The organism is Variovorax pasteuri (assembly GCF_051216435.1).
Taxonomy (GTDB): Bacteria; Pseudomonadota; Gammaproteobacteria; order Burkholderiales; family Burkholderiaceae_C; genus Variovorax.
This window is the reverse complement of record NZ_JBPJZS010000011.1, coordinates 110,097-165,232: the sequence shown is the minus strand read 5'-3', so window position 1 is coordinate 165,232 and position 55,136 is coordinate 110,097. Positions and strand designations below refer to the sequence as shown.

Annotated in this window: 55 protein-coding genes (2 of these 55 cut by a window edge); 25 read left to right on the top strand and 30 right to left on the bottom strand. The window is 68.5% G+C overall.

The genetic code is table 11. The features are described 5' to 3' along the window. Window positions 1-73, top strand: the end of a protein-coding gene (locus tag ACSFBM_RS29840) for an amidohydrolase family protein (RefSeq protein WP_435487607.1). The gene continues 1,124 nt to the left of window position 1, outside the view; 73 of the gene's 1,197 nt are visible here — the last part of the coding sequence; its start codon lies beyond the left edge, outside the window; it ends in the stop codon at window positions 71-73. Between the two features lie 16 nt (window positions 74-89). Next, on the top strand, window positions 90-548 hold the full coding sequence (locus ACSFBM_RS29835; RefSeq protein ID WP_198084040.1) for a RidA family protein: 459 nt from the start codon (window positions 90-92) through the stop codon (window positions 546-548). 21 nt (window positions 549-569) lie between these two features. On the opposite strand, the gene ACSFBM_RS29830 is transcribed toward ACSFBM_RS29835, so the two are convergent. The 13 genes from ACSFBM_RS29830 to ACSFBM_RS29770 all read right to left on the bottom strand — a co-directional run bounded on the left by ACSFBM_RS29830 (window position 570) and on the right by ACSFBM_RS29770 (window position 13,065). Next, window positions 570-1,238, bottom strand: coding sequence for a TetR family transcriptional regulator C-terminal domain-containing protein (locus ACSFBM_RS29830; RefSeq protein WP_435487606.1), 669 nt, complete (start codon window positions 1,236-1,238; stop codon window positions 570-572). Then, window positions 1,235-2,200, bottom strand: a complete 966-nt coding sequence (locus ACSFBM_RS29825) for a PDR/VanB family oxidoreductase (protein WP_435487605.1) — start codon at window positions 2,198-2,200, stop codon at window positions 1,235-1,237. The genes ACSFBM_RS29830 and ACSFBM_RS29825 overlap by 4 nt, the downstream gene beginning before the upstream one ends. 40 nt (window positions 2,201-2,240) lie before the next feature. After that, window positions 2,241-2,831, bottom strand: coding sequence for an NAD(P)H-dependent oxidoreductase (locus tag ACSFBM_RS29820; RefSeq protein WP_435487604.1), 591 nt, complete (start codon window positions 2,829-2,831; stop codon window positions 2,241-2,243). 143 nt (window positions 2,832-2,974) lie between these two features. Further along, window positions 2,975-4,003, bottom strand: a complete 1,029-nt coding sequence (locus tag ACSFBM_RS29815; RefSeq protein ID WP_435487603.1) for an ABC transporter substrate-binding protein — start codon at window positions 4,001-4,003, stop codon at window positions 2,975-2,977. Between the two features lie 57 nt (window positions 4,004-4,060). Further along, complete coding sequence (locus ACSFBM_RS29810; RefSeq protein WP_435487602.1) at window positions 4,061-5,443, bottom strand: FAD-binding oxidoreductase; 1,383 nt, start codon at window positions 5,441-5,443, stop codon at window positions 4,061-4,063. 129 nt (window positions 5,444-5,572) lie between these two features. Then, window positions 5,573-6,466: an ABC transporter permease gene (locus ACSFBM_RS29805; protein WP_435487601.1), complete on the bottom strand. Its 894-nt coding sequence runs from the start codon at window positions 6,464-6,466 to the stop codon at window positions 5,573-5,575. Next, complete coding sequence (locus tag ACSFBM_RS29800; RefSeq protein ID WP_435487600.1) at window positions 6,444-7,253, bottom strand: ABC transporter ATP-binding protein; 810 nt, start codon at window positions 7,251-7,253, stop codon at window positions 6,444-6,446. The genes ACSFBM_RS29805 and ACSFBM_RS29800 overlap by 23 nt, the downstream gene beginning before the upstream one ends. Before the next feature lie 23 nt (window positions 7,254-7,276). Beyond that, window positions 7,277-8,098 (bottom strand): creatininase family protein, encoded by an 822-nt coding sequence (locus ACSFBM_RS29795; RefSeq protein ID WP_435487599.1) that lies wholly within the window; start codon window positions 8,096-8,098, stop codon window positions 7,277-7,279. Window positions 8,099-8,307: 209 nt separating this feature from the next. Beyond that, entirely contained in the window at window positions 8,308-9,933 is a 1,626-nt protein-coding gene (locus ACSFBM_RS29790; RefSeq protein WP_435487598.1) for an MFS transporter, read from the bottom strand. 29 nt (window positions 9,934-9,962) lie between these two features. Beyond that, the gene (locus ACSFBM_RS29785) at window positions 9,963-10,733 is read right to left on the bottom strand and encodes an amino acid ABC transporter permease (RefSeq protein WP_435437422.1); all 771 of its coding nucleotides are present in this window, start codon (window positions 10,731-10,733) and stop codon (window positions 9,963-9,965) included. Window positions 10,734-10,813: 80 nt separating this feature from the next. Next, window positions 10,814-11,572, bottom strand: a complete 759-nt coding sequence (locus ACSFBM_RS29780) for a basic amino acid ABC transporter substrate-binding protein (protein WP_435437423.1) — start codon at window positions 11,570-11,572, stop codon at window positions 10,814-10,816. A gap of 97 nt (window positions 11,573-11,669) precedes the next feature. Continuing rightward, a complete protein-coding gene (locus ACSFBM_RS29775) occupies window positions 11,670-12,515 on the bottom strand; it encodes a hypothetical protein (RefSeq protein ID WP_435487597.1) in 846 nt (281 codons plus the stop codon). A gap of 73 nt (window positions 12,516-12,588) precedes the next feature. Continuing rightward, complete coding sequence (locus tag ACSFBM_RS29770) at window positions 12,589-13,065, bottom strand: Lrp/AsnC family transcriptional regulator (protein WP_435487596.1); 477 nt, start codon at window positions 13,063-13,065, stop codon at window positions 12,589-12,591. A gap of 180 nt (window positions 13,066-13,245) precedes the next feature. Here ACSFBM_RS29770 and ACSFBM_RS29765 point away from each other — a divergent pair, with 180 nt between their 5' ends. The 5 genes from ACSFBM_RS29765 (at window position 13,246) to ACSFBM_RS29745 (ending at window position 22,989) form a co-directional block, all read left to right on the top strand. Continuing rightward, entirely contained in the window at window positions 13,246-16,854 is a 3,609-nt protein-coding gene (locus ACSFBM_RS29765) for an indolepyruvate ferredoxin oxidoreductase family protein (RefSeq protein WP_435487595.1), read from the top strand. A 282-nt stretch (window positions 16,855-17,136) separates the two neighbouring features. Beyond that, entirely contained in the window at window positions 17,137-17,469 is a 333-nt protein-coding gene (gene yajC, locus ACSFBM_RS29760; protein ID WP_435437427.1) for a preprotein translocase subunit YajC, read from the top strand. Between the two features lie 78 nt (window positions 17,470-17,547). After that, complete coding sequence (secD, locus tag ACSFBM_RS29755; RefSeq protein WP_435487594.1) at window positions 17,548-19,428, top strand: protein translocase subunit SecD; 1,881 nt, start codon at window positions 17,548-17,550, stop codon at window positions 19,426-19,428. Window positions 19,429-19,446: 18 nt separating this feature from the next. Next, the gene (gene secF, locus ACSFBM_RS29750) at window positions 19,447-20,406 is read left to right on the top strand and encodes a protein translocase subunit SecF (protein WP_435487593.1); all 960 of its coding nucleotides are present in this window, start codon (window positions 19,447-19,449) and stop codon (window positions 20,404-20,406) included. 159 nt (window positions 20,407-20,565) lie between these two features. Then, window positions 20,566-22,989, top strand: coding sequence for a DUF1631 family protein (locus ACSFBM_RS29745; protein ID WP_435487592.1), 2,424 nt, complete (start codon window positions 20,566-20,568; stop codon window positions 22,987-22,989). A gap of 28 nt (window positions 22,990-23,017) precedes the next feature. Here ACSFBM_RS29745 and ACSFBM_RS29740 read toward each other — a convergent pair whose 3' ends face one another. The 3 genes from ACSFBM_RS29740 to ACSFBM_RS29730 all read right to left on the bottom strand — a co-directional run bounded on the left by ACSFBM_RS29740 (window position 23,018) and on the right by ACSFBM_RS29730 (window position 26,016). Beyond that, the gene (locus ACSFBM_RS29740; RefSeq protein ID WP_435437431.1) at window positions 23,018-23,530 is read right to left on the bottom strand and encodes a Smg family protein; all 513 of its coding nucleotides are present in this window, start codon (window positions 23,528-23,530) and stop codon (window positions 23,018-23,020) included. 92 nt (window positions 23,531-23,622) lie between these two features. Further along, complete coding sequence (dprA, locus tag ACSFBM_RS29735) at window positions 23,623-24,768, bottom strand: DNA-processing protein DprA (RefSeq protein ID WP_435487591.1); 1,146 nt, start codon at window positions 24,766-24,768, stop codon at window positions 23,623-23,625. A 30-nt stretch (window positions 24,769-24,798) separates the two neighbouring features. Continuing rightward, the gene (locus ACSFBM_RS29730; protein WP_435487590.1) at window positions 24,799-26,016 is read right to left on the bottom strand and encodes a LysM peptidoglycan-binding domain-containing protein; all 1,218 of its coding nucleotides are present in this window, start codon (window positions 26,014-26,016) and stop codon (window positions 24,799-24,801) included. 158 nt (window positions 26,017-26,174) lie between these two features. On the opposite strand from ACSFBM_RS29730, the gene def reads away from it, so the two are divergent. The 5 genes from def to ACSFBM_RS29705 are packed head-to-tail and all read left to right on the top strand — an operon-like array spanning window position 26,175 to window position 29,236. After that, window positions 26,175-26,693: a peptide deformylase gene (gene def, locus ACSFBM_RS29725; protein ID WP_435487589.1), complete on the top strand. Its 519-nt coding sequence runs from the start codon at window positions 26,175-26,177 to the stop codon at window positions 26,691-26,693. 5 nt (window positions 26,694-26,698) lie between these two features. Further along, complete coding sequence (locus ACSFBM_RS29720; RefSeq protein WP_435487588.1) at window positions 26,699-27,208, top strand: hypothetical protein; 510 nt, start codon at window positions 26,699-26,701, stop codon at window positions 27,206-27,208. Beyond that, entirely contained in the window at window positions 27,205-28,161 is a 957-nt protein-coding gene (gene fmt, locus ACSFBM_RS29715) for a methionyl-tRNA formyltransferase (protein ID WP_435487587.1), read from the top strand. Before ACSFBM_RS29720 ends, fmt begins: the two co-directional genes overlap by 4 nt. Continuing rightward, the gene (locus ACSFBM_RS29710) at window positions 28,161-28,901 is read left to right on the top strand and encodes an AzlC family ABC transporter permease (RefSeq protein WP_435437437.1); all 741 of its coding nucleotides are present in this window, start codon (window positions 28,161-28,163) and stop codon (window positions 28,899-28,901) included. Before fmt ends, ACSFBM_RS29710 begins: the two co-directional genes overlap by 1 nt. Before the next feature lie 23 nt (window positions 28,902-28,924). Then, window positions 28,925-29,236 (top strand): AzlD domain-containing protein, encoded by a 312-nt coding sequence (locus tag ACSFBM_RS29705; protein ID WP_435487620.1) that lies wholly within the window; start codon window positions 28,925-28,927, stop codon window positions 29,234-29,236. 20 nt (window positions 29,237-29,256) lie between these two features. Here ACSFBM_RS29705 and ACSFBM_RS29700 read toward each other — a convergent pair whose 3' ends face one another. The 6 genes from ACSFBM_RS29700 to ACSFBM_RS29675 are packed head-to-tail and all read right to left on the bottom strand — an operon-like array spanning window position 29,257 to window position 34,783. Continuing rightward, window positions 29,257-30,231 carry a Bug family tripartite tricarboxylate transporter substrate binding protein gene (locus tag ACSFBM_RS29700; protein WP_435487586.1) on the bottom strand — a complete coding sequence of 325 codons (975 nt, stop codon included), beginning with the start codon at window positions 30,229-30,231 and terminating at the stop codon, window positions 29,257-29,259. Window positions 30,232-30,271: 40 nt separating this feature from the next. After that, window positions 30,272-31,249 (bottom strand): MBL fold metallo-hydrolase, encoded by a 978-nt coding sequence (locus ACSFBM_RS29695; RefSeq protein WP_435487585.1) that lies wholly within the window; start codon window positions 31,247-31,249, stop codon window positions 30,272-30,274. After that, window positions 31,246-31,455, bottom strand: a complete 210-nt coding sequence (locus tag ACSFBM_RS29690) for a DUF2783 domain-containing protein (RefSeq protein WP_435487584.1) — start codon at window positions 31,453-31,455, stop codon at window positions 31,246-31,248. Before ACSFBM_RS29690 ends, ACSFBM_RS29695 begins: the two co-directional genes overlap by 4 nt. After that, entirely contained in the window at window positions 31,452-33,101 is a 1,650-nt protein-coding gene (locus tag ACSFBM_RS29685) for an FAD-dependent monooxygenase (protein WP_435487583.1), read from the bottom strand. The genes ACSFBM_RS29690 and ACSFBM_RS29685 overlap by 4 nt, the downstream gene beginning before the upstream one ends. Before the next feature lie 7 nt (window positions 33,102-33,108). After that, a complete protein-coding gene (locus tag ACSFBM_RS29680; RefSeq protein WP_435487582.1) occupies window positions 33,109-34,230 on the bottom strand; it encodes an alpha/beta hydrolase family protein in 1,122 nt (373 codons plus the stop codon). After that, window positions 34,223-34,783, bottom strand: coding sequence for a VOC family protein (locus ACSFBM_RS29675; RefSeq protein WP_435487581.1), 561 nt, complete (start codon window positions 34,781-34,783; stop codon window positions 34,223-34,225). Before ACSFBM_RS29675 ends, ACSFBM_RS29680 begins: the two co-directional genes overlap by 8 nt. Window positions 34,784-34,871: 88 nt before the next feature. On the opposite strand from ACSFBM_RS29675, the gene ACSFBM_RS29670 reads away from it, so the two are divergent. The 3 genes from ACSFBM_RS29670 (at window position 34,872) to pyk (ending at window position 38,621) form a co-directional block, all read left to right on the top strand. Then, entirely contained in the window at window positions 34,872-35,777 is a 906-nt protein-coding gene (locus ACSFBM_RS29670) for a LysR family transcriptional regulator (protein ID WP_435487580.1), read from the top strand. A 102-nt stretch (window positions 35,778-35,879) separates the two neighbouring features. Next, window positions 35,880-37,073 (top strand): phosphoglycerate kinase, encoded by a 1,194-nt coding sequence (locus ACSFBM_RS29665; protein ID WP_435487579.1) that lies wholly within the window; start codon window positions 35,880-35,882, stop codon window positions 37,071-37,073. Window positions 37,074-37,172: 99 nt separating this feature from the next. Beyond that, window positions 37,173-38,621, top strand: a complete 1,449-nt coding sequence (gene pyk, locus ACSFBM_RS29660) for a pyruvate kinase (protein WP_435437446.1) — start codon at window positions 37,173-37,175, stop codon at window positions 38,619-38,621. 115 nt (window positions 38,622-38,736) lie between these two features. Here the strand turns inward: pyk and ACSFBM_RS29655 are convergent, their stop codons facing one another. Then, complete coding sequence (locus tag ACSFBM_RS29655) at window positions 38,737-39,753, bottom strand: 1-aminocyclopropane-1-carboxylate deaminase (RefSeq protein ID WP_435487578.1); 1,017 nt, start codon at window positions 39,751-39,753, stop codon at window positions 38,737-38,739. Window positions 39,754-39,888: 135 nt separating this feature from the next. Between ACSFBM_RS29655 and ACSFBM_RS29650 the strand changes: the two genes are divergently transcribed. From ACSFBM_RS29650 to ACSFBM_RS29635, 4 genes are all read left to right on the top strand, one after another. After that, window positions 39,889-40,374, top strand: a complete 486-nt coding sequence (locus ACSFBM_RS29650) for an Lrp/AsnC family transcriptional regulator (protein ID WP_435445578.1) — start codon at window positions 39,889-39,891, stop codon at window positions 40,372-40,374. Window positions 40,375-40,409: 35 nt separating this feature from the next. After that, window positions 40,410-41,342, top strand: a complete 933-nt coding sequence (locus tag ACSFBM_RS29645; protein ID WP_435487577.1) for an alpha/beta hydrolase — start codon at window positions 40,410-40,412, stop codon at window positions 41,340-41,342. An 86-nt stretch (window positions 41,343-41,428) separates the two neighbouring features. Continuing rightward, window positions 41,429-42,493, top strand: coding sequence for a class II fructose-bisphosphate aldolase (gene fba, locus ACSFBM_RS29640; RefSeq protein ID WP_435437450.1), 1,065 nt, complete (start codon window positions 41,429-41,431; stop codon window positions 42,491-42,493). A gap of 107 nt (window positions 42,494-42,600) precedes the next feature. Continuing rightward, the gene (locus tag ACSFBM_RS29635) at window positions 42,601-43,506 is read left to right on the top strand and encodes a phosphoribosylaminoimidazolesuccinocarboxamide synthase (RefSeq protein WP_435487576.1); all 906 of its coding nucleotides are present in this window, start codon (window positions 42,601-42,603) and stop codon (window positions 43,504-43,506) included. A 54-nt stretch (window positions 43,507-43,560) separates the two neighbouring features. Here the strand turns inward: ACSFBM_RS29635 and ACSFBM_RS29630 are convergent, their stop codons facing one another. From ACSFBM_RS29630 to ACSFBM_RS29615, 4 genes are all read right to left on the bottom strand, one after another. Continuing rightward, on the bottom strand, window positions 43,561-44,022 hold the full coding sequence (locus tag ACSFBM_RS29630; protein WP_435487575.1) for an META domain-containing protein: 462 nt from the start codon (window positions 44,020-44,022) through the stop codon (window positions 43,561-43,563). A 62-nt stretch (window positions 44,023-44,084) separates the two neighbouring features. Beyond that, window positions 44,085-45,365 carry a type II toxin-antitoxin system HipA family toxin gene (locus tag ACSFBM_RS29625; protein WP_435487619.1) on the bottom strand — a complete coding sequence of 427 codons (1,281 nt, stop codon included), beginning with the start codon at window positions 45,363-45,365 and terminating at the stop codon, window positions 44,085-44,087. 41 nt (window positions 45,366-45,406) lie between these two features. Next, on the bottom strand, window positions 45,407-45,715 hold the full coding sequence (locus tag ACSFBM_RS29620) for a helix-turn-helix domain-containing protein (RefSeq protein ID WP_435487574.1): 309 nt from the start codon (window positions 45,713-45,715) through the stop codon (window positions 45,407-45,409). Between the two features lie 136 nt (window positions 45,716-45,851). Further along, on the bottom strand, window positions 45,852-46,772 hold the full coding sequence (locus ACSFBM_RS29615; protein WP_435487573.1) for a tetratricopeptide repeat protein: 921 nt from the start codon (window positions 46,770-46,772) through the stop codon (window positions 45,852-45,854). Window positions 46,773-46,808: 36 nt separating this feature from the next. On the opposite strand from ACSFBM_RS29615, the gene purE reads away from it, so the two are divergent. From purE to ACSFBM_RS29600, 3 genes are read left to right on the top strand one after another with little or no spacing between them, the layout of a single operon-like run. After that, window positions 46,809-47,366: a 5-(carboxyamino)imidazole ribonucleotide mutase gene (gene purE, locus ACSFBM_RS29610; protein ID WP_435487572.1), complete on the top strand. Its 558-nt coding sequence runs from the start codon at window positions 46,809-46,811 to the stop codon at window positions 47,364-47,366. Next, window positions 47,363-48,559, top strand: a complete 1,197-nt coding sequence (locus ACSFBM_RS29605) for a 5-(carboxyamino)imidazole ribonucleotide synthase (protein WP_435487571.1) — start codon at window positions 47,363-47,365, stop codon at window positions 48,557-48,559. Before purE ends, ACSFBM_RS29605 begins: the two co-directional genes overlap by 4 nt. Continuing rightward, window positions 48,556-49,566: an L-threonylcarbamoyladenylate synthase gene (locus ACSFBM_RS29600; protein ID WP_435487570.1), complete on the top strand. Its 1,011-nt coding sequence runs from the start codon at window positions 48,556-48,558 to the stop codon at window positions 49,564-49,566. Before ACSFBM_RS29605 ends, ACSFBM_RS29600 begins: the two co-directional genes overlap by 4 nt. A 110-nt stretch (window positions 49,567-49,676) precedes the next feature. Here the strand turns inward: ACSFBM_RS29600 and ACSFBM_RS29595 are convergent, their stop codons facing one another. From ACSFBM_RS29595 to ACSFBM_RS29585, 3 genes are all read right to left on the bottom strand, one after another. Continuing rightward, a complete protein-coding gene (locus ACSFBM_RS29595; RefSeq protein WP_435487569.1) occupies window positions 49,677-51,278 on the bottom strand; it encodes an alpha/beta hydrolase family protein in 1,602 nt (533 codons plus the stop codon). Between the two features lie 121 nt (window positions 51,279-51,399). Continuing rightward, window positions 51,400-52,836 carry a D-alanyl-D-alanine carboxypeptidase/D-alanyl-D-alanine endopeptidase gene (dacB, locus tag ACSFBM_RS29590; RefSeq protein WP_435487568.1) on the bottom strand — a complete coding sequence of 479 codons (1,437 nt, stop codon included), beginning with the start codon at window positions 52,834-52,836 and terminating at the stop codon, window positions 51,400-51,402. Window positions 52,837-52,843: 7 nt separating this feature from the next. After that, the gene (locus ACSFBM_RS29585) at window positions 52,844-53,431 is read right to left on the bottom strand and encodes an NUDIX hydrolase (RefSeq protein WP_435487567.1); all 588 of its coding nucleotides are present in this window, start codon (window positions 53,429-53,431) and stop codon (window positions 52,844-52,846) included. A gap of 80 nt (window positions 53,432-53,511) precedes the next feature. Between ACSFBM_RS29585 and ACSFBM_RS29580 the strand changes: the two genes are divergently transcribed. The 3 genes from ACSFBM_RS29580 to rimI all read left to right on the top strand — a co-directional run. Beyond that, complete coding sequence (locus tag ACSFBM_RS29580) at window positions 53,512-54,279, top strand: DeoR/GlpR family DNA-binding transcription regulator (protein WP_435487566.1); 768 nt, start codon at window positions 53,512-53,514, stop codon at window positions 54,277-54,279. Between the two features lie 68 nt (window positions 54,280-54,347). Beyond that, on the top strand, window positions 54,348-55,058 hold the full coding sequence (gene tsaB, locus ACSFBM_RS29575) for a tRNA (adenosine(37)-N6)-threonylcarbamoyltransferase complex dimerization subunit type 1 TsaB (RefSeq protein WP_435487565.1): 711 nt from the start codon (window positions 54,348-54,350) through the stop codon (window positions 55,056-55,058). Window positions 55,059-55,065: 7 nt separating this feature from the next. Next, a protein-coding gene (rimI, locus tag ACSFBM_RS29570) for a ribosomal protein S18-alanine N-acetyltransferase (protein ID WP_435487564.1) crosses the window boundary here: on the top strand, window positions 55,066-55,136 show its start. It continues 472 nt past the right edge of the window; only the first 71 of its 543 coding nucleotides appear in the window; its start codon is at window positions 55,066-55,068; its stop codon lies beyond the right edge, outside the window.

Here is a 55,136-nt window from a genome sequence, read left to right as displayed (position 1 = left end):
CGAACTCATCGGCCCGCGCGGACGGCAACGCACCGTCATCCGCGCAGGCCATGTGCTCGATGCCTTGAAATGAATCCGGAGAACACCCCATGAGCATGGGCAAGCCAATGGCCAACTACGCCGCCGCCAAGCGCGTCGGCGATTTCGTCTTCATGAGCGGCGTGGTCGCCGTCGACCCGGCCACGCGCCGCGCCGTCGCCGGCTACGACGCCATTCCCGAAGCCGCACGCACCGCGCTGCAGGGCGTGGGCTACGCCACGGGCCAGATGTCGGTCGACGTGTTCGAGGCGCCCATCGTGGCGCAGAGCTGGTTCGTGCTGGAACGCATCCGCCAGATCGCCGCGGAGCACGGCGGCACGATGGAAGACGTGGTGAAGCTGGTGCAGTACTTTCGCCACCTGCCGCACTACGCGTTCTACAACCGCGTGCGCGGCCTGTTCTATCCCGGCGAGCCGCCGGTGAGCACGGTGGTCGAGGTGTCGCGCTTCCTGCCGGGCGACGAGGTGCTGGTGGAAGTCGAAGCCACCATGTACCTGCCCCGGCGCTGACAAGGTGCTGACGAGGCGCGGCTACTTGACGCCCGCGCCCTTCAGCAGGAACTCGGTCACCTGCTCGATCAGGTAGCGCCGGTCCTTGTCGTCGCCCTGGCGCGCCGCGTCGCGGTAGTACGCGGCCTGCGTGGCGTGGTCGGCGTAGAACTGCGTCACGGCCCAGATGTGGAACAGCACCAGCATCGGGTCGGCGCTGTCCATCAGGCCCTGGTTCATCCAGTTCCGGATCACGGCGGCGGCCTGGTCGGTGCGCTGCTTGCTCGTGTCCATCATGTCGTTGATGACCGGCGCGCCACGCATCATCTCGGCCGTGAAGATGCGCGAACGCAGCGGGTGCTCGAACGAGAACACCATCTTGCGGTGGATCAGGTCGCCCAGCACCTTGCGCGGGCCGAAGGCCTCGTCGCTGAAGCCGAACACCACGATCCAGTCGGTCAGGATGTCCTGCAGCACCTGCCGGTACAGCGCCTCCTTGCTCTCGATGTAGTAGTGCAGCTGCGCCTTCGACAGGCCGGCCTTGTCGGCGATGGCCTGCGTCGACGCGCCGGCCAGCCCTTCGCTGGCGAACACCTCGATGGCGGCCTGGTTGATCAGGCCGAGCACCTGCGTGTACTTGCGCGAGCGGCCGCGCGTGGCGGGCGCGTCGGCTTCGCCCTCTTCGATGCCGGCGGGCGGGCGTGCGCTCACAGCTGCAGCACCAGTTCCGTGCCCTTGGCGCGCGAGCAGCACAGGGCCACCTTGTGGCGGCGCTCGCTGCCCGTGAGGCAGAAGTCGCGGTGCTCCGCGCCTTCGCCGTCGCCTTCGACCACGCAGGTGCCGCACAGGCCCTGCTGGCACGACACGGGAATGTCGATGCCCACTTCATGCAGCGCATCGACGGCGGTCTGGTCCGCGGCCACCGGCACGCGGATGCCGCGCTTCGCGAGCATCAGCGTGAAGGGCAGGCCGGTGCTGGTGGCGGCGTCGGTCGGCGCTGCGAAGTACTCGGCATGCAAGGCGTCTTCCGGCCAGTGCGCGGCAGCGTCGCGCACCGCCTGCATGAAGCCGCCCGGGCCGCACACGTAGAGGTGCGTGCCCGTTGCACGGTCGGCCAGCAGCGCGTGCAGGTCGATGCGCTGCGTGGCGTCGCCCTGGTCCAGGTGCAGGCGCAGGTGCGGCGCGAGCGCTGCGTCGCGCAGCGCGTCGGCGAACGCCAGGTGTTCCTCGCTGCGCGCGAACACGCACAGCGTGAACGCAGCGCCGCGCGCGGCCAGCGCCTGCGCCATCGCCAGCAGCGGCGTCATGCCGATGCCGCCGGCCAGCAGCAGGTGGTGCGTGGCTTCTTCGCGCAATGGAAAGGTGTTGCGCGGCGCGCTGATCGACAGCAGGTCGCCTTCGCGCACGCGCTCGTGCATCGAGGCCGAGCCGCCGCGGCTCGCCGCCTCGCGCTTCACGCCGATCACGTACGGGCCGGCATCGCAGGAAGCAGGCGCGCGCGCCAGCGAGTACTGCCGCGAGAAGCCGCCCGGCATGTGCACGTCGATGTGCGCGCCCGCCTCGTACGACGGCAGCGGCCGGCCCCACGGGTGGGCCAGCTCGAAGGCCAGGATTTCGGGCGTCTGCCGCGAGATGCGTGCGACGCGCACGGTCAGCGTGCGTTCGAGGCTCATGAATGGGCTCCCTGGGTCTTGTCGGTGGAGTGGGTGTTCGTCAGATGCTGCCCAGCTTGCGCGACACGCGCTCGATGAAGCGCGTGCGGTCTTGTGCGGTGGCGGCGTTCATGTCGTGCAGCTGCAGCCAGGTGACGCGGCAACGCCAGTCGAACAGCGCGCGCAGCGCACGGGTGAACAGGCGCTTGCATGGATGGCCGATGGCCAGCACGAACCAGTGCGGCGAGCCGCCGGTCGTCACCACGGTGAGCCTGCGCACATGCCGCATGCCCGACCTGGCGAGCTGCCCCTTGCGCTCGGCCGGCAAGAAGGCCACGCCCGGCAGCCACACGCGCTCCAGCCAGCCCTTGAGCATCGACGGCGGCCCGTGGAACCAGGTGGGAAACACGAACACCAGGTGCTCGGCCCACAGCAGCGCGTCGACGTGGGGTTTCACACGCTCGCGGATCAGGTCGGGGTTGTCCAGGTAGGCGATGCGCTCTTCGCGCGTCAGCGTCGGGTCGAAGCCTTCGGCATAGAGGTCGATGGTCTTCACGGCGTGGCGCGGCTCCAGCGCCGCGAGCGCGGTGCGGTAGAGCGCGTGGTTGAAGCTGTCGGGGTTCGGATGGCAGTGGACGACTAACGTTTTCATGAGAGAGGGCCGCATCGCCTGTTCGGCGAGACAGGGTCAGAGCCCAGGGAACAAAGGCCGCGCGTGCCTTATGGCAACCCAGGCGCCGGCATCTGACCCCGGCGCAAGCCCCGCGCGACCCACGGGAAAAACAACGAGACGAATTACTTGCCGGTGAGCTTCTTGCGGACGTCGACACCCACGCCCTTGTTCACGAATTGCGTGGTGACCACCTTCGACAGGTCGACCTCGCCCGCCTTGTACAGGCCGGCCTTGACCATCTTGTCGTAGAAGTCCTTCACGCGCGCTTCGTCCATGGCGCCGATGCCCTTGGTGAGCGACTCGCCGCTGTCGACGATGCCCATCTTCTTCATCAGCTCGATGGAGCCCTGCAGCGACGCGACGGGCGAGTCGGGGTTGGTCTTGGCGATGAGTTCGTTGGCGGCCTTGTTGTCGCCGTAGAGGTAGTTGTTCCAGCCGATGATCGAGGCCTCGAGGAACTTGCGCACCGTCTCGGGCTTGGTCTTGATCAGGTCGGCGCGGGTCTCGATGGTGGTGGAGTAGGTCGAGAAGCCGTTGTCGGCCAAGAGCTGCACCACGGGGTCGAAGCCGGCCTGCGCCTTGATCGACAGGGGCTCCGAGATGGCGTAGCCCTGCTGGATGGACTTCTTGTCCGCCAGGAACGGGCCGACGTTGAAGGTGTAGGGCTTGAGCTGCGAGTCCTTGAAGCCGTGCTCGGACTTCATCCACTGCCAGAAGCTGAACTGGCCGTCCTTGCCGATGAAGGCCACGGGCGCCTTGGCCATGTCCTTGAAGGTGTCGAAGCCCTGGCCCGGGTGCGCGAACATGGCCTGCGGGTCCTTCTGGAAGAAGGCCGCCACCACCACGGTGGGCACGCCGTTCTTCACGTTATCGAAGGACTGCAGCAGGTTGCCGGTCATCAAGAAGTCGACCTTGCCGGCCGGCAGCATCGGCCGGTTGTTGACCATGGGGCCGCCCTGCTGGATCTCGACGTCGAGGCCGTACTTCTTGTAGGTGCCGTCCACCAGCGCCTGGTAGAAGCCGCCGTGGCCGGCCTGCGCCTTCCAGTTGGTGGCGAACACCACTTTTTCCTGCGCCTGCGCGGCGAAGGCGGCGGCGGTCAGCGCCAGGGCGAAGGCCAGCGGGCGGATGCGGAAAGCGGGGATGCGCATGGGACGTGCTCCTGTGGAGGTTTTGAAAGGTACGGGATGCGGAGACTAAATCTTTTCTCAGCGTTCGACGGCCATGTCCGGGTGCCAGCCACGCGTCTTGCCGGGGTTCATCAACCCCATCGGATCGCTGCGCTTCTTGAAGTCGATCTGCTGCGTGTCGATGGTCTTCATGCCGCCGTCCTCGATGGTGACCACGTGCGGGTTGAAGATCTGGCAGCCGCCCTGCGACTCGATCTCGCGGATCAGCTCGTACTGGTGGGCTTCGCCCTTCCAGCGCACCAGCAGGATGCCGAAGGTGCCGCACTCGCCACCGGCGCGCGCGAAGTCCTGGTGCTGCAGCACGTCGTCGCCGAAGATTTCAAGATGCCGCTCGACCACTGAAGGATCGAAGGGCTGCGCATAAGCCACTTGCAGGTACGTCCAGCCGCGGTCGGCCTTCAGCGCCTGCAGCGTCGTGTGGTTGAAGGCGCACTCGTAGGCGGGGGGCAGGCCGTCGGCGAGCAACTCGGCCTCGGTGCCGGCCACGGAGATCGTGCCGCCATGCGCATCGGCGAGCGCGCGGAACTCGGCCATAGACTCGGGCGAGACCATGGTGAACACCGCGTGGCGGTCGATCGGAAAGCGGTCGCGCATCGCCGTGTAGTACGGCGAGAAGCGAGCCTCCACCGTCGACAGCAGGAAGATGTCGAGCGAAGGCGCCTGCGCCGCGATGCCGAAGTCCAGCGCGCCACGGTAGCTTTCGAACAGCACCGTGCAGTGCACCCATTCGACGGCGGGGCTCAGGGCGACCTCCACGTCGAGAATCACGCCGTTGGTCCCGTAGGCGTGGTGCACCTGCTGGATCTCGTCGCCGTGCAGTTCGATGACGCGCGGCTCGCGCTCCACCGTCATCACGCGCGCGCGCAGCAGGTTGCCGGGGTCGCGCAGGATGCCGTGGCGAAACGACCCGATGCCGCCGAAGCCGCCCGCGATGAAGCCGCCGATGGTCGCCACATGCCAGGTCGAGGGCCACATGCGCAAGGCCTGGCCGGTCTCGCGCGCGGCGAGGTCGATGTCGTGCATGCGCGCGCCGGCCTCCACGCGCATGCGGCCTTCCTGGATGTCGAGCACGCGGCACATCTGCGTCACGTCGAGCACGAGGCCGCCCTCGAGCGGCACGCACTGGCCGTAGTTGCCGGTGCCGCCGGCACGCACGGTGAGCGGCAGCTTCCACTTCGCGGCCACGGCCGCGGCCTGGCGCACGTCGTCTTCCGTGCTGACCTTCACCACGAGGTCGGCCACGCAGCCCGCGAGCTGCGCGCTGAGGATGGGGCTGTACCAGTAGAAGTCCTTGGACAGCTGCTTGCGCTGGGCCGGCGCGGTGATCAGGTTGAGGCCGCGCAGGTCTGCGCGCACGGCGTCCCAGTCGATGTCTGTCGGGAAGGCCCGTTCGGAAGTCATCGGGGCGTGCCTCGCGGGATCGCATTGCAAGGAAACACCGCGGAACCGGCTTTGCCGGGCCGCAGGTGTTGCCCCCGGTAGGGGGTTGGCGAAGCGACACGAAGTGCGCGAAGCCTGGGGGCGAGCCAATTAGCGTTCACGTCGCATCTCGCTTTCGTGCCAGTGGCCGAGTACGAGGCGCGACAGCGCCGCGAACACGATGAAGATCACGATGCCCAGCAAGGACACCAGCAGCAGCGCCGCGAACATCATCGGGATCTCGGTGCGAAAGCTCGATTCGAGGATGCGCGAGGCCAGCCCCGTTTCCTTGCCCGCCGTGCCGGCCGTGAACTCGGCCACCACCGCGCCGATCAGGCTCAGGCCGCCCGCGATCTTCAGGCCGGCCATGAAGTAAGGCAGCGCGCTGGGCGCGAGCAGGTAGCGGAAGGTCTGCCAGGGCGAGGCCTTGTAGAGCTGGAACAGGTCGCGCAGGTTGCTGTCGGCGCTCTTCAGGCCGATGACGGTGTTCGACAGGATCGGGAAGAAGGCCACGATCCACGCGCACAGCAGCAGCGCCGCCGTGGTGCTCGACACGTAGATCAGGATCAGCGGCGCGATCGCGATGATGGGCGTCACCTGCAGGATCACGGCAATGGGGAACAGGCCGATCTCCACCCACTTGAACAGCGCGAACGCGATGGCCAGCGCCACGCCGCCGACGATGGCCGCCGTGAGCGCGAGCAGCGTGAGCTTCACCGTGAACCACAGCGCGCTGGACAGCGAATCCCAGTTGTCGAACAGCGTGCGCAGGATGAGCGAGGGCGCGGGCAGGATGTAGTGCGGGATGTTGTTGGCCCGCACCATCCATTCCCACAGCAGCAGCAGCGCGAGCACGATGCCCGCAGGCACCACGATGCGCAGCATCGACTCGCGCCGGCGCAGCCTGTCTTCGTGCGCGCGCAGCATGTCCGCGGTGGGCGTGGCTTCGGCGGTGTCCACGGGTGGTGCAGGCATCACGGGTTCAATGGTCGACGTCGAGGCCATGCAGCGCTCCATGCAGGGATTGCGAGACGGCCGTGCAATGCGCGTTGTAGCGGCTCGAGGTGCGGAACTCTTCGCCGCGCGGGTACGGCTCGTCGATGCGGATCTCGTCGATCACACGGCCTGGGCGCGCCGCCATCACCACGATGCGGTTGGACAGGTACACCGACTCGTACACGCTGTGCGTGACGAACACGATCGAGAAGCGGTGCTCGCGCCAGATGGCCAGCAGGTCGTTGTTGAGCTTGATGCGCGTCATCTCGTCGAGCGCGGCGAAGGGCTCGTCCATCAGCAGCAGGCGCGGGTGCGTGACCAGCGCGCGGGCAATCGACACGCGCATCTTCATGCCGCCCGAGAGCTCGCGCGGGTACACGTCGGTAAAGCGCGAGAGGCCGACCAGCTCCAGCACCTGCTCGACCACCGGCGCGGCTTCGTCGCGGCGCATGCCCGCGAGCTTGAGCGGCAGCCACACGTTGTCGAACACCTTGGTCCAGGGCATGAGCGTGGGCTCCTGGAACACGAAGCCCAGGTCGCGGTCGCTCTTGCTGTCCTTGGCCGCGCCGGTGTTGGCGCCCGACCAGTGCATCTCGCCCGAGCTCACGCGGGTGAGCCCCGCGATCAGCCGCAGCGCGGTGCTCTTGCCGCAGCCCGAGGGGCCCAGGAAGCTGACGAAGTCGTGCTCGCCGATGTCGAGCGACATGCCCTGCAGCGCCAGCGTGCCGTTGGCAAAGCGCTTGCCGACGTTGCGCAGGGCGACCAGGGGAGGAGTGGATGGCGTTGTGCTTTCCATGGCGCGTTCCTTTGGCGCGCAGCCTAGCGCCAGGCCGGCGTGTTGGCGAGACGAGACAACGGAAAACGGTCGACTTCGTGCAGCAGCTCGACGAAGCGCCGTCCCACGTGGTCGAGCACCGCGGCGCCCTTCTCGGCAGTGGCGCGCGTGGCGTCGCCGGCGGCGCCGGCGGGGTTGATGTCGTGCATCTGCCAGCCGAGCTTGCCGCTGGGCGTGATCGAGAGGAACTTGTTCTCTTCGGCCAGCTGCTCGGTCATGGAGCTGAAGTTCTGGAATTGATCCTTGCGCACGTAGTCGGGCGTGAGGTGCAGCATGACCGAGCTCTCGAGGTCGCCGGCGTGGATGCCGTGCTTGCCCTCGTGCGCGGTGAACAGGCCTTCGGGCAGGCCCAGCGTGTACCAGTTGGCGGCCACGACCATCATGTCGTGCGCTTCGCGCAGGTCGCGCGCCACGATGTCCATCACGCTCATCTGCCCGCCGTGGCTGTTGTAGAGCACCAGCTTGCGCACGCCGGCCCGGGCGACGCAGGCGCCGATGTCCTTCCAGAGCGCAATGAGGGTGGTGGCCGATACGGTGAGCGTGCCCGGATAGCGCGAATGCTCGTTGCTCTTGCCGTAGGGCACCGTGGGCAGAAAGAGCACGGGCAGGTCGTCGGGCAGGTGCGGCAGCGTGGCGCGCACCATGCCGTCGATGGTGGCCGTGTCGGTCGACATCGGCAGGTGGGGGCCGTGCTGTTCGGTGGCGCCCACCGGCAGCACGGCAATGAGCCGTTCGCGGTCGAGGCGGGAGAACTCTTCGCTGGTCAGGTCGGACCAGAAGCGGCTGCGCAGGCGGGGCGGATTCATCGTGGCACACCTCTTTGACGTCGGTTGGACCTTTTAATTATCCATGTGGTCAAGAAAAGTGGCTAGGAAATTACCCGAATACCCTCGTAAATAGGTGTTGCCGACACTCAAATTTGCACACACGGTCAAGTCCAGGCCGTGTCCTGGCCGCGAGGCAGGGGACCTTAGGAGTGGAAGCGGGGCGACGGTGGGGGCGAACGCGCGCAGGCTCAGCGCCGCACCACGTACCGCGTCACCACCGGCGCCGTCTCGCCCAGGTGGAACGCGAGCCGCCGCTCGCGCAGCGCCATGTCGCTCGCGGTGGCGCGGTTGAAGCGGCGCAGGTGGTCGGTCCACGAGTCGTCGACGATCTGCTCCACGTAGCGTTCGGGCTGGGCGATGTCGTGCAGAAGTTCCCATCCGACGGCGCCCTGGCTCAGGCGCGCGCGGCGGGTCTGCTGCATCACCAGGTGGAAGGCCGCGGCGCGGGCCGGGTCGATGAGGAACTCGACGGTGATGACCACGCGGCCGTGTTCCTGCGGCGCCTCGGTGGGCGGGCCGGCCGCCCAGCCGGCCTGGGCGGGGCTGGTGTCGTCCTCGCCGCTCAGGTCGGTCACCCAGCGCAGGGCCATCAGCATCAGCAGCGTGCCGCTCGCGGCGGCAATGGCCAGGCTGATCTCCAGGTTGCTGACCGTCGCCACCTGGCCCCAGATGGCCGCGCCGATTGCGCTCGCGCCCATGATGGCCATCTGGTACATCGACATGCCGCGCGCGCGCACCCAGTCGGGCAGCGCGAGCTGGGCCGACACCGACAGCGAATTGGCCACGGCGATCCAGGCCATGCCGCCGAAGAACATGGCCGGCACCGCGACCCACGCGTTGGGCGCGAAGGCCATGACGGCGGTGGCCGCCGACTGCAGCAGCGTGCCGCGCAGCACCAGCTGGTCGCGCCCCAGCGCCTGGCGCAGCCGCGGCAGGAACAGCACCGCGATGATTGCGCCCGCGCCCATGGCCGCCAGCAGCAGCGTGAAGGTGCCCGCGCCGCCGCCCTGCAGGTTGCGCGCGAGCAGCGGCAGCAGGGCGAGCAGGGCGGTCGAGTGAAAGAAGAAGATCGACACGCGCGCCAGCACCGCGCGCATGCGCTGCGACTGCCGCACGAACTGCACGCCCACGCGCATCGCGCCGATCAGCTTTTCGCGGCCCAGCGGGTTGGGCGTGTGCTCGCGCCGCCAGCGCATCACCACGAAGCCCGAGGCCACCGACAGCACCGCGTTCAGCGCGAACACCCAGACGGTCCCCGCGCTCGCGATCAGCACGCCCGCGGTGAGCGGGCCGACGATGCGCGACGCGTTCATCGCAATGCCGTTCAGGCCCAGCGCGGCGGGCAGCTGCGGCCGGGGCACCAGCTCGGGCACGATGGCCGCGAACACCGGCCAGCGCAGCGCCAGGCCGATGCCGTTGGCGAAGGTGAGCGCCAGCAGCAGCGGCGCGGTCATGAGGTCGAGCGCCAGCGCGGCGCACAGCACGACGGCGGTGCCGGCCAGCCAGAACTGCGTGGCCACCAGCCAGCGCCTGCGGTCGAGGATGTCGGCCAGCGCCCCGCTGGGCAGGCCCAGCAGGAACACCGGCAGCGTGGAGGCCGACTGCACCAGCGCCACCCAGATGGGCGAGGTGGTGAGAGAGGTCATCATCCACGCGGCGGCCACATCGTTCATCCACATGCAGATGTTGGCGATGAGCCAGGTGCTCCACAGCATGCGGAACACGGGGAGCTTCAGGGGCTCGAGGGCCGCGAGCTTCGATGGCTGCGGCCGCGTGGGCGGGATCGGTGTCTCTTCGGGGGATATGGGTGGCATGTGGCGCTATTGTGGCGCCGGCGTTTTCCTCAGCCCCGGTCGCTGCGCGCGAGGTGGATCTCCAGGCGCCGCAGCAAGGTGGTGAGCACCAGCGTCATGACCCAGTAGACCACCGAGATTGCCAGGTACGGCTCCCAGTAGCGCGCATACGCGCCGGCCACGGTGCGCGCCGCGTAGGCCAGCTCGGCCAGGCCGATGGCGGAGACCAGCGAGGTGTCTTTGAGCAGCGCGATGGCGTTGTTGCCCAGCGGCGGCAGCATGCGGCGAAAGGCCTGGGGCAGCACCACGTAGCGCATCACCTGCGCGGGCGTGAAGCCGATGGAGCGGCCGGCATCGAACTGCCCGCGCGAGATCGACTGGATGCCCGCGCGGAACACCTCCGAGATGTAGGCGGCCGAGTTGAGCGTGAGCGCCACCACGCCCGAGATGAGCGCGCCGTGCTCCTGCTTGAGCGTGCGCGCCAGCTCGCCGTCGATCAGCAGGCCCGAGGTCGGGTGGATGAACACCGGCATCACCGCGAAGTGGATCAGCAGGATCTGCACGAACAGCGGCGTGCCGCGGAAGAAGCTCACGTACACCGTGGCCGGCCAGCGCAGGAAGAAGCGCGCCACCCAGGTCCAGGGCGCGTGGCGCGGCTGCGCCAGGCGCGCGAGCGCGAGGCACAGGCCCCAGCTGGAGCCCAGCAGCACGCAGACCACGGTCATGCGCAGCGTCATCCAGGCGCCTTGCCAGAACAGGTCCTTGTATTCCACGAGGATGTCCCAGCGGAACCATCCGAAAAGCAGCACCGGTTGTTCCATGCTTGCGTCCTCAACTCTCAGTCAACGAAAAACGAAACGGCCGCGTGAGGGCGGCCGTATTCAGGGAAATGCCGTGCGGCTCAGCGCACGTTCGGGTCCTTGTTGAACCACTTCTTGTAGATGGTCACGTAGCTGCCGTCCGCGCGGATGGCGGCCAGGCCGGCCGTGAGCTTGTCGAGCAGGGCCTTGTCGCCCTTCTTCACGACGATGCCGAAGCCCTCTTCGGGGAAGGACTTGTCGTCCAGCGTCTTCAGCTCGGGGTTCTGCGACACGCGGTAGGCAATGACGCCGTTGTCGCCCATGGCCGCATCGACGCCGCCGCCGGCCAGCTCGGAAATGATGAGCGGCGTGCTCTCGAAGCGGCGGATGTCGGGGCTGGTCTTGCCGAACTCGCGCGAGGCGATGTCGTCGGCGGTGGAGGCGCTCACCACGGCGATCTTCTTTCCGGCCAGGTCCTTCAGCGAGGCGACCTTGCTGTTCTTCGGCAGCGCGATGAGCTGGCGGGCCGCGAAGTACGGCGGCGTGAAGTCGTAGCTCTGCTTGCGCTTGTCGTTGATGGTGACGCCCGAGATCACCAGGTCGACATCGCCATTGTTCAGCGCGCCGAAGATGCCGGTGAAGGGCGTGTTGACGATCTTGATCTTCAGGCCCTGCTGCCTGGCGATGGCGTTGATGATGTCGATGTCGAAGCCGACGATCTGCTTGTCCTTGTTCTCGAAGGCGAAGGGCGCGTAGGTGGCGCTGGAGCCCACGGTCAGTTCGCGGTTCTGCGCCTGGGCACCGAAGGCGAGGGTGGTGGCGGCGAGGCCGAGCGCCAGGGCGCGGCGGATGGGGTTCATGGGGAGTCCTCTTTTTTCCGCAGGCGGCGGTAAGCAGTGGGCGGGGATTTTAGGCGGTCGTTGCCGGCGGTCGTCCGCTCGCAAGTACCGAGCCCGGTCAGCGCCCGACCACGAGGTACAGCGCAATGAGGGCCACCACGACGATGCCGACAGTCTTCCAGCGGCCTGAAACGAGGCCCTGCGGTGCCGTCCATGTCCAGGTTTGCGTCCGTGGCTGTGACGAAGAAGGCGCTGAAGAAGACGATGAAGAAGACGGCGACGCGGTGGTGGTGATCGAGAACGAGCGGGTCGAGAACGACGTCGAGGCCGAACCCGTTCGCGTCGTGGTCCCGGTGCTGCTGTCGTGCCGTACACCGGCCTGTGCGCCGGCACCGCCGGCAACGCGGGCGATGGCGTCCGCGACGATCTCCGGGTGCGTCCCGCGCGTGGCCAGCGCCTTCAGGTCGTTCGCGTTCAGTGCGCCCGACCCGCGCACGGTCCAGGCGAGCGTGGCGGGCAGAGAATCGGGCGCGGCCCAGGCTTCCTGGTGCGTGGGCAGCATCGAGAGGCTGTGCGCGTGTTGCGCCGCATCGATCAGCTGCAAGGCCAGCAGCTGGTCGAGCGCCTCGGCGCTCACGCCGTCCTGCGTCCGGCGCTCCAGCAGGCTCATGTGCAGCACCGCCCAGGCCGGCAACGGGAGGCCGCTGCTGATCAGGCCCGTGGCCTCCGACACGATGGCCTGCGCCTCGTTGTCGCGGCCGGCGACCGCGCGCACGGGCAGGTCCGCGAGCTGTTCCTGCGAAACGATCTCCCGGGCCACCACCCAGCCCAGGGCTTCGCCCGGCGTGCGCAGCGTGACCGCGGCCAGTTCCGGATCGTTCGCGGCGGTGGCGTGTTCCTCGTCGGTCAGCAGGCGGATCTCCTGCAGGTAGGACAGGGCGCGTCGGCTGGCGTCGAGGGGCATGGAGGCGTCTTTCGCGGGCTATGAGGGGTGGCGCATGCTCGCACACGCCGCGCCCGCGGCCTGCCGCAGGCGTCTAGCGCGCCAGGTGCCCCAGCGGCAGCGCGCTGCTGGCCTTCACCTCGCCCAGCGAGAAGCTGGTGTGCAGGTCCTTCACGTTCGGCAGGTTCATCAGGTGCTGGCGCGCGAAGGCCGAGAAGCTGTCCAGGTCCTGCGCCACCACCTGCAGTTCGAAGGTGCCGGTGCCGCTGATGTAGTGGCAGGCGATCACGTCGGGCAGCTTGCGGATCGCGTCCTCCAGCTTGCGCGTGGCCTCGTGGGTGACGCGCTCGGTGTCCACCCGCACGAAGGCGAGCACGCCCAGCCCTATCTTGTGGCGGTCGATCTCGGCGTGGTAGCCCTTGATGAAGCCGGCCTCTTCCAGCGCGCGCACCCGGCGCCAGCAGGGCGCGGCCGACAGGCCCACGCGCTGCGCGAGCTCGGCGTTGGTGAGGCGGCCGTCGGCCTGCAGTTCTTGCAGGATTGCAAGGTCGAACTTATCAATGCTTTCCATGGGAGGCGATGTTAAGCAATATTCTTTCTGAAAGAGGGTTTTTCAGGGCAAAGAACGCAAACACCTGTCGCGGACCCCGGCATACACTTTGCGTGATCATGGGCTCGCGCCCTACCCGGGCACAGACCCACACCCATCAGCCAGGCCCACAAGGCCCTGCCACACGGAGACAAGACATATATGAATGCACCGCTGCCCGCGCACATTCTCAAGGCCCTGCAAACGGTCACCCTCGACGACAAATACTCGCTCGACTACGGCCGTGCCTTCATGAGCGGCGTCCAGGCCCTCGTCAAGCTGCCGATGCTCCAGCAGCTGCGCGACAAGCAGGCTGGCAAGAACACCGCCGGCTTCATCAGCGGCTACCGCGGCTCGCCGCTGGGCGGCTACGACCAGGCGCTGTGGAAGGCCAGCAAGTTCCTCAAGGAACAGAACATCGTCTTCCAGCCGGGCGTGAACGAAGAGCTCGCGGCCACCGCGCTATGGGGCACCCAGCAACTGGGCTTCTCCCCCCAGGGCACCAACAAGTTCGACGGCGTCTTCGGCATCTGGTACGGCAAGGGCCCGGGCGTGGACCGCTGCTCCGACGTGTTCAAGCACGCCAACATGGCCGGCACCACCGAGTTCGGCGGCGTGATCGCGGTGGCCGGCGACGACCACATCTCCAAGAGCAGCACGGCCGCGCACCAGAGCGACCACATCTTCAAGGCCTGCGGCACGCCGGTGTTCTTTCCGGCGAACGTGCAGGAAATTCTCGACCTGGGCATCCACGCCTTCGCCATGAGCCGTTTTTCGGGCGTGTGGTCGGGCATGAAGACGATCCAGGAAATCGTGGAGTCCAGCGCCACGGCCATGATCGACCCCGAGCGCGTGCAGATCGTCATTCCCACCGACTTCGAGATGCCGCCCGGCGGCCTGCACATCCGCTGGCCCGACCATGCGCTGGAGCAGGAAGCCCGGCTCATGCACTACAAGTGGTACGCCGCGCTGGCCTACATCCGCGCCAACCGCCTGAACTACAACGTGATCGAAGGCCCGAACGACCGCTTCGGCATCATGGCCAGCGGCAAGGCCTTCAATGACACGCGCCAGGCGCTGATCGACCTGGGCCTGGACGACGCGGCCTGCCGCCAGCTGGGCATTCGCCTGCACAAGGTGGGCGTGGTGTGGCCGCTGGAAGCGCAGCTCACGCGCGAATTCGCCACCGGCCTGCAAGAGATTCTGGTGGTCGAGGAAAAGCGCCAGGTCATCGAATACCAGCTGAAGGAAGAGCTCTACAACTGGCGCTCGGACGTGCGGCCCAACGTGGTCGGCAAGTTCGACGAAGGCCAGGGCGCGAGCGACGACGGCTACTCCGGCGGCGAATGGTCGATGCCCAACCCCACCGCCCACACGCTGCTGCGCGCCAACGCCGACCTGAGCCCCGCGCTCATCGCCAAGGCCATCGCCGCGCGCCTGAAGAAGACCGGCCTGCTGGCCGCCGCCGGCGCCGACATGGCCGCGCGCATCGACGCGCAGCTCGCCATCCTCGAGGCCAAGGAGCGCTCGATGGTGGTGCAGCAAGCGTCCACCAGCGTGGCCGACGCCACGCGCCAGCCATGGTTCTGCTCGGGCTGCCCGCACAACACCAGCACCGTGGTGCCCGAAGGCTCGCGCGCCATGGGCGGCATCGGCTGCCACTTCATGGCGACCTGGATGGACCGCTCCACCATCGGCTTCACGCAGATGGGCGGCGAGGGCGTGCCGTGGGTGGGCCAGCAGCCCTTCACGACCGACCAGCACATCTTCGCGAACCTGGGCGACGGCACCTACTTCCACAGCGGCCTGCTCGCCATTCGCCAGAGCATCGCGGCGGGCGTGAACATCACCTACAAGATCCTCTACAACGACGCGGTCGCCATGACCGGCGGCCAGCAGGTCGGCGAGCGGCCCGAAGGGCACTCGGTGCTGCAGATTGCCGAGAGCCTGCATGCCGAGGGCGCTAAGAAAGTGGTCATCGTCACGGACGAGCCCGAGAAGTACGAGGGCGTGTCGATTCCGGGCGACCACGTGCAGGTGAAGCACCGCGACCTGCTCGACGACATCCAGCGCGAGTTCCGCGCCATGCCGGGCACCACGGCCATCATCTACGACCAGACCTGCGCCACCGAAAAGCGCCGCCGCCGCAAGCGGGGCACGGCCGTCGATCCGGCCAAGCGCGTGGTCATCAACGAGCTGGTCTGCGAAGGCTGCGGCGACTGCAGCGTGCAGAGCAACTGCCTGAGCGTGGAGCCGCTGGAAACCGAATTCGGCCGCAAGCGCACCATCAACCAGAGCAGCTGCAACAAGGACATGAGCTGCCTGAAGGGCTTCTGCCCGAGCTTCGTCACCGTCGAAGGCGGCCAGCTCAAGAAGAAGAGCAAGAGCAAGGGCGCGACGCCGGCCGAGTTCGGCCTGCTGCCCGAGCCCGCGCTGCCGTCGCTGGCGGGCGGCAAGGTCTGGGGCGTGGTGGTCGCGGGCGTGGGCGGCACCGGCGTCATCACCATCGGCCAGCTGCTGGGCATGGCCGCGCACATCGAGGCCAAGGGCATCGTCACGCAGGACGCGGCCGGCCTTGCGCAAAAGGGCGGCGCCACCTGGAGCCACGTGCTCATCGGCGACACCCAGGACGACATTCGCACCACCCGCGTGGGCACCGCGGCGGCCGACCTGATCCTGGCGTGCGACCCGCTGGTCACGATCAACGGCGAAACCATGGCGCGCATGCGCGAAGGGCGCACGCACGTGGCGCTCAACACCCACAGCTCGCCCACCGCCGCCTTCGTGCGCAACGCCAACTGGCAGAACCCCGAAGACGCCTGCGCCGCCGAAATTGCGCGCGCCGTGGGCATCGACGGCATGGGCACCTTCGACGCCGATGCCGCAGCCACCGCGCTGATGGGCGACACCATCTACGTGAACCCGATGATCCTGGGCTACGCCTGGCAAAAGGGCTGGCTGCCGCTGGCGCACGAGTCGCTGATGCGCGCCATCGAGCTGAATGCGGTGGCCGTCGAGAACAACAAGACCGCCTTCGAGTGGGGCCGCCAGGCGGCCGTGCGTCCGGAAGATTTCCACAAGCGCGTGCGTCCCGGCCAGGTCATCGAGTTCAAGAAGCGCGAAACGCTCGAAAGCCTCGTGGCCCGCCGCGTGGAGTTCCTGACCGGCTACCAGAACGCCGCCTACGCCGCCGAATACAAGCAGTTCGTCGGCAAGGTGCAGCAGGCCGAATCGGCACTGGGCCGCACGGGGCTGAGCGAGACGGTGGCGCGCTACCTGTTCAAGCTGATGGCCTACAAGGACGAGTACGAAGTCGCCCGCCTGCACACCGACCGCTCGTTCCTCGACCGCGTCGAGGGCATGTTCGAAGGTGACTACAAGCTCAACTACCACCTGGCGCCGCCGATCATTGCCAAGAAGAACGCCAAGGGCCAGCTGCAGAAGCAGAAGTTCGGCCCCTGGATGCTCACCGGCTTCAGGTTCCTGGCCAAGCTCAAGGGCGTGCGCGGCACGGCGCTCGACATCTTCGGGCGCACCGAGGAGCGCAAGACCGAGCGCGCGCTGATCGGCGAGTACCGCGCCAGCATCGAGGAAGTGATCGGCGCCCTGCGCGCGGACAACCACGCGCTGGCACTCGAGATTGCCGGCTTGCCCGAGCAGATTCGCGGCTACGGCCATGTGAAGGAGCGCAACCTGGCGGCCGCCCGCACCCGCTGGAGCGAGCTGCTGGCCAAGTGGCGCAACCCGCAGGCGCAGCGCGTGGCGGCCTGAATTTCAGGGTTTTTGCGAGCGTACGGGCGTCCACTGGACGCCCGTTGCTATTGAAAACGTAGCGGACTCCGCGCTGGTTGAATACCCGGAAAGCCCTCCCCACCGCGCCGGATAAGCGCGTGGAGCGGCCTTGCGCGCCGAATACAATGCCCGGTGCTGTGCGCGGCCAAGCCCCGCCGCGCTTTGACTTGCGGTGCGCATCCCATGCGGCCGCCAGCCCCAAGGAACCGCGGACGCTGCCCGCGCTCCCATCCTTTTCTCTTCCCTCTGCTGGAGACTCTCTTGTTCATTTCCTCTGCTTTCGCCCAAACCGCGCCTGCCGCAGCCGGCGGCGGTGACATGTTGTCCTCGCTCGGCAGCATGCTGCCGCTGGTGCTGATGTTCGTGGTGCTGTATTTCGTGATGATCCGGCCCCAGATGAAGCGCCAGAAGGAAGCACGCGCCATGATCGAAGCGCTGGCCAAGGGCGATGAAGTCGCCACCGCCGGCGGCGTGCTCGGCAAGATCACCTCGATGAGCGACCAGTACCTGGGCCTCGAGATCGCCAACGGCGTCGAGATCAAGATCCAGCGCAGCGCCGTGGTGCAGGTCCTGCCCAAGGGCGCCGTCAAATAAAGGCGTGAGCTGAACCTTGCGCTTTGCGGCGCAGGGCCCCAATTCACGCCGTGTTCCGTTTCAGAAAAGCGTTTTCTCATGAACCGTTACCCGGTCTGGAAGTACGCGATCATCGTGATCGTGTTGCTCGTGGGGCTCATCTATGCCCTGCCCAATTTCTTCGGTGAGGCACCTGCGGTGCAGGTGTCGGCGGCCAAGACGACCGTCAAGGTCGACGCCACCACCCAGACCCGGGTCGAAGAGGCGCTGAAGGCTGCCAGCCTGACGCCCGACCTCATCACGCTGGACGCCGGCTCCCTGCGCGCCCGCTTCACCACCCCCGACGACCAGCTCAAGGCGCGCGACGTGATCCAGCGCGCCCTGGTGCCCGACGCCGGCGACCCGCCCTACACGGTGGCGCTGAACCTGTTGTCGCGCTCGCCCAAGTGGCTGACCGCGCTGCACGCGTTCCCGATGTACCTGGGCCTCGACCTGCGCGGCGGCGTCGACTTCCTGCTGCAGGTGGACATGAAGGGCGCCATCGACAAGAAGGCCGAGTCCTTCGCCAGCGACCTGCGCACCACCTTCCGCGACAAGAACATCCGCGGCACCTCGGTGAGCCGCAACGGTCAGACCGTGGAAGTGAGCTTTCGCGATGCGGCCGCGCTCGAGGCGGCCAAGCGCGTCATCCAGGACCAGTTCACCGACCTGAGCACTACCGACAGCCAGGACGGCAGCAACTGGCGCCTCGTGGCGAGCATCAAGCCGGAGGCTGCGCGCCGCCTGCAGGACGCCGCGCTCAAGCAGAACATCACCACGCTGCACAACCGGATCAACGAACTCGGCGTGGCCGAACCGGTGATCCAGCAGCAGGGCCTGGACCGCATCGTCGTGCAGCTGCCCGGCGTGCAGGACACGGCCAAGGCCAAGGAAATCCTGGGCCGCACCGCCACGCTCGAAATGCGCCTGGTCGACGAAAGCGCCGAAGGCCGCTCGGCCGAACTGAGCGGCGGCCCAGTGCCGTTCGGCTCCGAGAAATTCCTCGACCGCCAGGGCCGCCCCGTCATCGTGAAGAAGCAGGTGCTGGTCACCGGCGAGAACCTCACCGACGCGCAACCCGGCTTCGACCAGCAGAGCAACCAGCCCAAGGTCGACCTGACCATGGACGCCAAGGGCGGGCGCATCATGCGCGACGTCAGCCGCGAGAACTACAAGAAGCGCATGGCGATGCTGATCTTCGAAAAGGGCAAGGGCGAAGTTCTCACGGCCCCGTCGATCAACGGCGAGCTGGGCAACCGCTTCCAGGTGTCGGGCTCCATGACGGTGGTGGAAGCCAGCGACCTCGCGCTGCTGCTGCGCGCCGGCTCGCTGGCCGCGCCGATGGAAATCATCCAGGAGCGCACCATCGGTCCGAGCCTGGGCGCCGACAACATCGAGAAGGGCTTCAAGAGCGTGATGTACGGCTTCCTGGCGATCATGGTGTTCATGTGCGCGTACTACGCACTGTTCGGCCTGTTCTCCTCGATCGCGCTGGCCGTCAACCTGATGCTGCTGGTGGCCATTCTCTCGATGCTGCAGGCCACGCTCACGCTGCCCGGCATCGCAGCCATGGCGCTGGCCATCGGCGTGGCCATCGACTCCAACGTGCTGATCAACGAGCGCGTGCGCGAAGAGCTGCGCAACGGGGCGTCGCCGCAGGCGGCCATCCACGCGGGCTACGAACGCGCCTGGGGCACCATCCTGGACTCCAACGTGACCACGCTCATCGCGGGCATCGCGCTGCTGGCCTTCGGGTCGGGCCCGGTGCGCGGCTTCGCGGTGGTGCACTGCATCGGCATCGTCACCTCGATGTTCTCCGCCGTGTTCTTCTCGCGCGGCCTCGTGAACTTCTGGTACGGCCAGAAGAAGAAGCTCAAGACGGTGTCCATCGGTACCGTCTGGCGCCCAACGACCGACGGCTCGGCCGTGGCCACCAAGTAAAGGTCGAGGACAAGCGCCATGGAATTCTTCCGCATCCACAAGACGATCCCGTTCATGCGCCATGCACTGGTGCTGAACATCGTCTCCTTCGTCACCTTCGCGCTGGCGGTGTTCTTCCTGTTCCACCGCGGGCTGCACCTGTCGGTCGAGTTCACGGGCGGCACCGTGATGGAGGTCGCCTATGAGCAGTCGGCCGACATCGGCAAGGTGCGCGACGCCATCGGCAAGCTCGGCTATCCCGACGTGCAGGTGCAGAGCTACGGCAGCTCGCGCGACGTGCAGATCCGCCTGCCGGCCCAGAAGGGCATGAGCTCCGACCAGCAGAGCGCGCAGGTCATGGGAGCGCTGAAGTCGGTCGACGCGTCGGCCACGCAGCGCGGCATCGAGGTGGTCGGCCCGCAGGTCGGCGAGGAACTCACCACCAACGGCCTGAAGGCCCTGGGCATGGTGGTCCTCGGCATCATGATCTACCTGGCGTTCCGCTTCGAATGGAAGTTCGCGCTTTCCACCGTGCTGGCCAACCTGCACGACGTGGTGATCATCCTGGGCTTCTTCGCCTTCTTCCAGTGGGAGTTCTCGCTGGCGGTGCTGGCGGCGGTGCTGGCGGTGCTGGGGTACTCGGTGAATGAGTCGGTCGTGATCTTCGACCGGGTTCGCGAGAATTTCCGGCGTTACCGCAAGATGACAACCTCCGAAGTGATCGACAGCGCGATCACCTCGACCATCAGCCGCACGATCATCACCCACGGCTCCACGCAGCTGGTGGTGCTGTCGATGTTCTTCTTCGGCGGCCCGACCCTGCATTACTTTGCCTTGGCACTGACCATCGGCATCTGCTTCGGCATCTACTCCTCGTGCTTCGTGGCGGCTGCCATCGCGATGTGGCTGGGGGTGAAGCGCGAAGACCTGGTCAAGGGCGGCCCGACGAAGCGCGACGGGGAGTCCGAAGACGATCCCAACGCCGGCGCGGTGGTCTGACGGATACTTCAGGCTTTCATCAGGCGGCGGCCGCGCCGCGCTGCGGTTCGCATGCAACGCCGGGCACTCCGCGCACTTGTGCGGTTGCGCATCCCGATGCAAGCTCTCGGTTGTTGCTGACGAATCGAATTCGAATATCCGGGTCTTTCCGACTTTTCAATGAGCATTGCGCGGTCCGCCTCTTCCCAGCAGCTCGCACGCGAGACGCGTGAGCGTTTCGTCTTGGCAACGGAAGGCGCCATTGCGCCGCTGGCCCGCGCGATCCGCGACCGGCTGACGGCCATCTCCTCCGAGGCCGGCAACGCCCGCGCCATGCAGGAACATCGCGACGACTTCGTGGCGTTCCAGGGCCAGGCCACGCAATGGGTGACGCTTGCGCAGACCGGCTGGCGCAAGGCGCTGGGCGCCTCGGCCGGCAGCGCGTCGGCGGTGCCTTCGGCGTTGCGGCTCGAACTGATCGGCGACGAGGTGGTCGAGAGCAACATCCTTTCGTCGCGCCTGGCGCAGATGATCCACGACAAGGCCAGTTTCGAGATCAGCGACCTGCGCCTGCGCATCCAGCACCTCGAAGGCACGACCGAGCTCGACGCCAGGGACGTGCTCAAGCCCGAGACGCTGGCCAAGCTGCTGGTCGAACAATGGCTGGCGGCCGGCCTGAGCCGCGGGCTGTGGACCCGGGTGCAGGACACGGTGCAGCAGGGGCTGGTCGAGGTGGTGGTCAAGGCCTACCAGAGCGCCAACGCCTTCCTGATCGCCAACGGCGTGATGGAGGAGATCGACCTCAAGAGTTTCGTGCGCCGCACGGGCAGCGCCGGCGCCGCCGGCAGCGGTGGACCGGCCACGTCGTCCGGCGTGCCGATGGACGGCGGCATGCCGGGCGGTCCGCGCGGTGGGCCGCGCGCAGGCTTCGGATCCGACGGGCAGCAGGCTTCGGCGTCTTCGAACGCGGCGGCCTCGTCCACGGCCACCACGGGCACCACGGGCGGCTCGCCCCTGATGGTCGCGCGGCAGCGTGCTCAGACAGCGCTGCTGAGCCTGAAGCGCTTCGTCGCCGCACGCATCGGCGGCGATGCGGGCGGCTCGGCCGGGCAGTACCCGGCCTCGGGCGCTGAAGGACGAGCAACCGGCAGCGGCGGTGGCAGCAATGCGAGCCAGGTCGCGGGCACCGCGCCACCCCGCGTCTTTTCCAGGACCTTTGCCGGCGCCATCGCCGACGCCGAGGTCGCCTACCGGATGGCCGCCACCCAGTTCATGGACGGCACCGGCGAGCAGGCCACGCTGATGCAGCAGACGGCGGTGGACATGCGCCGGCGCACCGCCGAGCTCAAGAAGCGCGCGCCCACCACGGCCGACAAGGCCACGGTCGAGATCGTCGCGCTGATGTTCCAGGCCATCCTGGCCGAAGAGCGCATTCCGTTCTCCGCCCGCGTGTGGTTCGCCCGGCTGCAGATGCCGGTGCTTCGCGTGGCCATCGCCGAGCCAGAGTTTTTCGGCACGCTGCAGCATCCCGCGCGCATGCTGATCGACCGCATGGGCTCGTGCGTGATGGGCTTCGATGCGGCGGCCATCACCGGCAGCGCGCTCGAAGGCGAGATCCGCCGCGTGGTGCAGGTCATCGAGCAATACCCTGAAACGGGCCAGCGGGTGTTCAAGCTGGTGTTCGACGAGTTCGTCGCCTTCCTCAACCGCTACCTCACGCAGAGCGACACCACGCAGCGCGTGATGAGCGTGGCGCAGCAGGTCGAGCAGAAGGAAACGATGGCGATCCAGTACACCATCGAGTTGCGCAAGATGCTCAACGACATGCCGGTGCGCGAAGAGATCCGCGAGTTCCTGTTCAAGGTCTGGGCCGAGGTGCTGGCCATCGCCGCCCTGCGCTACGGCGCGCAGGGCGAGCAGACCGTCATGCTCAAGCGCGTGGCCTCCGAACTGGTGTGGGCCGCCAGCGCCAAGCCCAACCGCACCGACCGCGCCCGCGTGATTCAAGACCTGCCGCAGCTGTTGCAGCGCCTGCGCCAGGGCATGGCGCTGCTGGGCATCGTCGACGAGCCGCAGGAGGCGCACATCAAGATCATCGGCGCCACGCTGTCCGATGCCTTCCTGTCGAAGACCGAGGCGATTCCGCAGGCCAAGATCGAAGCCATGGCCGAACGGCTGACGCACCTGGAAGACTTCGTGAGCGACGAGGGCGGGGCCGGCGACGACCTGCCGCTGGACGCCCACAGCATCGAGCTGCTGCTGGGAGTGGACGCCGCATCGATCGAGGTGATTCCCGATGCCGGCGGCACCAAGGTGGCCGAGGACATGCTGGCCTGGGCGCACGAACTGCAGGTGGGCAACTGGTTCATGCTGGACCACAACGACCGCGTGAGCCAGGTTCAGTTCGTCTGGCGCAGCGAGCGCAAGAAGCTGCACCTGTTCGCCTCGGCGGACGGCCGCAGTTTCCTGATCCAGGCGGGGCGGCTCGCGAGCTACCTGCAGGCGGGCTTGCTGGTGCCGGCCGAGGAAGAAACGCTCACCGTGCGCGCCACGCGCGAGGCGCTGGCCAAGCTGGACGCCAACCCGGAACGGCTGCTGAACTAGTCTGTGGACGGGGCGCCGGGCCCCCGGGTCAATGGGCCGTGCGGCCTTCGCGGGACTCGCAGAGCTCGTCGAGCACCAGCGCATCGGGCTCGATGCCGGTGCTCCAGTGCACCATCAGCACGATGATCTTCAGCTCGTCGAGCGCCACCGGGTCGCCCGGCGCCGCCATGGCGCGCTCGACCACGATTTCGCGCAAGCCGCAGGGCAGCACCTGAGACGACTCGAGAAAGCTGATGAAGCCCAGGCACTCGGCACCCAGGTGCTCCTGCTCGGCCTGCGAGTAGACGCGCATGGCGTCGTCCGACTGCGGCATGGCCGCTTCGGGCGCGCCGCGCAGCGTGACCGTGGCGCTGTCCTTGGTGCGGTGCTCGATCTGCATGCCTTGCGTGGCAAGGCTCAGGCCGTCGAGCCAGTGAAGGGCGTCGCGGATTTCTTCTGCCTCGAAGCCGTGCGCACTGAGCTTGCGGCCCAGTTGCTCGGGTTCGGGGCAGGCATCGCCGCGCCAATAGTTTTCGTACACAAAAACAAGCACTTCGAACATGGGCCCAATATAGCCCAGGAAGTGGTCGCTCGCCCTCGGGCTTCGTGCACTTCGTGTCTCTTCTTCTTCGCCTGCGAAGGAGAAGAGACCAATCAGGTGGTGGCCATGCGCTGGAAGAGGCCGCCGGGCAGGCGTGTGATCTGGCCGTCCAGCTCGAGTTCGAGCATCCTGGCCTGCAGCGCGGCCGCGCTCCAGCCGGTGCGCGCGCTCAGCGCGTCGAGGCTCACGGGGTCGAAGCCGAGGGCGTCCAGCAGCGGATCTTCGGTCGGAGTGGCCCCGTGCCCGTTGCCGGTGGTAGACGACGCTGCGGCCGCGATCGGGACGCGCAACGGCGGGAGCTCCTCGAGGATGTCGCTCACCGATTCCACGAGCTTCGCGCCCTGGCGGATCAGCGCATGGCAGCCGCGCGATTGCGGTGAATGGATCGAGCCCGGAATCGCGAACACTTCCTTGCCCTGCTCCGACGCGAGCCGCGCGGTGATGAGCGAGCCCGATTGCAGCGCTGCCTCCACCACCAGCGTGCCGCGCGCCAGCCCGGCAATGAGCCGGTTGCGCTTCGGGAAATTCTGCGTGAGCGGCGGTGTGCCGAGCGGCAGTTCGCTCACGATCAGCCCCTGCTGCGTGATGCGATGTGCCAGGTCGCGGTGCCGCGCCGGGTACACGCGGTCGAGCCCGGTGCCGACCACGGCCACCGTGGCCAGCCGCGGCGTGTCGCCGGCCGCGTCGAGCGCACCCTGGTGCGCCGCGCCGTCCACACCCAGCGCGAGGCCCGACACCACAGGCAGGCCCACCTCGCCCAGGGCGCGGGCAAAGCTGCGTGCGTTGGTGGCGCCTTGCGGCGTGGGGTTGCGGCTGCCCACCACCGCGATGCTGTGGCCGAGCTGCGTCAGGTTGTAGTCGGCGGCGCCCAGCACGTAGAGCAGCAGCGGCGGATCGGTCATTTCGAGCAGCGAGGCGGGGTAGCCGTCGTCGCCGAGCGTCACGACGCGGCGCGAAGTGCCGTTGTCCCCGGCGTGCAGCCACTGCCAGGTCAGGTCGATCTGCGCCTGCAGGTTGGGGGGCGTCTGCTGCAATGCCGCGGCCTGGGCTGGCGAGACGACCTCGCACAACGCGGCGTCGCGTTGCGCGAAGACCTGCTCAGGCAGCCCGAAGGCCGCGAGCAACCGCCGAGCGGCGCCGTCGCCGACGCCTGGCGTCAATGAAAGCCGCAGCCAACCTGCGAGTTCTGCGCGTTCCAAACCTGTGTTCGAGAAAGCCGGGGCCGCAGGTCAGGGATTGACGAGGAAGTCGCCGGCGCGCGGAGTGTCGTTGATTTCGAGCACGAGCGCGTAGGACACTTTCTCGAAAGTGCGGAACACCATCAGCAGGCCGATGCGTTCGTTCGGCAGCTTGATGGTTTCCTTGCGCGCGCCGGTGCGGTCGAGGATGGTCTCGCCGTTCTTGAGGATGGCCAGCACATGGCCGTTGTCCACCCCGTCGCGCGTGCCCTTGTTGATGGCCACCACCTGGTTCTGCGCCGCGAACTGCACCGCATTGCCGTAGACGGAGATGATGCGGCCTTCGACCTGCGTCGACGGTGCGCGCGGCACGTAGCTCAGGAGCTGGCGCGGCGGCTCGGGCAGCAGTCGGTCGCCGGCGCGCATTTCCTCGCGCGATGCGACGATGTCGATGCTCGCCGGCACCACGGTGATGACGTCCTTGTCCTGCACCGTCTCGATGGTGGTCGACTCGCCGCGCTGCAGCCGTGCCTTGCCCAGGTACTGCGCCTCGTAGCCGAGGATTTCACCCGTGCCGGGGTCTTTCAGCGGCGTGGCGGTGCGGAAGACGCGGAAGTTCTGTACCGGGCCCGCGGCCTCGACCAGCGGCGATTCGGCGTTCCCCCGGGCATAGGCCCGGTCGCCGCGCGACAGCAGCACACGGCTGTCGTTGCCCGCCACGATGCGGGGGGCGCTGTCCAGGGTGTTGGCGTCCACCACGATGGGTTCGCTCAGGAACGGCTCGATGACGCTCGGGTTGAGCGTGGGCAATGCCATGCCGGCCAGCGAATCGAAACGGGTGCGCGGTGACAGCTTGATGGTGCCGCCTTCGCCGCCGAAGCCGCCGCGGCGGGTGGTCAGGCGTGCCCGGCCGCCGGTCTTGTCCAGGTAGAGCACCTGGCCCGGGTAGATGCGGTGCGGGTTGGCGATTTCATCGATGTTCATGCCCCAGAGCTCCGGCCAGCGCCAGGGGCGCAGCAGGAAGAGGCGTGAAATGGCCCAGAGCGTGTCGCCGGGCCTGACCGTGTATTCGTCGGGCGCGTTGGGCGCCAGTTCGCTCAGGGGCACACCCTGCTGGGCGGTTTGCTGGGCCGTGGCCCGCTGCTGGGGCGTGACCGGGTAATTCTGTGCCCAGGCCGTCGTGGCGCCACAGCCGCCGAGCACCGCCAGGGCTGTCAGCGTTGCAAGAAGATGAGGGCGCTGGTGGTCGGTGAATCTGAGCTTTTTCATGTCTGGATGGTGAGCGCGCGAAGTATCGCCGCGCATACGAATCTCACAATTTGCTACGAATTCTGCGCTGAAGCCCCTGGGAGGGCAACGTTTTCGGTGCCGCGCGTCGCGTCTGGTCGCGGAATTGGCGAAAATAGCCACAACTTTCCCCCGATTTCATGGCTAAACGAATCATTCTGAGTTACCCGGACAAGCGCCTGCACACCGTGGCCAAGCCGGTGCAGGGCCTCGACGCCCGCATCAAGGCCCTGGTGGCCGACATGCTGGAGACCATGTACGACGCCAGCGGCATCGGCCTGGCGGCGACGCAGGTCGACGTGCACGAGCGCCTCGTGGTCATCGACGTGTCCGAGGAGCGCAACCAGCCGATCGTGCTGATCAACCCCGAAATCACCTGGGCCAGCGACGAGAAGGTGCTGAACGAGGAAGGCTGCCTTTCGGTGCCCGGCATCTACGACGGCGTGATGCGTTCCACCTCGGTCAAGGTGCAGGCGCTCGACGAGAACGGCGAGCGGCGCACCATCGAGGCCGACGGCCTGCTGGCCGTGTGCATCCAGCACGAACTCGACCACCTGCTCGGCAAGGTGTTCGTCGAATACCTCTCGCCCCTGAAGCGCAACCGCATCAAGAGCAAGCTGCTCAAGCAGCAGCGCGAAGAACTGCGCGAACAGGCCTGACCCCCATGACCTCACGTCGTTTCGGCTCCCTCGCAGCGCTGGCGGTCTTCGCGATGGCCGGCCTGGGCCTGGCCGGCTGCGCGAACGAACCCACGCGCGTCCAGCCGGGCGCCACCGCCGCCGACACCCTGCAGCGCCTGGGTGCGCCCACGGGCCGCTACCCGCTCACCGGCGGCGGCGAGCGGCTGCAGTACTCGCGCATGCCGGCCGGCTTCGAGGTGACCGACATCGACGTCGACGCCGCAGGCAAGGTCGTCTCGGTGACGCAGGTGCTCAGCGAGGCGCGCTTCGGGCAGGACATCCTGGTCAACCAGTGGCGCCAGAACGACGTGATGGCCTTCTACGGCCGACCCTATGAAATCAGCCGGGTCAGCTCCTTCGACGGTGTCGTCTGGACCTGGCGCTACAAGGCTGTGAACGAACGCCGCATGCTGTACATCTACATCGACCCCACCGGCGTGGTCCGGCGCTATCACACGGGAGACGATCTCGAGCTCGATCGGGTCCGGGATTGAGCCGCCTGCGAGTCGTTTTCGCGGGCACGCCCGAGTTCGCGCGCGCCGCGCTGGAGGCCATCGCCGCCGCCGGACATGACGTCGTGCTGGTGATGAGCCAGCCCGACCGCCCCGCCGGTCGCGGCATGAAGCTGCAGGCCTCCCCCGTCAAGCAATGCGCAGTCGCCCACCAATGGCCGGTGGCGCAGCCGCGCAGCCTGCGGCTGGACGGCAAGTACCCCGACGAGGCCTCGGCCGCGCACCAGACCCTGCTGGCCGCCAGGCCCGACGTGATGGTGGTGGCGGCCTACGGCCTGATCCTGCCCCAGTGGGTGCTCGACCTGCCGGTGCACGGCTGCCTCAACATCCACGCGAGCCTGCTGCCGCGCTGGCGCGGCGCCGCGCCCATCCACCGCGCCATCGAGGCCGGCGACGCGCAGACCGGCATCACCATCATGCAGATGGACGCGGGCCTGGACACCGGCGACATGCTGCTGCGCGAGGCCGTCGACATCGGCAGTGACAACACCGCCCGCCTGCACGACCGGCTGGCCGAGCTGGGCGGGAAGATGATCGTCGAGGCGCTGGAGCGCATCGGCACGCTCGTGCGCACGCCGCAGCCCGCCGAAGGCGTGACCTATGCCCACAAGGTCGAGAAGCATGAAGCGCTGATCGACTGGGCCCAGCCGGCCGGCGCCATCGTGCGGCGCATCCGGGCTTTCGATCCGTTCCCGGGCGCCAACAGCCCACTGGACGGCGAGACCATCAAGCTGTGGACCGCCCACGCCGAGGCCGCGTCTACCGAGCAGGCCGCACCGGGCACCATCTTGGCCGTCAGCGACACCGGCGTGACCGTGGCCGCCGCCGGTTCAGCCGTCACCGTCACCGAACTCCAGCGACCGGGCGGCAAGCGCCTGGCCGTGGCCGATTTCCTGCGCGGCTTCGACCTGAAGCCCGGGCAGGCCTTCGGCTGATGTTCCTCTCGCAGCGCATCCGCAGCCGCCCTGAATTCCGCGTCGGCGTGCGCGACATGACGCCGGTGGCGCTGGGCATCGGCGCCTGGGGCCTGATGACCGGCGTGGCCATGGTCAAGTCGAACATGAGCGTGATCGAGGCGCTGGCCATGACCCTGCTGGTCTACGCGGGCAGCTCGCAGCTCGCGGCCATTCCGCTGCTGTTCGCGGGCGCGCCGGCGTGGGTCATCTTGGCCACGGGCTTCTGCGTCAACCTGCGCTTCGTGGTGTTCAGCCTGCACCTGCGCCCTTACCTCATGCACATGCCGCGCTGGCGCCGCATGATGCACGGCTACCTCACGGCCGACATGAGCTATGCGCTCTTCACCAAGAAGTATCCAAAGCCGCCGCTGACCATTTCCGAGCAGGAATCGCAGGAGGCCTACCTCACCGGCAACTACTTCGTGACCTGGTGCGCGTGGATGGGCATGAGCCTGTTGGGCGTGGCGCTGGCCAACTTCATTCCGCAGACCTGGGGCCTGGGTTTCGCCGGCGTGCTGAGCCTGGTGGCCATCGTCTGCTCGATGGCGACCACCCGCCTGCGCGTGCTCGCCGCGCTGATTGCCGGCGTGACCGCCGTGGCGGCCTATGCACTGCCGCTGAAGCTCAACATCGTGGTGGCCATCGGCGTGGCCGTGCTGCTGTGCTTCTGGCTCGAGAAGCAGTTCGGCCTCGACCCGACGGCGGAGGACGACAAGTGAGCGCCACGACAGACTGGTGGACGATGGGCGTGATCGTCGGCCTGGCGCTCGTCACCGTGCTCACCCGCTGCTTCTTCTTCATTCTCGACCGGCCCTGGGGCCTGCCCGAGTGGGCGCACCGCGCGCTGCACTACGCGCCGGCGGCCGCGCTCGCGGGCGTGATCGCGCCCGAGATCGTCATGACCCAGGGTCACCTGATCACCACGCTGCACGACGCCCGCCTGTATGCGGCGGTCGTCGGTGCGGCGTATTTCTACTGGCGGCGCGGGGTGCTGGGCACCATGATCGCCGGCATGGCGGTCTACCTGCCGCTGCACCTCGGCCTGGGCTGGTAGCCGCAGGGTTTCTTTTTTGTTCAGTCGAGCTTCACGCCGGCGGCCGCGATGATCTTTCCCCAACGGTCGCTTTCCGCGCGCGACAGCTTGTAGAAGTCCTGCGGCGTTCCGGGCAGCGCCTCGAAGCCGAAGTCCGCGAACAGCTTCACCACCTTCGGTGCCTTCATTGCCTTGTGCAGCTCGCTGTTGAGCCGCGCCACCGCTTCGGGCGGCATGCCGGCCGGGCCGATCAGGCCGTGGAAGGCGTAGGCGTTGACGTCGCTGAAACCGGCCTCCACGAAGGTCGGCACCTCGGGCAAGGCGCTCGCGCGCTGCGGCAGCGCGATGGCCAGCACCCGCACCTTGCCCGACTTGATGATGGGCAGGCCCGAGGCCAGGTCCAGCATCATCACCGGCACCTGGCCGCCCATCACGTCGGTCATGGCGGGCGCGGCGCCCTTGTACGGCACGTGCGTGATCGTCAGGCCCGCCTTCTGCTTGAAGAGTTCCATCGCCATGTGGTGCGGCGAGCCGTTCCCGGGCGAGGCGTAGCTCACCTTGTCGGGGTTGGCCTTCACGTAGCGCACGAACTCCGCCACGGTCTTCGCGGGAAAGTCGGGGTGCACCACCAGCGCCACCGGGAAGCGGCCGATGGTGCCGATGTAGGTGAAGTCGCTCGCGGGCTTGTACGGCAGCTTGACGAACATGTGCTCGTTGAAGAGCAGCGCCGCGTTCTCGGCCTGCATGACCGTGTAGCCGTCGGGCCTGGCCTGCATCATCACCGACACGCCGATGTTGGTCGACGCACCGGGCCGGTTGTCGATGATGAGCGGCTGCCCGAGCGACGGCTGCATCGCCTCGGCCAGCGTGCGCGCCAGGTTGTCGGTGCCACCGCCGGCGGAGTAGGGCACGATCCACTTGATCGGCTGGCTCGGATAGGCCGCCGGCTGGGCCGATGCGAAGGTGGTGGCGGCCAGCGCGAGCGCCGCGGCCATCAGGGGAAGGAATCGCTTCATCGTCTCTTGTCTCCGTTGCTTGTCTTGAAATCGGTTCAGGTCATTCGCCGCGCAGCACTTGCCACAGCTCACGGTCTCGCTCGGCCGTCCACACCACGGGGTGCTCGATGCCGCGAAGCTCGTCGTAGGCGCGCGACACGTCGAAGGGCAGCACGTGCTGGAACACGGGCCAGCTGCCGAAGCGCGGTGTCATCGCGGCGTCGGCGCGCGCAAAGCAGCCGCGCAGTGTTTCGCCTGCGGCGATGCCGGCCTTCACGCTGTCGAGCAGCGTGGAGAGAAAGGCCTTGGTGAGGTCGATGGCCTCCGCGCAGGCCGCTTCGTTCTGCAGCACCGCGCCGCGCCCCGGCACCAGCACGCGGGGGTTCAGCGCCCGCACCGCGTCGAGCGTGCCGGCCCAGTCGCCGATGTAGGCATCGCCCGCGTACACGCCGCAGTGGTTCTCGACCACGTCGCCCGAGAACAGCACGCCGCAGTCGGGCAGCCAGGCCACCGTGTCGCCGCTGGAGTGGCCGCGGCCCAGCGCCATCAGCCGCAGTTCGCGCCCCGTGCCCGGGCGCGGGCCCAGCCACAGGCTCATCTCGCCGGCGAAGCTCATCGTCGGAAAGGTGAGGCCCGGGATTTCCTCCACGCCCGCGAACAGGCGCGGAAAGCGACCGACCTCCGAATCGAAATCAGCCTGCCCGCGCGTGCGGATCCAGTCGAGCGTGCCGTTGCTTGCGACGATCTGTTCCACCTCGTCGAAGGCGCTCGCGCCCATCACGCGCACTGCGTGGTAATGCGTGAGCACGATGGTCTTGACGGGCTTGTCGGTCACCGTGCGGATGGCCGCGAGAAAGTCACGCGCCATGCGCGGCGTGGGGCGCGTGTCGATCAGCACCACCTGCTCGTCGCCGACGACGAAGCCGCAGTTGGGGTCGAAGTCGCTGATGTAGCCGTAGGCGCCGGGCGCGAGCTCGCGCAGCTGCGGCTTCTGCTCGCGGGTGTCGGAAGCGGAAGCGAAGGAGACGGAAGTGGTCATGGGGCGTGTGGGGTCGTGGGGTCTTGCGCGGCCGCTGCCGCATGGATGCAGGCGAGCAGCACGTCCTGGTCGGCGCACTGGTTGGCCAGCAGCAGCACCAGGCGGGCGTTGAGGTCGGCGCTCTGCGCGTCGGTGCGGCCTTCGTGCGCGGCGAGCAGCGCTGCGTAGAAGCCGTCGGGATCGGGGATGCGGGGTTCGGTGATCATGGGGTCGGGCGGTGTGCGAGCGCGGTGCGCAAGGCAGAGGCGATGGCTTCAGGCGTGGCGTTCTGCAGCACGGCGGCGCGGTAGGCATCGGGCCGCACCAGCGCGAAGCCGCCTGCACCGTCGATGCCGAGATGGGCGGCGAGTTGGTCGTCGGCTTGCAGCGCGGGCAGGCCGCTGTCGTCGCCCACGGCCAGCAGGCGCAGCGGCAATGAAGCCGTGGCCTCGAGCGCCGCTTCGGCCTGCGCGCGCGTGGGCGCGAACCACAGGCCGATGCAATGCGTGCCTTCGGCCAGCAGCTGCATCAACGTCGTCTCACGCCCATCGGCCCAGCGCAGCTGCAGGTTCTGCACGGTGCGCGCGCCCTCGGGCAGGTGCGGCGCGGCCGGGTAGGCGTTGGCGACCGACATGCGCCCCGTGTTCACCAGCGCGCGTGCGAACGGGTACCGCGCCGCCAGCGCCACCACCGCGCGGCGCAGCGTGTGTTCGGCCGGCGAGCGCGGCGCAAGAAAGCGCGCCGAACGGCTCGTCACCTGCAGGTTCTCTTGCGCGGCGGGTTGGCGCTCCGCGTCGTAGCTGTCGAGCAGCGCATCGTCGGCTTGGCCTTGCGCGAGCAGCGCGAGCTTCCAGCCGAGGTTGGCCGCGTCCTGGATGCCGCTGTTGCCGCCGCGCGCGCCGAACGGGCTCACCACGTGCGCCGCATCGCCGATGAAGAACACAGGGCCGTGCCGGAAGCTGTCGAGCAGGTGGTCGCGGTAGCCGTAGGGCCCGATCCACACGAACTCGAACGCCACGTCGGGTCCGAGCTGCTCGCGCAGCCGCGCGCCCGCCACCTCGGGCCGGCTGATGGCGGCCGTGTCGCAGTCCTCGGGCATCTGGTAGTCGATGCGCCACACGCCGTCGGCCATCAGGTGCTGCCACACGCCGCGGCCTTCGTTGAAGGGCGCGTCGACCCAGGTCCAGCGCTCGGTGGGCAGCGGCTTCTTGAAGCGCACGTCGCTGATGCACCAGCGGTCGGTGCTGCGCGAGGCATGGGCCTCGATGCCGAGCTGCGTGCGGATCAGGCTGTTGGCGCCGGTCGCGTCGATCAGCCGGTCGGCCTCGATCGTGTAGCTGCCGGCGGGCGTCTCGATGTCCAGGCGCACGCCGTCGGCCAGTGGCTCGATGCGCGTCACGCGGCTCTTCCACCGCACGTCGGTCACGCCGAGTTCGAGGATGCGCTCGACCAGGAACCACTCCACGTAGAACTGCTGCAGGTTGATGAACGGCGGCTGCTTCGACACGCTCGCGGCCTGCAGGTTGAAGTTGTAGACCTCCTCGTCGCCCGAGAAGGTGCGTCCGAACGACCAGGTGATGCCCTTGGCCGCGATGCGCTCGTAGACGCCCAGGCGCTCGAAGATCTCCAGGCTCTTCTGCGCGTAGCAGATGCCGCGCGACGACGCACCGCGCACGCCGACGGTGTTGTCCTCGTCGAGCAGCACGGCCCGCACGCCGCGCTGCGCCAGGTCGCAGGCCAGCGTGAGGCCGGAAGGCCCGGCGCCGACGATGACGATCGGGTGGCGCACGACCTTCGTGTTCCCCAGTTCGGGCGGGGGCGTGAAGGGCCAGGCCGGCAGCTCGTAGGCCGGTGCGAAGGCAAAGGTTTCCATGTTTCTTCTACAGCGCGTGCGCGAATTCGGCGATGGCGTCGGCCGCCTTCGGGACCAGTTCGGGTTGCCCCGCGAGGTAGTGGTTGCCGCCCACGATGTCGACGTTGCGGATGCGCGAGCCGCCCGCGGCCATCCACGCATCGCGCGTGCTCGGGAACGTCGACTGGTCGCCCGTGTAGGTCAGCAGCAGCTTGGGCACCGTGGTGCGCGCGAGGTTGGTCGGCCCGTCAGCCTGCGAGCGCGACGACCATTGCGAGAGAAACGCCGTGAGCGAGGTGGTGCGCCCCATGGCGTTGGCCGAGTAGTTCACTTGCCGTGCATCGCCCCACACGCTGCCGGGCAGCCGCTCGTTCGCATCCAGCGAGAGGTCCACGCAGCGCGGATCGGCGTGCGTGCGGTAGACAATGAAGGTCTGGTCGCGCGGCGCGCCCGCTGTGCCGCGCAACAGCGCGAGGCGTTCGACGCACCACTGCTCGATGCGGTCCAGCCGCGCCTTCTGCGCCGCGCTGAAGCGCGCCAGGAAGTCGCTGTCGTAGGGCACGCGGTGGCGCGGGTCGTACATGTCGAGGTCGGGGTCCACCGACAGCGGGTCGTGCTCGTCGGTGACCGAGGGGTCGATCCAGTCGCGCATCAGCCGCGTGCGGCCCAGGTGCGCGGCGCACAGCGCGATGCCGTCCACCGGCGGCAGGTCGTTCGGGTGCAGGTGCGTCGCGTCGCCGTCGGGCAGGTGGGTGGCGGTGAGCCGTTCGGCCTGCGCCTGGTAGAAGGCCGCGAGCGCGGCGCCGCCCGAGTTGCCGACCAGGAACACCTTCTCGTAGCCTGCCGCGCGCAGGTACTGCACGCCGGCGCCCAGGTCCTGGATGGCGCGCTCCATCAGCAGCACCGTGTCGTTGCCCACGAAGCGCGAGTTCAGCCCCATGCAGCAGATGCCGCGCTCGGCCAGCGGGCCGATCAGGTAGTGGCCCATGAAGTTGCTGGTCGGGTGCATCACGATGGCCGCCACCTTCTTCGGTCCCTGCGGGGCCCGGAAGGCGCCATAAATGCGCGGGCGCAGCATCTGCAGGCCCGACTGGCTTTCCATCGCCGCGCCGGGCTTCACGTCGATGACGGCGAGTTGCAGTTCAGACATGCGATGCGCCCTTCTTCGCTGCACGCAGCTCGGCCTTGCGCGCCGTCCATGCATCGAGGTCGGCACGGGCGCGCAACGCATGTGCGTCCATCTCGGCTTGCGGCACGGTGGGCGTGGTCAGTTCCACGCGGATGCCGTTGGGGTCGAAGAAGTAGATCGACTCGATGATGTGGTGGTCGGTCACGCCCAGCACCTCGACGCCCGCGCCTTCGAGGCGCACCTTGGCGGCCCGCAGGTCGGCCACCGAATCGACGCGCAGCGCGATGTGGTTCACCCACGAAGGCGTGTTGGGCGAGGGCAGCGCGGCAATGTCGTCGCCCAGGTCGAAGAAGGCGATGTACGAGCCGTCGCGCATCTGGAAAAAGATGTGCACGTAAGGGCAGTACTCCCCCGTGCTCGGCACGTGGTCGCTCTGGATCACGTGGGCCAGTGGCAGGCCCAGCAGGTCTTCGTAGAAGCGGCGGGTTTCCTCGCTGTCGCGGCAGCGCCAGGCGAAATGGTGCAACCCGTGAATGGGTGGGGGTGCCGTGTGGGCAGTTGTCGTCGTCGGCATGGGTGTCTCCGTTCAGCCGCGATTGGGCGACCACGCGTCTTATGATGCAATCGAAATTAATTCATCGATTGATGAAATAACCATATATATGAACCTGACCCTGCGCCAGTTGCGCGCCTTCGCAGCCGTGGCCGAGACCGGCAGCTTCACCGCCGCGGCACAGCAGCTGCACCTCACGCAGTCGGCGCTCAGCGTGCTGGTGCGCGAACTCGAACGCGAGATGGGCGTGCAGCTGCTCGACCGCAACACCCGCAGCGTGCAGCTGTCGGAGGCCGGGCGCGAGTTCCTGCCTTCGGTGCACCGGCTGCTCGGCGATCTTGCGGGTGCGGTGGCCGGCGTTACCGATCTGCGTGACAAGAAGAAAGGGGTGTTGCGGCTTGCGGCGCCGCAGCTCATGGCCTGCACGCTGATGCCGCGCGTGATCGCGGCCTACCGCGAGACCTACCCCGACGTCGATGTGCGCCTGGCCGACACGCTGCCCGAGCACCTGCTCGCGGGCGTGATGGCCGGCGACGTCGAACTCGCCGTGGGGCAGGACGTGGCGGTCGACGGCACCATCGAGCGCCGTACGCTGTTCCGCGACCGCCACTGGCTGATCTGCCCGCCGGACCATGCCTTCGCCAAGCGCCGCAAGGTGCGCTGGCACGAGCTGGGGCCTTACACCTTCATCGCCCCCACGCGCGACTTCCGCCAGCGCGTGCTGCCCGAATTGGGCCCGGCCGAGCGCGCGTACATGCTGCGCGCCGGCACGCAGGAGGTGTCGTACATGACCACAGCGCTCGGCATGGTGGCCTCGGGGCTCGGGCTCACGGTGTGCCCGACCTACTCCGCCTCGCTGGTGCGCGCCCACGGCCTGCAGATGGTGCGGCTCGAGTCGCCCGACTTCCACCGCGAGGTGTGCGTCTACAGTGCGGCGCGGCGCAGCCTGTCCCCGGCGGCGGCGAGCTTCGTCGAGATCCTCGAAGGCTTCGCCAGGGCCCAGTCCGGGCGTTGAGCAAGGGCTGAAAAGCATCGGGCCGGCGCAAGAGGCGCACAGTGCCACGAGGGCGCCAAACCTACAATGCAGGCCGACCCGTCTTCCACCTACTCCAGATCCATGAACGTCATTCGATTCACCGACCTCTGCGCACAGGGCAAAGCCGCCGGCCAGCGCGTTTTCATCCGTGCCGACCTCAACGTGCCGCAGGACGACGCCGGCCACATCACCGAAGACACGCGGATCCGCGCCTCGGTGCCCTGCATCCAGCTCGCGCTCGATGCCGGCGCGGCCGTCATGGTCACCTCGCACCTGGGCCGCCCGACCGAAGGCGAGTTCAAGCCCGAAGACTCGCTGGCCCCCGTGGCCAAGCGTCTGGGCGAGCTGCTCGGCCGCGAAGTGCCGCTGGTCGCCAACTGGGTCGACGGCGTCGACGTCAAGCCCGGCCAGGTCGTGCTGCTCGAGAACTGCCGCGTCAACAAGGGCGAGAAGAAGAACGACGAGGCGCTGTCCAGGAAGCTCGCCGCGCTCACCGACATCTACGTGAACGACGCCTTCGGCACGGCCCACCGCGCCGAAGCCACCACCTACGGCATTGCGCAGTTCGCCAAGATTGCCGCCGCCGGTCCGCTGCTGGCGGCCGAGATCGACGCCATCACCAAGGCGCTGGCGCAACCCAAGCGCCCGCTGGTGGCCATCGTGGCGGGCTCCAAGGTCAGCACCAAGCTCACCATCCTCAAAAGCCTCTCGGCCAATGTCGACCAGCTGATCGTCGGCGGCGGCATCGCCAACACCTTCATGCTGGCCGCCGGCCTGAAGATCGGCAAGTCGCTGGCCGAGCCCGACCTGGTCGACAACGCCCGGGCCGTGATCGAGGCCATGCGCGCGCGCGGCGCCGACGTGCCGATTCCGGTGGACGTGGTCACGGCCAAGACCTTCGCCGCCGATGCGCTCGCCACCGTCAAGGACGCCAATGACGTGGCGGACGACGACCTGATCCTGGACATCGGCCCCAAGACCGCCGCCATCCTGGCCGCGCAACTGCGCGAAGCCGGCACCATCGTCTGGAACGGCCCGGTGGGCGTGTTCGAGTTCGACGCCTTCGCGGGCGGCACCAAGGCCATCGCGCAAGCCATTGCAGAGAGCAGCGCGTTCTCGATCGCCGGTGGCGGCGACACGCTTGCGGCCATCGCCAAGTACGGCATCGAAAAGCAGGTCGGCTACATCTCGACCGGCGGCGGCGCCTTCCTCGAGGTGCTGGAAGGCAAGACCCTGCCGGCCTTCGAAATCCTGGCCAAACGCGCGGCCGGTTGACCGGCGGTGCGGCGGACGCGCGACGAAAGCCCGTCAGGGTGACTTCCGTCAGACACGCAAAGTGTATACAGTAGCGAATACAAAACGGAGACTACCCTCATGAGCACGGACCGCATCCCCCGCCACGCCACCAAGATCGTTGCCACGCTCGGTCCGGCGTCCAGCACACCGGAACTGCTGGAACAGATGATCCAGGCCAAGGTCAGCGTGGTGCGCCTGAACTTCAGCCACGGCACGGCGCAGGACCACATCGACCGCGCGGTCATGGTGCGCGAAGCCGCCCGCAAGATGGGCCGCGAAGTGGCCATCATGGCCGACCTTCAGGGCCCCAAGATCCGCGTGGGCAAGTTTGCGCAGGGCAAGGTCTGGCTGGAGCCGGGCGCCAAGTTCGTGCTGGACGCCTCGCGCACCGAACCCGGCGACATCGACGCCGTGGGCCTGGACTACAAGGACCTGCCGCGCGACGTGAAGCCCGGCGACAAGCTGCTGCTGAACGACGGCCTCATCGTGCTCACGGTGGACGGCGTCAAGGGCGAGGCGGTGCACACCACCGTCAAGCTCGGCGGCGAGCTGTCGAACAACAAGGGCATCAACAAGCAGGGCGGCGGCCTCACGGCACCCGCGTTGACCGCCAAGGACATGGAAGACATCAAGACCGCGATGAGCTTCCAGGCCGACTACGTGGCCGTGAGCTTCCCCAAGAACGCCACCGACATGGAAATGGCGCGCCAGCTGTGCAACGTGGCCGCGGCCGAGTACGGCCACAAGCCCGGCATGATCGCCAAGATCGAGCGTGCCGAGGCCATTCCCAAGCTCGAAGAAATCCTGCGTGCCAGCGACGGCATCATGGTCGCGCGCGGCGACCTGGCCGTTGAAGTCGGCAACGCCGCCGTGCCGGCGCTGCAGAAGAAAATGATCCGCATGGCGCGCGACATGGACAAGGTGGTCATCACCGCGACCCAGATGATGGAGTCGATGATCACCAACCCCGTGCCCACCCGCGCCGAGGTGAGCGACGTGGCCAACGCCGTGCTCGACGGCACCGACGCCGTGATGCTCTCGGCCGAAACGGCCTCGGGCCGCTACCCGCTGGAAACCGTGCAGGAAATGAGCCGCATCTGCGAGGCGGCCGAAATCGCCGAAGACAAGACGCTGGACGCCGACTTCAGCGGCAAGACCTACAGCCGCATCGACCAGTCGATCGCCATGGGCGCGCTGTTCACGGCCCACCACCTGGGCGCCAAGGCCATCGTGGCGCTCACCGAGTCGGGCTCCACCATGCTGTGGATGAGCCGCCACCGCGCGCACATTCCCATGTACGCGCTGACCTCGCGCCTGGCCACGCAGCGCAAGATGGCGCTGTACCGCAACGTGCGCCCGCTGCTGATGGACTCGCAGACCGACCGCGACACCGCGCTCGAACAGGCCGAAGCCCATCTGAAGAAGCGCGGCATCGTGCAGAGCGGCGACGTCTACGCCATCACCTGCGGCGAGCCCATGGGCGCCCCGGGCGGCACCAACATGCTGAAAATCTGCAGAGCCAGCTGACGGGTACTTTCACGAAACACCGCGGAACCGGCTTTGCCGGGCCGCAGGTGTTGCCCCCGGCGAGGGGGTTGGCGAAGCGACACGAAGTGCGCGCAGCCTGGGGGAGTGCCAATTTCTAGCCGTTGCGAAAGAGGAAGCTGTAGGCGTTCAGGGCGGGCACACCGCCCAGGTGCGCGTACAGCACCTTCGAGCCGGCCGGAAACTCCCCGAGCCGCACCTTCTCGATCATCCCGTGCATCGACTTGCCCTCGTACACGGGGTCGGTCAGCATGCCCTCCATGCGCGCGCACAGGCGAATCGCCTCCAGCGTGCCCTCGTTCGGCAGCCCGTATTCGGGGCCGCCGAAGCGGCGGTCCAGCACCACGTCCTTGTCGGTGATGTCGCGGCCCAGTTCCACCAGTTCGGCCGTGCCCTTGGCGATGCGCACGATCTGCTCGAAGGTCTGCTGCGGCTTGGCCGAGGCGTCGATGCCGATCACGCGGTCGGCCCGTCCGTCGGCCGCGAAGCCCACCACCATGCCGGCCTGCGTGCTGCCGGTGACCGAGCAGGTCACGATGTAGTCGAACTTGAAGCCCAGTTCGGCCTCCTGCTGGCGCACTTCTTCCGCAAAGCCCACGAAGCCCAGGCCGCCGCGCGGATGCTCCGAGCAGCCCGCCGGAATCGGGAACGGCTTGCCACCGGCCTTGCGTACGTCGTTCATCGCTTCTTCCCAGCTCTTGCGGATGCCGATGTCGAAGCCCGCTGCGTCCAGCCGCACGTCGGCGCCCAGGATGCGCGACATCTCGATGTTGCCGACCCGGTCGTACAGCGCGTCGGAGTAGTTGACCCAGTTCTCCTGCACCAGCACGCACTTCAGCCCCAGGTGCGCCGCCACCGCGGCCACCTGGCGCGTCTGGTTCGACTGGATGCCGCCGATGGACACCAGGGTGTCGTAGCCGCCCTCGAGCGCCTCGGGAATCAGGTACTCCAGCTTGCGCGTCTTGTTGCCGCCGAAGGCCAGGCCGCTGTTGCAGTCCTCGCGCTTGGCGTACAGCTCGACCTCGCCGCCCAGGTGCGCGCTCAGGCGCTTGAGGGGGTGGATCGGCGTGGGGCCGAAGGTCAGGGCGTGACGGGGAAACTTCTTGAGGTTCATGGTGCGGCTCCAGGAGGTTGAAGCCTTGAATCGTAGGAAGAAGGGCCCGCAACGTGCTTGCGAAGTTTTCTGGCTTACCGAAGTAAAAAAAGGCACGATGGCAAAGGCGATCACTTTCAAGCCGAGGAAAAAGGAATGAGCACAACAAAATTGCGTTCTCCCCCGGAGCTCGACCGCACCGACCGCGCCATCCTTCGCGCCCTGCAGCGCGACGCCTCGCTGTCGAACGTGGCGCTGGCCGCCAAGGTCAACCTCAGCGCCGCCGCCTGCCTGCGCCGCGTGGAGCGGCTCAAGGCCTCGGGGCTCATCAAGGCCATCGTCGCGCTGCTGGACCCCGACGCGCTCGACGTCGGCATGCTCGTGATGATCGGCGTGGTGCTCGACCGCTCCACGCCCGACTCCTTCGCCGACTTCGAGAAAGCCGCGCAGAAGGTCTCGGGCTGCCTCGAATGCCATGTGGTCACCGGCGAGTTCGACTACTTCATGCTCGTGCGCACGCGCGACAACGACAGCTTCAACCGCCTGCACGCCGAGCAGCTGCTGTACCTGCCGGGGGTGCGGCAGATCCGCACCTTCGTCGTCTTGAAGCAGGTGCTGTCGACCACGCAGCTTCCCATCTGACGAAACCGGCCGGCCACTGCGTGCGTACTGGTGCGATGAGCTTTCCCACCTTCGCCACCGCTTTCCACTCCCTTCGCCGGCGCCGCAGCGCCTTCGTCACCGCCTTCACCGTCACCGCCGCCGCCGTGCTGTCGGCCTGTTCGCCGGTCAAGGTGCTCAACGGGCTGGTGCCCGCCGACACCTACCAGTTCCAGGGCGACATCGCCTACGGCCAGGCGCCGCGCCAGGTGCTCGACGTGTACCAGCCGCTGCCGTCCACCCGGCCGGCGCGCGGTTCGCGCCCGCTGGTGGTGTTCTTCTTCGGCGGCACCTGGACCAACGGCGACCGCGCCAGCTACAAGTTCGTCGGCGAGGCGCTGGCCGCGCGCGGCGCGGTGGTGGTGGTGCCCGACTACGGCCTGTCGCCGGCCTTCACCTACCCCGTGTTCGTGCGCGACAGCGCGCTGGCCGTCAAATGGGCGCTCGACAACGCCGCGCAGCTCGGCGCCGACCCGAAGCAGGTCTACGTGATGGGCCACAGCTCGGGCGGCTACAACGCCGCGATGGTGGCGCTGGACGATCGCTGGCTCGGCGAGGTGGGCGCCAGCCCGAAGCAGCTGGCCGGCTGGATCGGCCTGGCCGGCCCCTACGACTTCCTGCCCATCGGCGACCCGCAGGCGCAGGCGGCGTTCAACTGGCCGAACACGCCGCGCGACTCGCAGCCGCTGGCGCATGTCACTGCGGCCTCGCCGCGCGCGCTGCTCATGGCGGCCTCGAAGGACAACCTGGTCTACCCCGACCGCAACACCGGCCAGATGGCCGCCGCGCTGCGCACTGCGGGCGTGCCGGTGGAGGTCAAGCTGTTCGACAACCTGAGCCACGTCACGCTGATCGGCGCCTTCGCCAAGCCGATCCAGTGGCTGGGCGGGCCGGTTCTGCCGCCGGTCCTGGGTTTCCTCGGGCTGGCGTCGGTGCCGTCCCACAATTAGGGTGAGGGGGGTCTCGGTAGAATTGCGGCAGTTTTCTCTCGTCTTTCCGCCTTCTTCTTTCCCTAATTCCCGCGAGGTATTTCCCTATGGCTCTCGTCTCGATGCGCGAACTGCTCGACCATGCCGCAGCCAATGGCTACGGCATTCCGGCCTTCAACGTCAACAACCTCGAACAGGTCCAGGCCGTCATGGAGGCCGCCAAGGAAACCGGCGCGCCGGTCATCCTGCAAGCCAGCGCGGGTGCGCGCAAGTACGCCGGTGAAGCCTTCATCAAGCACCTGATCCAGGCCGCCATCGAGCAGTACCCGAACATTCCGCTGGTGATGCACCAGGACCACGGCCAGAACCCCGACGTGTGCAAGGGCGCCATCGACCTGGGCTTCAGCTCGGTCATGATGGACGGCTCGCTCGAGGCCGACGGCAAGACCATCGCCAGCTACGAGTACAACGTGGACGTCACCAAGAAGGTGTCCGACATGGCCCACCGCCTGGGCGTGACCGTCGAAGGCGAGCTCGGCTGCCTCGGCTCGCTCGAAACCATGAAGGGCGACAAGGAAGACGGCCACGGCACCGACGACACCATGACGCGCGAGCAGCTGCTGACCGACCCCGAGCAGGCCGCCGACTTCGTCAAGCGCACCCAGATCGACGCACTGGCCATCGCCATCGGCACCAGCCACGGCGCCTACAAGTTCACGCGCGAGCCCACCGGCGACATCCTGGCGATCGACCGCATCAAGGAAATCCACCGCCGCATTCCCAACACCCACCTGGTGATGCACGGCTCGTCGAGCGTGCCGCAGGAGCTGCTGGCCATCATTCGCCAGTACGGCGGCGACATGAAGGAAACCTACGGCGTGCCCGTGAAGGAAATCCAGGAAGCCATCAAGCACGGTGTGCGCAAGATCAACATCGACACCGACATCCGCCTGGCCATGACCGGCGCGGTGCGCAAGTTCCTGGCCGAGCACCCCGACAAGTTCGACGCCCGCGAATGGCTCAAGCCCGCGCGCGAAGCCGCCAAGCTGATCTGCAAGCAGCGCTACATCGAGTTCGGCTGCGAAGGCCAGGGCGCCAAGATCAAGGGCGACACGCTGCAAGTGGTTGCCGCCCGCTACGCCAAGGGCGAGCTGGCGCAGGCCGTGGTCTGACAACTTCCGCGTGATTCGAAGGCCACCGTTCGCGGTGGCTTTTTTCTGCGCGCACAATCCGCTTTCACCGTCTTTTCGTTTCCGTCGTTTTTCACCGCATCTGCCCCATGACCACCGTCCACACCTCCTCCATCCAGAGCCTGCCCCTGCTTGCGCGCGGCAAGGTGCGCGACAACTACGCCGTCGGCGAAGACCGCATCCTGATGGTCGCGAGCGACCGGCTCAGCGCCTTCGACGTGATCATGGGCGAGCCCATTCCCGGCAAGGGCGAGATCCTCACGCAAATGGCGCTGTGGTGGTTCGAGCGGCTCGGCCAGCTCTGCCCCAACCACCTGACCGGCGACGCGCCCGAGAGCGTGGTCACGGCCGACGAAGTGCCACAGGTCACCCAGCGCTCCATGCTGGTCAAGCGCCTGAAGCCGATTCCGGTGGAGGCCGTGGTGCGCGGCTACCTGGCCGGCAGCGGCTGGAAGGAGTACCAGGAAACCCAGTCGGTCTGCGGCGTGCCGCTGCCCGAGGGCCTGACCAACGCGAGCAAGCTGCCGCGCCCGATCTTCACGCCCGCCGCCAAGGCCGCGGCCGGAGAGCACGACGAGAACATCACCTACGACCGCGTGGTGGAAATCGTCGGCCCCAAGCTGGCCCAGCAGATCCGCGAGACCAGCATCGCCATCTACGAAACCGCCGCGCAGATCGCCCTGGCCAAGGGCATGATCATTGCAGACACCAAGTTCGAGTTCGGCCTGGACGAGGCCGGCACGCTGGTGCTGATGGACGAGGTGCTCACGCCCGACAGCTCGCGCTACTGGCCGGTGGAGGGCTACCAGGCCGCCCTGGCCGCCGGCACCAACCCGCCGAGCTACGACAAGCAGTTCGTGCGCGACTGGCTCGAAGCCACCAAGATCAACGGCAAGCCCTGGGACAAGACGCCCCCGGCGCCGCGCCTGCCGGCCGAAGTCATCGAGAAGACGGCCGCCAAATACCGCGAAGCGCTGGAGCGGCTCACGGGCTGATCCGTCGGCGGCGAACCCATGCAGAAAGACCGGCCTCGCGCCGGTCTTCTGCTTTCAGCGCCCGCTGGTGCTCAGCGCCGCCACCGTGCGCCCGCTCGCATCCAGCAGCACCAGCCGCCCGGGCCCTGCCAGCCGGTAGCTCGTGGTGCCCTGCAGCACGGAGATGAACTGCGCCTCGGTGGCCCCGCGCGCCGGGTCGGCGCAGGCCATGCGGGTGGAGGCCACCTGGCCGATCTTCAGCGTGACGCCGCTGCGCGTGTAGGTGCCCGAAATGCGGTTGCAGCCGCCCGAACCGCTGAGGCGCCCGCTGCTGCGGTCGAACTGCACCAGCGCGTCGCTGTTGGGCGCGACGGGTTCGTCGCCCAGCTGCACCAGGCGCCACGCCGGGCCCTCGATCGGCTCGTCGAGGCTGATGCCGCTGCCGCAACCGGCCAAGGCCGTCAACAAAGCCGCCGTCGCGAGGGCGGGAAGCGCTGTACCGCGGGAGAAGCGTGCGAGGCGGGCGAAGGAGCGCATGGCCGGTCTTTCCTTTTCGATCTGCAACAAGTTGAATCGGGCGTGATCGTATGCGAGCGCGACTAGCTCGCCAATGCCACGCCGCCGGCCAGGCGGGACTGCACGCAGCGCCGCACGCTGTCCGGCGTGTCCTGACGCGCCAGCAACGCGGGCCAATCCGCCTTGGCTTGGCGCACGGTGTCCTTGGCGATGGCCATCAGCCGCGCGGGGCGCAGCAGGCCCGCCGAGCGCAACAGCGCGTCGAGCGCGTTCCAGTCGAAGGCGCGCAGCTTCGCGTCGATGGCGCGGTTGACCCCGTAGTCCGAAGGCGGCACGTCGTCGAAGAAGGCCGCCACGCACACCGGGTCGTAGAGCGGCGCAAGCACCGGGGCGACGCCGTCGGGGTAGCGCAGCGCCCAGTTCTTCAGGTGCGCGTCGCTGTTGCCCAGCAGGATGAACGCCACGATGCGCCGAACGCATTCGCGCACGTCGGCCACCGGGTTCGGCGACAGCCGGTCGAGCACGCGCAGCATGGCGGGCCAGTCGACGGCGAGGCCGCGCCCGTATTTCTGGCGCGGCTCGTACTGCAACACCTGCGCGAACTCTTCCATGTGAATGCGCCCGCCGTCGGCCGTGCGGTCGAAACGGCGCACGGCGAGCAGCTGCGTGAACGGCACCTGTTCGGGCAGGTCCGCATCGGCGCGACCGATGACGCTGGCCTCGGCGCAGTCCAGGCCGAGCGCGCCGCACAGGCGGTAGCCGGTGAACTCGTTGTCGACCAGGTCGGGATGCCGCGTGGTCGGCAGCTTGAGGATGAAGGAGCCCGCCGCGCCATGGCGCTTGACCACGTAGCGCCGGCCGTCCTGCACGGCGGAGAACTTGGTCACCACGCCGGGCAGGGCCGCGGCGTCTTCCACCGGCATTTCGACGAATCCCGGTTCCAGCACGTCGAGCCCGAGCGCCGTGTGCCAGTGGCGCACGGTGTCGGGAATGCCTTCGGCCGTGGGCACGGGCTCGACCTCGAGCGCGCCCATCAGGTCGTGGCCGGCGGCGGCCAGCAGCTCGAACTCATCGTCGGCGCTGCAGCCGCGCTGCTGGGCCAGGCGCTCGCGGTTGTGGCCTTCGGGCAGCAGGTTCTGGAAGTAGGTGGGCCAGTGCCCGTCGCCGCGCGAGACGCGAGCGTCGCGGGCCGAGGCGAGGATGGCGCGGGTGGCGGCCTCGTCGGCGCCGCGGTAGGCCAGGGAGAGCGTCGGGCGCCCGGCGTCGCCGATGTATGCGTCGTCGAACGACACGCGCAGGATGTCGCCGTACTGCGAGAGATAGCCGACGGCGCGCCGTCCGCCGTCCGGTGCGTGCAGGGACATCCGCAGGTAGCGGATGCCGGTGTTGAATGCGGCGGCTGTGCTCACCGCCCTTCGTCGGCCAGGCTCTGTGCGATGGAGGGCGGCGCGCCCACGCCCGCCGGCTGGCCCAGCAGGCGGCCGCCCGAACGCACGAAGTCTTCCAGTTGCGGGCGCAACGCGGCGGGCACGGTCATCAATTCGAGCCCCAGCACGCGCGCCATCTCGAGGAGGGTGGACAGGCGTGGATCGATCTGGCCGCTTTCGATGCGCTGCACCGTCATGCGCGACAGGCCTGCCTGGGTCGCCAGTGCTTCCTGGCTCCAGGCCCCCGCCTTGCGAGCGCTTGCCAGTTCTTCGATGAGTTGGCTCATTGAAATATACTTTTCTTCAAAAAAGAGTAGCAATCTTATCTATGTGAGAACCGTCGGGCAACTCGCAGATGCAAAAAAAGCGACCCAAAGGTCGCTTTTCATTGAATTTGAGCGCCCAAAGGCGCATTGGCAAAAATCAGCTCAGCACCACGCTGCTGAGCCGGCGCCGGTAGGTGGCCACCACCGGATCGTCCGGCGGAATCTGGCCGTCGGCGACCTTCACCTTGGGCGGCTCGATCACGTCGAGGATCGCGATGTAGGTCTTGCGGGCGAGCTCTTCGCTCCAGGACTTGTCGCGCATCAGGATGTCGAGCAGCTCGTCCATGGCGTCGGTCCAGCGATGCGCGGCCATCAGCAGGCGGGCACGGGCGAAACGGGCGTCGAAGTCGCGCTTGTTGGCGGCAATCTTGGCCTCGAAGTCGGCCATCGCGGGCGCCACGCCTACGGGTGGCGCTGCAAAATCGATAGCATCCATCCAGCGTTGCAGCGCGTCGAAGCGGCGCACCAGGCCGGTCTTTGCGATCACCGGTGCGAAGGCGACCTTGGCGTCGTCGAGGCGGCCTTCCAGCAGCAGCAGCTTGATGTAGTCGAAGCGGGCGTCGTCGTTGGCGGGGTCGGTGGCCACGGCGTGCTGCAGCTTCTCGAGCGCGCCCTGGGTGTCGCCCTCGGCCAGCGCGTCCTGCGCCGCGGCTTCTTCGGAAGCGGCTTGCGCCTCGTCGGCGCCGGGCACGTGCTTGTCGAGGAACTCGCGGATCTTGTCGGCCGGAATGGCGCCGACGAAGCCGTCCACCGGCTGGCCGTCCTTGAACATCACGCAGAACGGAATGCTGCGCACGCCGAACATTTCAGACAGCTGCGAGGAAATCTGCGGCACCTTGTCGGCGTCGAGCTTGGCCAGCGTGAAGCGCCCGGCATATTCGACCTCGAGCTTTTCGAGCACCGGCCCGAGCTGTTTGCACGGTCCGCACCATTCGGCCCAGATGTCCAGCAGCACCGGCGTGGCGACGGAGCCTTCGACCAGTTCGGCCTGAAAATTTTCGAGAGTGATGTCGATCATCGGAACCAGCTGGGGGTGAAACGTAAAATTGAAACCATGAACGAAACCATTCAGGTCGGTGTAGTGATGGGCTCGAGCTCCGATTGGGAGACGATGCGCAACGCGGTCGAGATTCTCCAGCAATTCGGAATCAGCCACGAAGCAAAGGTGGTCTCGGCCCACCGGATGCCCGATGCGCTCTTTGCGTACGCCGAAAGCGCCGCCGGGCGAGGGCTCACCGCGATCATCGCGGGCGCGGGGGGCGCGGCCCACCTGCCGGGCATGCTGGCGTCCAAGACCACGGTGCCGGTGCTCGGCGTGCCGGTGGCCAGCCGGCACCTGCAGGGCGTCGATTCGCTCTACAGCATCGTGCAGATGCCCAAGGGCGTGCCGGTGGCCACCTTTGCCATCGGCAACGCCGGCGCGGCCAACGCGGCGCTGTTCGCGGTGGCGATGCTGGCGGTGAACGACCCGGCGCTGCGCGCGCAGCTCGACGCCTTCCGCACGGCGCAGACCGCCGCCGCCGAAGCAATGACGCTGCCGCCGGCCCCGGTTCGCGCCGGCGAGGCCGCGCCGGTCTCCCCCTTCTCGCCGCAAGGCGGAGGTGCCCTGTGAGCGGCCATGAAGGCGATCTGCCGGTTCTTCCGGGCGCCACGCTCGGGGTGCTCGGGGGCGGCCAGCTGGGGCGCATGTTCGCCCACGCCGCCCAGCGCATGGGCTACTTCACGGCGGTGCTCGACCCCGACGCCGACAGCCCCGCGGGCCGCGTGAGCCACCACCACATCCACACCGACTACGACGACGTCGACGGCCTGGCCCGCCTGGCCGGGCTCGCCGACGCGGTGACGACCGAGTTCGAGAACGTGCCCGCGCCCTCGCTGGAGCACCTGGCGGTGGCCCGCCCGGTGTCGCCCGCCGCCTCGGCCATCGCCATCGCGCAGGACCGCATCGCCGAGAAGGCGCACTTCACGCGCTGCGGCGTGCCCTGCGCGCCTTATGCGGCCATCGAAACGGCTGCGCAGCTCGCCGCCGTCGACGACGGCCTGCTGCCCGGCATCCTGAAGACCGCGCGCCTGGGCTACGACGGCAAGGGCCAGCAGCGCGTGAAGACACGCGCCGAGCTGGTCGAGGCCTGGCAGGCCACGGGCTGCGTCCCCTGCGTGCTCGAGAAGATGCTGCCGCTCGAGTTCGAATGCTCGGTGATCCTGGCGCGCGGGCGCGACGGCCAGATCGTGCACTTTCCGCCGCAGCGCAACCTGCACCGCGACGGCATCCTGGCCGTGACCGAGGTGCACGCGCAGAACATGCCCAAGACGGTGGCGCAGGGCGCGGTCAATTCGGCGAAGAGCATTGCCAACGGCCTGGACTACGTGGGTGTGCTGTGCGTGGAGTTCTTCGCGCTGGCCGACGGCTCGCTGGTGGTCAATGAAATGGCCCCGCGCCCGCACAACAGCGGCCACTACACGATGGAAGCCTGCGACGTGTCGCAGTTCGAGCTGCAGGTGCGCACGCTCGCCGGCCTGCCGCTGGTCGCGCCGCGCCAGCACAGCCCGGCCATCATGCTCAACCTGCTGGGCGACCTGTGGTTCGTCCAGGGAGGTGACACCCCCGTCACGCCACGCTGGAGCGAGGTGCTCGCGCTGCCCGGCGCCCACCTGCACCTGTACGGCAAGGTCGACCCGCGGCGCGCCCGCAAGATGGGCCACCTGACCTTCACCGGCGCCACGCTCGACAGCGTGCGCGCCGCCGCGTCGCAGGCCGCGTTGCTGCTGGGCTTGCCCGCGGTGACCACCGCCGACCTCGCATGATCCTGGACGGGCGCTCGCCCCAGGCCATCGACGCCATCGCCGAAGCCGCGCGCGTGCTGCGTGCGGGCGGCCTGGTGGCTTTCCCGACCGAGACCGTGTACGGCCTGGGCGCCGATGCCACCAGCGACATGGCGGTTGCCGGCATCTTCAAGGCCAAGGGCCGGCCTTCGGACCACCCGCTGATCGTCCACGTGGCGGCCGGCATCAAGGGCACCGAGGCGCTGTCGCGCTTCGCCCAGCCGCTGCCGCTGTTCGCGCAGAAGCTGGTGCAGGTCTTCTGGCCCGGCCCGCTCACGCTGATCGTCACGCGCCAGCCCGGCGTGGCGGCCGCCGCCGCGGGCGGGCAGGACACCATCGGCCTGCGTTGCCCTTCGCATCCGGTGGCGCAGGCGCTGCTCGAGGCCTGCGCCGAGCTGGGCGTGCCCGGCGTCGCGGGGCCCAGCGCCAACCGCTTCGGGCGCGTCAGCCCGACCACCGCGCAGCATGTGCACGACGAGTTCGGAGACGAGCTGCTCGTGATCGACGGCGGCGCGTGCGAGGTGGGCATCGAATCGACCATCGTCGACTGCAGCCGCGGCGCGCCGGTGCTGCTGCGCCCGGGCGTCATCACGCGCGCGCAGATCGAGGCCGCCTGCGGCGAGAAGCTCAGCGACCGCGATGTGCTCGACACGCCCGACCCCCGCGCCTCGGGCACGCTGGAGGCGCACTACGCCCCCAATGCCAAGGTGCGGCTGATGGATGCCAAGACCCTTCAGGCCGGGCTCGACGTGCTGGGCGCCAACGCGGCGCACATCGCCGTGTGGGCCCGCGCCCCGATGCGCACCCGCTCGCAGCGCCTGCTGCTGCGGCGCATGCCCGACGACGCGGCGGCCAGCGCGCAGCAGCTGTTCGCCGTGCTGCGCGCGTTCGACGCGCAGGGCGCCAAGCTGATCTGGATCGAAACCCCGCCCGACACGCCCGAGTGGGAAGGCGTGAAGGACAGGCTGCAACGAGCGTCGGTGGCCTGATCCAGGAACACCGAGGAACCGGCTTTGCCGGGCCTCAGGTGTTGCCCCCGGTAGGGGGGAGGAGCAGCGACACGAAGTGCGCGCAGCCTGGGGGCGAGCCCTGACCCCGGTCAGCCGCCGGCCGCCAGCACACCCTGGAAGAACCCGCGTGCCGCCGCCAGGCAGAACGGCGGCGCCAGCGTGCCGTGGTACGCCAGCGTGACCGCCTGCGCCTTGTCCGCCGCGCTGCCCGTCGTGCTCTGCACCAGCGACGCCTTGGCCTGCGCGAAGCCGGCGCGCGCCGTCGCATACGCGTCGACCGCGGCCGAGTCCTCCAGGTCGACCACCGTCAGCGCGGCGGCCGGCATGCCCTTGGCGCGGAAGTAGCCGGCGGTGGCGCGGGTGCTGACGAAGTTCACCGTCGGGTCGTTGGCGCCGCCGCACATCAGCATCGGCTTGGCGGGCACCCAGTTGCGCAGGTCGTTCGCCACGGCCGCCTTGCGGAACCCCGTGGACGGCGTGCAGCCCAGCGGCGTAGCCGTGCTCAGCGAAGCTGCCGTGGCCGGCAGCGCATTGCCCGGGCAGGGGTTGGACTGGATGTCGGTGGCCGCCTGCGTCAGGTAGCTCTGGCGCACCAGGTTGTTGGCGCCGTAGAAGATCGCGAGCTGGCTGTTCACCGGCCCCGGCGTGGCATTGGCCGGGAACAGCGCCAGCTGCGGCAGCTTGCCCGAGCTGAACAGCGTGTCGGGCGTGAGGCTCGGCAGCAGGGTCTCGATGCCGCTGGCGTACTGCGCTTCGTACACGTCGCCAGGCGTGCCATAGACATTGCCGAACTGCTGCTGCCAGCTGGTCGACAGCAGCGGCACGAACAGCGTGGCGCCCAGCGCCGGCCAGCCCTGGAAGGTGTAGTCGGTCAGCAGGCTGATGGCCGAGGGCGCCGACAGCGGGGCCGAGGCCGTCACCGTCCTGCCCGTGGCCTGCATCTCGCGGTGGGCCGCCATGGCCACGTAGCCGCCCTGCGAGTAGCCGGAGATGAACAGCGAGCCGGCGTCGTTCGCCCCGATGCTCGCGAAGGTCTTGCGCGCCGCGGTGAGCGCATCGACCATGTCCTTGCCCTGCTGGTCGCCGTTGAGGTAGGGGTGGTAGGGCAGCGTCGACTTGTCGTAGCCCGCGTAGTTGGGCGCCACCACGATGTAGCCCTGCGCCGCGAAGGTGGCCGCGATCAGCAGGCCCTCGCCGGCGGCGGCCTGCGTGCTGTCGGTCCACTTGGCGAGGTTGTAGTTGCGTGCCGCCGTGGTGCCGTGCGCATAGAGCACCACCGGCCGCTGGCCGCTGCAGGCCACGTCGGAGCCCGTGGGCACCATCACGGCGGCGGTGGCGTTGGTGGCCTCGTTCTTCGCGCCGACGGTGCGGTATTCGAGGTAGCGCATGTCGATGCCGCACTTGGGCGTGCCCGCGACCTGCAGCAGCGCGCTGCCCTGGGCGCTGGCCTGCAGGCTGGCCTTGAACTGGTCGGCCGTGAGATTGGCCGTCTGCTCGGGCGGGCTGGTGACCACCGAGCCCCGGCCGGTGTCGGTCGCGGGCGGCGGCGTTCCGACCCCCACCCCGATGCCGCCGCCTCCACCCCCGTCGCCACCTCCCCCGCAGGCCGCGAGCAGCAGCGTGATGCCCGCGAGTGCCGCCGTCGCGTGCAGCCGGACAGGCGGGGTGGAGGTGTGTTGTGTTTGTTGCACGGGTTTGTCTCCTGCGTTGGAATGAAATCGAACGAGCGTCCGATTCTGTTCAGCAGCGAGGCCCCACGCAATCGGTGTTCGCCTACAGGACGAGGCCTGCAGCGGCCCACCCGCCGAGGGCTCAGTTGTCCTGCGACGCCCAGTCGACCAGCGCGTCGAAGGCCGCGCGCGCCGCACCCGCGTTCTCGCCGTTGGCGATGGCCACCAGCACGTAGCGCCGCCCGCTCGCGCCGTCCACGAAGCCAGCCACGCCCGAGGCGTCGCGCAGCGTGCCGGTCTTCAGGTGGGCCGAGCCGCCCGAGCGCAGCGTGCGCTTCCTGAGCGTGCCGTCCACGCCCATGGCGGGCAGCGAGGACATCAGCTCCGGCATGACCGGCGAGCGCCACGCCACCTGCAGCATCTTGCCCAGCGCCGCGGCGCTGATGCGCTCGTCGCGCGACAGGCCCGAGCCGTTCTCGAACACCGGCTGCGCCTCGCCCGTGCCGATGCGCTCGCGCCACCACTGGCCCAGCGCGGTGCGCGAGGCCTCGAAGGTGCCGCGGTTCTTCTGCGTGAGCCCGATGGTCAGGAACAGCTGCTGCGCCATCACGTTGTTGCTGTACTTGTTGATGTCGCGAATCACCTCGGCCAGCGGCGGCGACTCGAACTCGAACGCCGGCTTCAGCCCCGCCGGCACGCGCCCCTCGCGCATCTGCCCGCCCACGCGCCCGCCCATCTCGGCCCACAGGCCGCCGATGGCGCGCAGGGCGTAGGTGCGCGGGTCGCCGTAGGCCACGGCCCAGCTCTTCTCGCCGCAGCTGGCAGGCAGGCCGCCGATGAAGCGGATGCGGTTCACGTCGCTGAAGTCGGCGCGCAGGGCCGTGCGCCAGTCGCCGCACTCGCCGGGCACCAGCGGCACGGTCGCCGGCATCGCCACGCTGGCCAGCGGGGGCTCGTAGCTCACGCGGGCGATCTGGCCCGCGCGGTCGGGCGCGAAAGTCATGTTGACCGACTTGAAGTTCACCAGCAGCGCGTCGGGCGAGGCGTTGTACGGTCGCAGCGGCTCGCCGTCGAAGGCGCCCGGGTCGCCCTCCACGGTGGTCTCGAAGGCGCTGCGGTCGATCACGATGTCGCCGCTCACCGTGGTGATGCCCAGCCCCTGCACGTGGCGCAGCAGCAGCCACACGCGCTCCAGCACCAGCTTGGGATCGCCCTGGCCCTTGATGTAGAGGTTGCCGTTGAGCACGCCGTTGGCCACCGTGCCTTCGACGTAGACCGGCGTGGTCCAGCTGTAGGCCGCGCCGAGCATGTCGAGCGCGGCGTAGGTGGTGACCAGCTTCATGATCGACGCCGGGTTCACCGGCACCTGCGTGCGCCAGGCCAGGCGCGGGGCGCGCGTGCCGTCGGCTTCGGCCACCAGCATGGTGACGGACTCGCGCGGCACCTTGGCACGGGCGAGGGCGGCGTCGACTTGCGGAGGAAGGGCTTGAACCTGCTGCGCGAAGGCTGCGGCCGGGGCCAGCAAGGAAACGAGGGGAAAGGTCAGTGCGCAGGCCGCGCGGCGGAGGGCAAAAGGCATCCGCGCATTATCCCGGCGCGAACACGTGCAGCTTCGCGTGGTAGAGCAGCATCACCGTCTTGGCGTCGGCGATGCGCCCGTCGGCCACCATGGCCAGCGCCTCGTCGATGCCCAGTTCCAGCACCTCGATGTCCTCGCCTTCCTCCGCCAGGCCGCCGCCCGCGCCGATGCGCATCGAAGGCTCGTAGGGCGCGATGAAGAAGTGCAGCTTCTCGGTCACCGAACCCGGGCTCATGAAGCTCTCGAAGATCTTCTGCACGTTGCCGAGCCGCAGGCCCAGTTCTTCCTCGACCTCGGCGCGGATGCGTTCCTCCGGCGCGGCGTTGTCCAGCAGGCCGGCCGCGGCCTCGATCAGCAGGTCGTCGTGGCCGTTGACGAAGGCCGGGTAGCGGAACTGGCGCGTCAGCAGCACCGTGCGCTGTGCCAGGTTGTAGGGCAGCAGCGTGGCGCCGTTGCCGCGGTCGTAGGTTTCGCGGTGCATGCGCTGCCACTGGCCGTCGTTGCGGCGCCAGTCGAAGGCGGTGGTGCGCAGCGTGTACCAGTGGTCGGAAAGCAGGGTGACTTCGTGCACCCGGACGCGGTCTTGGAGGGTCATGGGCGGCGAGCATATGTGCATGTTCGTGCAAAAACAAGAAAAAACGTGCAATCGGCTGTTCGGGCCGATACCATCGACCGATGCTCACCCGCCAGCGCAAGCAACACATCCTCTCGGTCCTGGAGCGCGACGGCCACGTCGTGGCGAAGGCGCTCAGCGACGAACTGGGCCTGTCGGAAGACACCCTGCGCCGCGACCTGCGCGAGCTGGCGGCCGAGGGCCTGCTGCTTCGCGTGCACGGCGGCGCGTTGCCGATCGCGGCGGCCGAGGCCGACTTCGCCGGGCGGCAGCAGCTCGCGCCCGACGAAAAAGTGGCCATCGGCCGCGCCGCCGCGCGCCTGGTGAAGCCAGGGCAGGTGGTGTTCGTCGACGGCGGCACCACCGCCGTGCAGCTCGCCCGCCACCTGCCTAAAAGCCTGCAGGCCACCGTGGTCACGCACAGCCCGTCGGTGGCGGTCGAGCTGGTGTCGCATGCGGGCATCGAGGTGGTGCTGATCGGCGGGCGCCTGTTCAAGCACTCCATGGTGGCGGTCGGCTCGGCGGCGATGGCGGCCATTGCGCGCATCCATGCGGACACGTACTTCATGGGCGTCACCGGCGTGCACGCCGAGGCCGGGCTCACCACGGGCGACCTGGAAGAGGCGGAGATCAAGCGCGCGCTGATGGCGGCGGCGGCCGAGACGGTGGTGCTGGCCTCGTCGGAGAAGCTGGGCGCGGCCTCGGCCTGGGTGGTCAACCCGGTGGGCGCGGCCACCCGCCTGCTGGTGTCGCCCGATGCGCCGGCCAAGGCGCTGGCGCCGCTGCGCAAGGCGGGGCTGGCGATTCTGCGGAGCGATGACGAGGGGTGAGCGCGGGATGAGCGTGGGGTGAAGGCCGGGTCACGGCAGGAATGGGGCCGCCCCTCGATAATCGGCGCATGCCCCTCGCCTTGCCCAAGCTGCTTGCCTTCGACACCAGCACCGAGCACCTGTCCGTGGCCGTGCTGCACGGCGACACGCTGCTCGCACACAACGGCGTGGGCGGCGCCCAGGCCTCGGCCACGCTGCTCCCGCTGATCCAGCAACTGCTGGCCGACGCCGGCCTCGCGCTGTCCGAACTCGACGCCATCGTCTTTGGACGCGGCCCCGGCTCGTTCACCGGCCTGCGCACCGCCTGCTCGGTGGCGCAAGGGCTGGCCTTCGGCGCCAAGGTGCCGCTGGTGCCGGTCGACACCCTGCTGGCCGTGGCCGAGGAGGCGCGCCATGCCTTCGGCGCGCAGCAGGTGGTGGCCGCGCTCGACGCCCGCATGGACCAGATCTACGCCGCGCGCTACGACTTTGCCGCCCACGGCCCGCTCGGCGGCGACGACGAACCGCTGCTGCTGTCGCCCGAAGCGCTCGAAGTGCCGCCCGGCTGGGCGCTCGCCGGCACCGCCTTCGCCGCCTACGGTCCGCGCCTGGCCCCGGCCGCGGCCCGCCACGACGCCCTGCCGAGCGCCACCGCCTTGCTGCGGCTGGCCCCCGCGCTGCTCGCGGCAGGGCGCACCGTGCCGGCGGCACAGGCCTGGCCGCTGTACGTTCGCGATAAAGTGGCGCAAACCACCGAAGAGCGCGCGGCCATCAAGGCGGCCGCCGCTGCCGCCACCTGACCTCCGCATGAGCGCCGTCCTCCAGCCCGTCGAAGCCCGTCTCGAGCCGCTCACCATCGAGCGGATCGATGCGGTCTG

Coding starts and splice junctions, on each gene's coding strand:
- secD (WP_435487594.1), top strand. CDS start 17,548: ATGAACCGTTACCCGGTCTGGAAGTACGCGATCATCGTGATCGTGTTG.
- ACSFBM_RS29670 (WP_435487580.1), top strand. CDS start 34,872: ATGAACCTGACCCTGCGCCAGTTGCGCGCCTTCGCAGCCGTGGCCGAG.
- secF (WP_435487593.1), top strand. CDS start 19,447: ATGGAATTCTTCCGCATCCACAAGACGATCCCGTTCATGCGCCATGCA.
- ACSFBM_RS29665 (WP_435487579.1), top strand. CDS start 35,880: ATGAACGTCATTCGATTCACCGACCTCTGCGCACAGGGCAAAGCCGCC.
- ACSFBM_RS29825 (WP_435487605.1), bottom strand. CDS start 2,200: ATGAGCCTCGAACGCACGCTGACCGTGCGCGTCGCACGCATCTCGCGG.
- ACSFBM_RS29705 (WP_435487620.1), top strand. CDS start 28,925: ATGGGCGTGATCGTCGGCCTGGCGCTCGTCACCGTGCTCACCCGCTGC.
- purE (WP_435487572.1), top strand. CDS start 46,809: ATGAACGAAACCATTCAGGTCGGTGTAGTGATGGGCTCGAGCTCCGAT.
- ACSFBM_RS29775 (WP_435487597.1), bottom strand. CDS start 12,515: ATGCCCCTCGACGCCAGCCGACGCGCCCTGTCCTACCTGCAGGAGATC.
- ACSFBM_RS29695 (WP_435487585.1), bottom strand. CDS start 31,249: ATGACCACTTCCGTCTCCTTCGCTTCCGCTTCCGACACCCGCGAGCAG.
- ACSFBM_RS29765 (WP_435487595.1), top strand. CDS start 13,246: ATGAATGCACCGCTGCCCGCGCACATTCTCAAGGCCCTGCAAACGGTC.
- ACSFBM_RS29805 (WP_435487601.1), bottom strand. CDS start 6,466: ATGGCCTCGACGTCGACCATTGAACCCGTGATGCCTGCACCACCCGTG.
- ACSFBM_RS29625 (WP_435487619.1), bottom strand. CDS start 45,365: ATGTCCCTGCACGCACCGGACGGCGGACGGCGCGCCGTCGGCTATCTC.
- ACSFBM_RS29585 (WP_435487567.1), bottom strand. CDS start 53,431: ATGACCCTCCAAGACCGCGTCCGGGTGCACGAAGTCACCCTGCTTTCC.
- ACSFBM_RS29745 (WP_435487592.1), top strand. CDS start 20,566: ATGAGCATTGCGCGGTCCGCCTCTTCCCAGCAGCTCGCACGCGAGACG.
- ACSFBM_RS29600 (WP_435487570.1), top strand. CDS start 48,556: ATGATCCTGGACGGGCGCTCGCCCCAGGCCATCGACGCCATCGCCGAA.
- ACSFBM_RS29815 (WP_435487603.1), bottom strand. CDS start 4,003: ATGCGCATCCCCGCTTTCCGCATCCGCCCGCTGGCCTTCGCCCTGGCG.
- ACSFBM_RS29645 (WP_435487577.1), top strand. CDS start 40,410: ATGAGCTTTCCCACCTTCGCCACCGCTTTCCACTCCCTTCGCCGGCGC.
- ACSFBM_RS29785 (WP_435437422.1), bottom strand. CDS start 10,733: ATGGAACAACCGGTGCTGCTTTTCGGATGGTTCCGCTGGGACATCCTC.
- ACSFBM_RS29630 (WP_435487575.1), bottom strand. CDS start 44,022: ATGCGCTCCTTCGCCCGCCTCGCACGCTTCTCCCGCGGTACAGCGCTT.
- ACSFBM_RS29795 (WP_435487599.1), bottom strand. CDS start 8,098: ATGAATCCGCCCCGCCTGCGCAGCCGCTTCTGGTCCGACCTGACCAGC.
- ACSFBM_RS29800 (WP_435487600.1), bottom strand. CDS start 7,253: ATGGAAAGCACAACGCCATCCACTCCTCCCCTGGTCGCCCTGCGCAAC.
- ACSFBM_RS29810 (WP_435487602.1), bottom strand. CDS start 5,443: ATGACTTCCGAACGGGCCTTCCCGACAGACATCGACTGGGACGCCGTG.
- ACSFBM_RS29790 (WP_435487598.1), bottom strand. CDS start 9,933: ATGCCACCCATATCCCCCGAAGAGACACCGATCCCGCCCACGCGGCCG.
- pyk (WP_435437446.1), top strand. CDS start 37,173: ATGAGCACGGACCGCATCCCCCGCCACGCCACCAAGATCGTTGCCACG.
- ACSFBM_RS29680 (WP_435487582.1), bottom strand. CDS start 34,230: ATGTCTGAACTGCAACTCGCCGTCATCGACGTGAAGCCCGGCGCGGCG.
- ACSFBM_RS29700 (WP_435487586.1), bottom strand. CDS start 30,231: ATGAAGCGATTCCTTCCCCTGATGGCCGCGGCGCTCGCGCTGGCCGCC.
- ACSFBM_RS29780 (WP_435437423.1), bottom strand. CDS start 11,572: ATGAACCCCATCCGCCGCGCCCTGGCGCTCGGCCTCGCCGCCACCACC.
- tsaB (WP_435487565.1), top strand. CDS start 54,348: ATGCCCCTCGCCTTGCCCAAGCTGCTTGCCTTCGACACCAGCACCGAG.
- ACSFBM_RS29635 (WP_435487576.1), top strand. CDS start 42,601: ATGACCACCGTCCACACCTCCTCCATCCAGAGCCTGCCCCTGCTTGCG.
- ACSFBM_RS29655 (WP_435487578.1), bottom strand. CDS start 39,753: ATGAACCTCAAGAAGTTTCCCCGTCACGCCCTGACCTTCGGCCCCACG.
- ACSFBM_RS29710 (WP_435437437.1), top strand. CDS start 28,161: ATGTTCCTCTCGCAGCGCATCCGCAGCCGCCCTGAATTCCGCGTCGGC.
- fba (WP_435437450.1), top strand. CDS start 41,429: ATGGCTCTCGTCTCGATGCGCGAACTGCTCGACCATGCCGCAGCCAAT.
- ACSFBM_RS29690 (WP_435487584.1), bottom strand. CDS start 31,455: ATGATCACCGAACCCCGCATCCCCGATCCCGACGGCTTCTACGCAGCG.
- ACSFBM_RS29675 (WP_435487581.1), bottom strand. CDS start 34,783: ATGCCGACGACGACAACTGCCCACACGGCACCCCCACCCATTCACGGG.
- ACSFBM_RS29615 (WP_435487573.1), bottom strand. CDS start 46,772: ATGATCGACATCACTCTCGAAAATTTTCAGGCCGAACTGGTCGAAGGC.
- ACSFBM_RS29770 (WP_435487596.1), bottom strand. CDS start 13,065: ATGGAAAGCATTGATAAGTTCGACCTTGCAATCCTGCAAGAACTGCAG.
- ACSFBM_RS29720 (WP_435487588.1), top strand. CDS start 26,699: ATGACCTCACGTCGTTTCGGCTCCCTCGCAGCGCTGGCGGTCTTCGCG.
- ACSFBM_RS29730 (WP_435487590.1), bottom strand. CDS start 26,016: ATGAAAAAGCTCAGATTCACCGACCACCAGCGCCCTCATCTTCTTGCA.
- ACSFBM_RS29685 (WP_435487583.1), bottom strand. CDS start 33,101: ATGGAAACCTTTGCCTTCGCACCGGCCTACGAGCTGCCGGCCTGGCCC.
- ACSFBM_RS29580 (WP_435487566.1), top strand. CDS start 53,512: ATGCTCACCCGCCAGCGCAAGCAACACATCCTCTCGGTCCTGGAGCGC.
- def (WP_435487589.1), top strand. CDS start 26,175: ATGGCTAAACGAATCATTCTGAGTTACCCGGACAAGCGCCTGCACACC.
- ACSFBM_RS29620 (WP_435487574.1), bottom strand. CDS start 45,715: ATGAGCCAACTCATCGAAGAACTGGCAAGCGCTCGCAAGGCGGGGGCC.
- ACSFBM_RS29820 (WP_435487604.1), bottom strand. CDS start 2,831: ATGAAAACGTTAGTCGTCCACTGCCATCCGAACCCCGACAGCTTCAAC.
- ACSFBM_RS29740 (WP_435437431.1), bottom strand. CDS start 23,530: ATGTTCGAAGTGCTTGTTTTTGTGTACGAAAACTATTGGCGCGGCGAT.
- ACSFBM_RS29835 (WP_198084040.1), top strand. CDS start 90: ATGAGCATGGGCAAGCCAATGGCCAACTACGCCGCCGCCAAGCGCGTC.
- ACSFBM_RS29650 (WP_435445578.1), top strand. CDS start 39,889: ATGAGCACAACAAAATTGCGTTCTCCCCCGGAGCTCGACCGCACCGAC.
- dacB (WP_435487568.1), bottom strand. CDS start 52,836: ATGCCTTTTGCCCTCCGCCGCGCGGCCTGCGCACTGACCTTTCCCCTC.